This is a genomic window from Borrelia nietonii YOR (assembly GCF_023035795.1).
Classification (GTDB): domain Bacteria; phylum Spirochaetota; class Spirochaetia; order Borreliales; family Borreliaceae; genus Borrelia; species Borrelia hermsii.
The window spans coordinates 1-45,879 of record NZ_CP073155.1; the positions used below are offsets into that span (position 1 = coordinate 1).

Annotated in this window: 42 protein-coding genes and 5 pseudogenes; 23 read left to right on the top strand and 24 right to left on the bottom strand. The window is 30.6% G+C overall.

The features are described 5' to 3' along the window. Window positions 1-366 precede the first annotated feature (366 nt). Window positions 367-1,377, bottom strand: coding sequence for a variable large family protein (locus tag bhYOR_RS06320; protein ID WP_247088522.1), 1,011 nt, complete (start codon window positions 1,375-1,377; stop codon window positions 367-369). A 143-nt stretch (window positions 1,378-1,520) separates the two neighbouring features. Further along, window positions 1,521-2,115 (bottom strand): annotated as a pseudogene (locus bhYOR_RS06325) (variable large family protein); the annotation flags it as partial. Window positions 2,116-2,210: 95 nt separating this feature from the next. Between bhYOR_RS06325 and bhYOR_RS06330 the strand changes: the two are divergent. From bhYOR_RS06330 to bhYOR_RS06355, 7 genes and pseudogenes are all read left to right on the top strand, one after another. Next, window positions 2,211-3,218, top strand: a complete 1,008-nt coding sequence (locus bhYOR_RS06330; protein ID WP_025434175.1) for a variable large family protein — start codon at window positions 2,211-2,213, stop codon at window positions 3,216-3,218. A gap of 120 nt (window positions 3,219-3,338) precedes the next feature. After that, window positions 3,339-4,432, top strand: a pseudogene (locus bhYOR_RS06335) (variable large family protein). A gap of 103 nt (window positions 4,433-4,535) precedes the next feature. Continuing rightward, a pseudogene (locus bhYOR_RS06340) lies at window positions 4,536-5,541 on the top strand (variable large family protein); the annotation flags it as partial. A gap of 256 nt (window positions 5,542-5,797) precedes the next feature. After that, entirely contained in the window at window positions 5,798-5,953 is a 156-nt protein-coding gene (locus bhYOR_RS06345; RefSeq protein WP_241763819.1) for a hypothetical protein, read from the top strand. Between the two features lie 18 nt (window positions 5,954-5,971). Then, window positions 5,972-6,097, top strand: a complete 126-nt coding sequence (locus bhYOR_RS08165) for a Vsp/OspC family lipoprotein (RefSeq protein ID WP_281506155.1) — start codon at window positions 5,972-5,974, stop codon at window positions 6,095-6,097. Further along, window positions 6,054-6,473 (top strand): Vsp/OspC family lipoprotein, encoded by a 420-nt coding sequence (locus bhYOR_RS06350; protein ID WP_281506153.1) that lies wholly within the window; start codon window positions 6,054-6,056, stop codon window positions 6,471-6,473. Before bhYOR_RS08165 ends, bhYOR_RS06350 begins: the two co-directional genes overlap by 44 nt. Window positions 6,474-6,656: 183 nt before the next feature. Further along, window positions 6,657-7,370 carry a Vsp/OspC family lipoprotein gene (locus tag bhYOR_RS06355; RefSeq protein ID WP_025434376.1) on the top strand — a complete coding sequence of 238 codons (714 nt, stop codon included), beginning with the start codon at window positions 6,657-6,659 and terminating at the stop codon, window positions 7,368-7,370. Here bhYOR_RS06355 and bhYOR_RS06360 read toward each other — a convergent pair. The 4 genes and pseudogenes from bhYOR_RS06360 to bhYOR_RS06375 form a co-directional block, all read right to left on the bottom strand. Beyond that, window positions 7,371-8,437, bottom strand: a pseudogene (locus bhYOR_RS06360) (variable large family protein). Between the two features lie 106 nt (window positions 8,438-8,543). Further along, window positions 8,544-9,104: a Vsp/OspC family lipoprotein gene (locus bhYOR_RS06365; RefSeq protein ID WP_330378875.1), complete on the bottom strand. Its 561-nt coding sequence runs from the start codon at window positions 9,102-9,104 to the stop codon at window positions 8,544-8,546. A 164-nt stretch (window positions 9,105-9,268) separates the two neighbouring features. Beyond that, window positions 9,269-10,316: pseudogene (locus bhYOR_RS06370) on the bottom strand (variable large family protein). Between the two features lie 308 nt (window positions 10,317-10,624). Further along, a complete protein-coding gene (locus bhYOR_RS06375; protein WP_025434346.1) occupies window positions 10,625-10,924 on the bottom strand; it encodes a DUF603 domain-containing protein in 300 nt (99 codons plus the stop codon). Window positions 10,925-11,095: 171 nt separating this feature from the next. Here bhYOR_RS06375 and bhYOR_RS06380 point away from each other — a divergent pair, with 171 nt between their 5' ends. Together bhYOR_RS06380 and bhYOR_RS06385 are read left to right on the top strand one after the other, a co-directional pair. After that, entirely contained in the window at window positions 11,096-11,527 is a 432-nt protein-coding gene (locus tag bhYOR_RS06380) for an Mlp family lipoprotein (RefSeq protein WP_025434345.1), read from the top strand. A gap of 503 nt (window positions 11,528-12,030) precedes the next feature. Next, window positions 12,031-12,651: a hypothetical protein gene (locus bhYOR_RS06385; protein WP_051480173.1), complete on the top strand. Its 621-nt coding sequence runs from the start codon at window positions 12,031-12,033 to the stop codon at window positions 12,649-12,651. Between the two features lie 99 nt (window positions 12,652-12,750). Here bhYOR_RS06385 and bhYOR_RS06390 read toward each other — a convergent pair whose 3' ends face one another. The 3 genes from bhYOR_RS06390 to bhYOR_RS06400 all read right to left on the bottom strand — a co-directional run bounded on the left by bhYOR_RS06390 (window position 12,751) and on the right by bhYOR_RS06400 (window position 14,129). Then, complete coding sequence (locus tag bhYOR_RS06390; protein WP_025400249.1) at window positions 12,751-13,167, bottom strand: DUF261 family protein; 417 nt, start codon at window positions 13,165-13,167, stop codon at window positions 12,751-12,753. A 195-nt stretch (window positions 13,168-13,362) separates the two neighbouring features. Beyond that, window positions 13,363-13,602 (bottom strand): hypothetical protein, encoded by a 240-nt coding sequence (locus bhYOR_RS06395; RefSeq protein ID WP_025400248.1) that lies wholly within the window; start codon window positions 13,600-13,602, stop codon window positions 13,363-13,365. 440 nt (window positions 13,603-14,042) lie between these two features. After that, window positions 14,043-14,129 carry a hypothetical protein gene (locus bhYOR_RS06400; protein WP_241763739.1) on the bottom strand — a complete coding sequence of 29 codons (87 nt, stop codon included), beginning with the start codon at window positions 14,127-14,129 and terminating at the stop codon, window positions 14,043-14,045. Between the two features lie 287 nt (window positions 14,130-14,416). Here bhYOR_RS06400 and bhYOR_RS06405 point away from each other — a divergent pair, with 287 nt between their 5' ends. Beyond that, window positions 14,417-15,139: a hypothetical protein gene (locus tag bhYOR_RS06405; RefSeq protein WP_025434344.1), complete on the top strand. Its 723-nt coding sequence runs from the start codon at window positions 14,417-14,419 to the stop codon at window positions 15,137-15,139. A 659-nt stretch (window positions 15,140-15,798) separates the two neighbouring features. On the opposite strand, the gene bhYOR_RS06410 is transcribed toward bhYOR_RS06405, so the two are convergent. The 4 genes from bhYOR_RS06410 to bhYOR_RS06425 all read right to left on the bottom strand — a co-directional run bounded on the left by bhYOR_RS06410 (window position 15,799) and on the right by bhYOR_RS06425 (window position 21,586). Beyond that, window positions 15,799-16,677 (bottom strand): hypothetical protein, encoded by an 879-nt coding sequence (locus tag bhYOR_RS06410; RefSeq protein ID WP_025400246.1) that lies wholly within the window; start codon window positions 16,675-16,677, stop codon window positions 15,799-15,801. A 785-nt stretch (window positions 16,678-17,462) separates the two neighbouring features. Then, complete coding sequence (guaB, locus tag bhYOR_RS06415) at window positions 17,463-18,920, bottom strand: IMP dehydrogenase (RefSeq protein ID WP_025400245.1); 1,458 nt, start codon at window positions 18,918-18,920, stop codon at window positions 17,463-17,465. 19 nt (window positions 18,921-18,939) lie between these two features. Then, window positions 18,940-20,478, bottom strand: coding sequence for a glutamine-hydrolyzing GMP synthase (gene guaA, locus bhYOR_RS06420; protein WP_025400244.1), 1,539 nt, complete (start codon window positions 20,476-20,478; stop codon window positions 18,940-18,942). 304 nt (window positions 20,479-20,782) lie between these two features. Then, window positions 20,783-21,586, bottom strand: coding sequence for a 5'-methylthioadenosine/adenosylhomocysteine nucleosidase (locus bhYOR_RS06425; RefSeq protein ID WP_080684317.1), 804 nt, complete (start codon window positions 21,584-21,586; stop codon window positions 20,783-20,785). Between the two features lie 596 nt (window positions 21,587-22,182). On the opposite strand from bhYOR_RS06425, the gene ade reads away from it, so the two are divergent. Further along, the gene (gene ade, locus bhYOR_RS06430) at window positions 22,183-23,829 is read left to right on the top strand and encodes an adenine deaminase (RefSeq protein WP_025400242.1); all 1,647 of its coding nucleotides are present in this window, start codon (window positions 22,183-22,185) and stop codon (window positions 23,827-23,829) included. Window positions 23,830-23,873: 44 nt separating this feature from the next. On the opposite strand, the gene bhYOR_RS06435 is transcribed toward ade, so the two are convergent. The 4 genes from bhYOR_RS06435 to bhYOR_RS06450 all read right to left on the bottom strand — a co-directional run bounded on the left by bhYOR_RS06435 (window position 23,874) and on the right by bhYOR_RS06450 (window position 27,980). Next, the gene (locus bhYOR_RS06435; protein ID WP_025400241.1) at window positions 23,874-24,692 is read right to left on the bottom strand and encodes a CRASP family complement regulator-acquiring lipoprotein; all 819 of its coding nucleotides are present in this window, start codon (window positions 24,690-24,692) and stop codon (window positions 23,874-23,876) included. A gap of 827 nt (window positions 24,693-25,519) precedes the next feature. Further along, complete coding sequence (locus tag bhYOR_RS06440; protein ID WP_025400240.1) at window positions 25,520-26,875, bottom strand: NCS2 family permease; 1,356 nt, start codon at window positions 26,873-26,875, stop codon at window positions 25,520-25,522. A 111-nt stretch (window positions 26,876-26,986) separates the two neighbouring features. Next, window positions 26,987-27,436, bottom strand: a complete 450-nt coding sequence (locus bhYOR_RS06445; RefSeq protein ID WP_247088524.1) for a hypothetical protein — start codon at window positions 27,434-27,436, stop codon at window positions 26,987-26,989. Window positions 27,437-27,473: 37 nt separating this feature from the next. Further along, entirely contained in the window at window positions 27,474-27,980 is a 507-nt protein-coding gene (locus bhYOR_RS06450) for a hypothetical protein (protein ID WP_025400238.1), read from the bottom strand. 46 nt (window positions 27,981-28,026) lie between these two features. Here bhYOR_RS06450 and bhYOR_RS06455 point away from each other — a divergent pair, with 46 nt between their 5' ends. After that, complete coding sequence (locus tag bhYOR_RS06455; RefSeq protein WP_025400237.1) at window positions 28,027-28,719, top strand: ImmA/IrrE family metallo-endopeptidase; 693 nt, start codon at window positions 28,027-28,029, stop codon at window positions 28,717-28,719. A gap of 8 nt (window positions 28,720-28,727) precedes the next feature. Here the strand turns inward: bhYOR_RS06455 and bhYOR_RS06460 are convergent, their stop codons facing one another. Next, window positions 28,728-29,288, bottom strand: a complete 561-nt coding sequence (locus bhYOR_RS06460) for a hypothetical protein (RefSeq protein ID WP_025400236.1) — start codon at window positions 29,286-29,288, stop codon at window positions 28,728-28,730. Between the two features lie 94 nt (window positions 29,289-29,382). Between bhYOR_RS06460 and bhYOR_RS06465 the strand changes: the two genes are divergently transcribed. The 4 genes from bhYOR_RS06465 to bhYOR_RS06480 all read left to right on the top strand — a co-directional run bounded on the left by bhYOR_RS06465 (window position 29,383) and on the right by bhYOR_RS06480 (window position 34,572). After that, a complete protein-coding gene (locus tag bhYOR_RS06465) occupies window positions 29,383-30,630 on the top strand; it encodes an ankyrin repeat domain-containing protein (protein WP_025400235.1) in 1,248 nt (415 codons plus the stop codon). 134 nt (window positions 30,631-30,764) lie between these two features. Then, window positions 30,765-32,402: a PTS transporter subunit EIIC gene (locus tag bhYOR_RS06470; RefSeq protein WP_025434341.1), complete on the top strand. Its 1,638-nt coding sequence runs from the start codon at window positions 30,765-30,767 to the stop codon at window positions 32,400-32,402. Between the two features lie 170 nt (window positions 32,403-32,572). Further along, window positions 32,573-34,204, top strand: coding sequence for a PTS transporter subunit EIIC (locus tag bhYOR_RS06475; RefSeq protein ID WP_025400233.1), 1,632 nt, complete (start codon window positions 32,573-32,575; stop codon window positions 34,202-34,204). An 86-nt stretch (window positions 34,205-34,290) separates the two neighbouring features. After that, window positions 34,291-34,572, top strand: coding sequence for an acylphosphatase (locus bhYOR_RS06480; protein WP_025400232.1), 282 nt, complete (start codon window positions 34,291-34,293; stop codon window positions 34,570-34,572). A 14-nt stretch (window positions 34,573-34,586) separates the two neighbouring features. Here bhYOR_RS06480 and bhYOR_RS06485 read toward each other — a convergent pair whose 3' ends face one another. From bhYOR_RS06485 to bhYOR_RS06495, 3 genes are all read right to left on the bottom strand, one after another. Continuing rightward, window positions 34,587-35,000: a hypothetical protein gene (locus bhYOR_RS06485; protein WP_025400231.1), complete on the bottom strand. Its 414-nt coding sequence runs from the start codon at window positions 34,998-35,000 to the stop codon at window positions 34,587-34,589. 97 nt (window positions 35,001-35,097) lie between these two features. Next, complete coding sequence (locus tag bhYOR_RS06490; RefSeq protein ID WP_025400230.1) at window positions 35,098-36,447, bottom strand: protelomerase family protein; 1,350 nt, start codon at window positions 36,445-36,447, stop codon at window positions 35,098-35,100. A gap of 145 nt (window positions 36,448-36,592) precedes the next feature. Beyond that, window positions 36,593-37,231, bottom strand: a complete 639-nt coding sequence (locus bhYOR_RS06495) for a hypothetical protein (RefSeq protein ID WP_025400229.1) — start codon at window positions 37,229-37,231, stop codon at window positions 36,593-36,595. Window positions 37,232-37,448: 217 nt separating this feature from the next. Between bhYOR_RS06495 and bhYOR_RS06500 the strand changes: the two genes are divergently transcribed. Genes bhYOR_RS06500 through bhYOR_RS06515 form a run of 4 tightly spaced genes read left to right on the top strand, consistent with a single transcriptional unit; the run spans window position 37,449 to window position 40,321 of the window. Continuing rightward, window positions 37,449-38,390: a plasmid maintenance protein gene (locus bhYOR_RS06500; RefSeq protein ID WP_247088526.1), complete on the top strand. Its 942-nt coding sequence runs from the start codon at window positions 37,449-37,451 to the stop codon at window positions 38,388-38,390. Window positions 38,391-38,404: 14 nt separating this feature from the next. Further along, the gene (locus tag bhYOR_RS06505; RefSeq protein ID WP_247088528.1) at window positions 38,405-38,971 is read left to right on the top strand and encodes a DUF226 domain-containing protein; all 567 of its coding nucleotides are present in this window, start codon (window positions 38,405-38,407) and stop codon (window positions 38,969-38,971) included. Then, window positions 38,947-39,711 (top strand): ParA family protein, encoded by a 765-nt coding sequence (locus bhYOR_RS06510; protein ID WP_025400226.1) that lies wholly within the window; start codon window positions 38,947-38,949, stop codon window positions 39,709-39,711. Before bhYOR_RS06505 ends, bhYOR_RS06510 begins: the two co-directional genes overlap by 25 nt. Before the next feature lie 55 nt (window positions 39,712-39,766). Next, entirely contained in the window at window positions 39,767-40,321 is a 555-nt protein-coding gene (locus tag bhYOR_RS06515) for a chromosome replication/partitioning protein (protein ID WP_025434339.1), read from the top strand. 569 nt (window positions 40,322-40,890) lie between these two features. On the opposite strand, the gene bhYOR_RS06520 is transcribed toward bhYOR_RS06515, so the two are convergent. Continuing rightward, window positions 40,891-41,403: a hypothetical protein gene (locus bhYOR_RS06520; RefSeq protein WP_025400224.1), complete on the bottom strand. Its 513-nt coding sequence runs from the start codon at window positions 41,401-41,403 to the stop codon at window positions 40,891-40,893. 706 nt (window positions 41,404-42,109) lie between these two features. Here bhYOR_RS06520 and bhYOR_RS06525 point away from each other — a divergent pair. The 3 genes from bhYOR_RS06525 (at window position 42,110) to bhYOR_RS08170 (ending at window position 43,819) form a co-directional block, all read left to right on the top strand. Further along, window positions 42,110-42,754, top strand: a complete 645-nt coding sequence (locus bhYOR_RS06525) for a Vsp/OspC family lipoprotein (RefSeq protein WP_025434338.1) — start codon at window positions 42,110-42,112, stop codon at window positions 42,752-42,754. Between the two features lie 395 nt (window positions 42,755-43,149). Next, window positions 43,150-43,695, top strand: a complete 546-nt coding sequence (locus bhYOR_RS06530; RefSeq protein ID WP_247088529.1) for a P12 family lipoprotein — start codon at window positions 43,150-43,152, stop codon at window positions 43,693-43,695. Between the two features lies 1 nt (window position 43,696). Beyond that, complete coding sequence (locus bhYOR_RS08170; protein ID WP_281506154.1) at window positions 43,697-43,819, top strand: hypothetical protein; 123 nt, start codon at window positions 43,697-43,699, stop codon at window positions 43,817-43,819. A gap of 800 nt (window positions 43,820-44,619) precedes the next feature. Here the strand turns inward: bhYOR_RS08170 and bhYOR_RS06535 are convergent. Both bhYOR_RS06535 and bhYOR_RS06540 read right to left on the bottom strand, forming a co-directional pair. Beyond that, complete coding sequence (locus bhYOR_RS06535) at window positions 44,620-44,913, bottom strand: hypothetical protein (protein WP_025434403.1); 294 nt, start codon at window positions 44,911-44,913, stop codon at window positions 44,620-44,622. A 154-nt stretch (window positions 44,914-45,067) separates the two neighbouring features. Then, window positions 45,068-45,265 carry a hypothetical protein gene (locus bhYOR_RS06540; RefSeq protein WP_025434402.1) on the bottom strand — a complete coding sequence of 66 codons (198 nt, stop codon included), beginning with the start codon at window positions 45,263-45,265 and terminating at the stop codon, window positions 45,068-45,070. Between the last annotated feature and the right edge of the window lie 614 nt (window positions 45,266-45,879).

Sequence of the window (45,879 nt, forward strand, 5' to 3'; positions counted from 1 at the left end):
TAATTTAGTTTTTAATAGTACAAATCCCCTTGCCGCTTGCCCATTGCTTTTTTTCTTTCCAACATCTACCCCAATTTCCCTCTTGCCCTTACCACACATTTAGCTTACTTTTAAAGTATTAATTATTTGATTACAATAAAAACATACTCTTAATATCATACTTACAATTATTTATATTCAATCTTTTACTCATATAAACAATTTGATATACAAATAAACATTCCCTAAATAACATTAGAAGCTAAAAGCATTACGCTCCTAGCTTCCTATTCCTTTTTGACTTTATTTTTACCAGCTCTTACAGCTTACTTAATTAACTTATCTTACAATAACTTCCTTTATATTTACCCTTAACTAGTTCTTTATTTACTGCCCATCAGTTGTTACTTCTGCAGTATTAGTTGCTTTTACTGATTTATCTTCTTGCTTAACTGTAGCTAGTGCTTCATTTATCTTTTTTAATCCACTATCAACTGTATTTCTTATTGCTATTATTAGAGTACTTAATGTCTTACCAACGGAACTTGCTGCTACTCCATTTATTGCATGTGCAGATTTCTCTTCATTCTTAGCAGCAAATTTACCATCCTTTGCCATTGCTCTTAATGCTATTCCCGCAGCAATAACTGCATCTTTCTGTTTAGCCTCTTTAGTATCAGCTTTATTGGTAGCAGCAATCTCTGCTGCATTCTTTGCTTCATTAATTTTAATATCACCAGCAGTAGCAGCCTCGCCCGACTTAGCAATAGCTTTTAAGATGTCAGCACCACTTACTGCACCAATTGATGCACTAGCTGCTGCCTCTGCATCTGTTCCATCATCAGCAGTGGTACTAAACAATTTGCCAATATCCTTTTTATCATCTTCTGCTGTCTTTGTAGCCTCTGCACTCCCCTCATCCTTTTTCAAAACCACGTCAACAATAGTTTTAATCCCTTTAACTAACGTGTTTATTGAATCCGCTTTGGGAGCCGTAGCACCAGAATTTTTAGTAGCACTCCCAATTAACTCACTACTAGTGCCAGTAGCCCCACTAGCAGCAATTTTAGCCCCTTCTGCAATCTTGTCTAAAACATCTGCAACAAACTTGTCAACAACTGTTTTAACTTTTACGTAATTACCATTCTTTGCAACTTCATCTTGCAACTTCTCTTTAACTGTTGTCATAGTACTCTCAATATCGGTGAAATACTTCCCTATATCACTCTTTTTAGTATCAGCCTTAATACCAAACGCACCCGCAACCATATCTCCAAAAGTCACAAAAACATCTAAAAATCCTTTACCTAAATTAGCAATAAAAGTTAAGAATACAGTTTTAGGATCCTCAGCGTTAGTACTACTACTCCCACAGCTAAAAAGTAAAAACAAAGTCATTAATAACGCATTAAAGTAATTCTTTTCATTATTACGTGCCTCCTTTTTTCTCAGGGGAGATAGATATAGATAAAAGGAAAACAAATCTCATGAAAAGAAAAGTTTCCTAAAATGACTTTATTTAGACTATTTAATTAGATAATTTATTTAATAACAGCGGGTTGTGTAGTAGTACTAGATTTGGTTGCTTCAGTAGTAGTTTCAGAATATTGCATTCCCTTAACAGCTTCTCTTATCTTATCTAGATTGCTGCTTACTATTTTCCTAATTATAAAATCAAGTACTCCTAATGCCTTATTTACTGCACTTACTGCTGCTGCTTTAACTGCACCACCTTTATTATTATCAGGTTGAGTAAATTTACCACCTTTAGTAATAGCCTTAAGAGCAACAGCTGCTGCTAAGTCTGCATTAGTAACTGCACTGCCGGCAGCATTATTGCCCATTAGTAGCAGTAGCTAGTACTCCGACTTCAGAATTAGCAGCAGGGGCAGTAAGCCTTAGCATTCTTAATCTTGTCAATCATTGCCCATGGGTCGGCTTTTGATGCTTCACCTACTAGCTTTGCATCATCACCTGCACCAGCTTGAGCGTTATGAATTAGAGCTTTAGGCCCATCTCCATTAGCCACCGGTCTACCAAAATTGCCCCAGGCTTGATTTCTATGCCAGATTTCTCTGCTACATCAATAATTGTCTTTACACTTTCAATTATAGCTTTTACACTAGCTTCATCAGCACCTGAGCATTATTATCAGTAGTTGCATCACCAATATCAGCATTACCAGCCTATTTAGCAGTCTCAGCAAGTTTAATTAGAGCAGTAATTAATTTATGGTATTAGTAAGCTGTAATAGCGGTGGGGTTGCGGAAGATCCTCAGAGTAAATTTTTAAAGTCAGTAATAGACTTAGGTAATGACTTCTTAAATGTGTTTACATCATTTGGAGATATAGTTTCCAAGGTATTAGGTTTTAGTACAGAGACAAAAAAATCTGATGTTGCAGCTTACTTTAAGACCGTTCATGATACTGTTTCATCTACTAAGAGGTCCCTTGAGAAAATTGTAGAGGACATGAAATCCGAAAATAATCCTAATGCAGATGCTACAGGTATTGCTGTAAAAGCTCTAATTACTAATACTCTTGATAAAATAATAGAAGGGGCAGACGATGCTGTAAAGGGTGCTGAAGGTGATGAATTACTTGGCAATATGGCTGCTGCTGATTCTGGTGGTGCCGTTGGGGAGGTTGATAAATTAGTTAAGGGAATTAAAAGCATTGTAGATGTAGTTCTTGAAGAAGGAAATCCTGATGCTGGTACTGATAAAAAAGCAGAAGATGGTTCTAGTGTAAGAGCTAATAATAGTGATGATGCAGGTAATTTATTTGGTAATGATAAGGCTGGTAATGCAGCTGCAAATGCGAAAAAAGCAGCAGCTGATGCTGCTAAAGCTGTTGGGGCTGTTACTGGGGCTGACATATTACAAGCTATTGCTAAAGGTTCTAGTGGTAAAGCCGCTACATTAGCTAAGAATAATACTGCTAATAATAATGTTGCTGCTGGTGCTGGTGCTAAAGATGCAATTGTAGCAGGGGCTATAGCATTGCGTGCAATGGCAAAGGGTGGTAAATTTGCTGGTAATAATGATGCTGCTGATGCTGTTGTTATAGTTAAAGATTCAGCTTTAAGTGCAGTAACTAAGGCATTGGGTACTCTTACAATAGCAATAAGAAAAACTATTGATGCGGGACTTAAAACTGTTAAAGATGCTATAAAATTTAATTCTACTGATACTCCTGTAATTACTGATAAACAAACTTCTGAAACTAAAGGTCAATAATCAGAATTAATAACAATATACATAACTAAATAAAGTCATTTGAGGAAAACTTTTCTCTCTTTATGAGATTCGTTTTCCTTTTGTTTTACCTACCCTCTGATTGTTCAGAGTTTCAATAGTATGAAGAATTTTTTAAAAGTCACAAATAAAACCTTAATGAGTATTGTTATATTTGTAGTTTTCTATTTATGGGTTGTGGACAATAGGCTGTTGATGCTGCTAATGGTGGTGCAGCAGCTACAGGAGGGAGAAGTTTAAGTGCAGTGCTAATGGAGGTAGGTAGAAGTGCTGAGAATGCTTTTTATTCTTTTTTAGAGTTACTCTCAGATACATTAGGCTTTACTGCTAAATCAACTACAAAAAAAGAGGATGTAGGGGGTTATTTTAACAGCTTAGGTGATAAGCTTGGAAAAGCATCAGAAGAGTTAGAACAGATAGTAAAAAACTCAGAGACAGAGCTTGATAAAGGTGGTCTAAACAAGGGAATTAAGGATGCAGTTGATACTGCTAAGGCTACTTTAAGCAAATTAAAAGGCCATTTAGAATCTTTAGGACAAGTAGGCGATACTAATGTAATAGGTTATGCAAATAATGTTCAGGGTACAGGAACAGCGTCAGACGATGCTCAGTTAAAAGAAATGTTTAGGGCATTGAAAGGAATAGTGGAAATAGCAACAGATGTAGGTGTTAAAGCATTACAAGCAGGAGCTACAACATTGACAGTAAATGGAGTAGATAATAAGGATGGTGCTAAGATATTGGCTACAAGTGGTGGTAATCCATCAGCAACTGATGCAGGTAAAGCTGCAATAATATTAGCAGCAGTAAGTGGTGAGGAGATATTAGACTCAATAGTTAGATCAGGAGAAAGTGATGCAGCGTTAACAGCGAATGCAGATGAAAATACAACTTCATTGAAATTTGCTAAAGGAGGATCAGATGCTCACCTATCAAATAGTGCTAATCCAAAAGCAGCAGCTGTAGCAGGGGGGATAGCATTACGTTCATTGGTTAAGACAGGTAAACTAGGAGCTGGAGCAGCAGCTAATAATGCAGGAGGAGAGAAAGAAGTACAAGGCATAGGAGTAACTGCAGTAAATAAGCTGTTAGTAGCAGTGGAGGATATAATTAAAAAGACAGCAAAGAATGTGCTTAAAACAGCAAAAGAAAAAATGGATGAGGCAAGATCTCCAAAATCTACAGATCAGCAATAAACTAGATAGTTAGAATTAAATTATTAAGTAATTAGAGTAAAAGGCAATCTTAGAGATAAATCCAGGATGTCTTCTATATTGTTGTAATGAAAAATGAGAAGTTAAATTGGCTGCTGAATCTAAAAATTCTTTCTTAGATTCATTAGTGAAGATAGGACATGGGTTTCAAGAGATTTTTGGCATTTTTGGAAATGCAATAGAGGATGCATTAGGATTTAATACTGTTAAATCTGGTGACAAGAAAAGTAAAGTAGGTGAACACTTTAAGAAAATAGGAGATGAACTTACAACTACTAAGGATAAGTTAAACGAGCTATCAGGTGAAATATCTGAAGCAAAGAATGCTAATAGCAGCACAATTGAAGCTGTTAAGAGTGCAATTAACAGTGCTAGTGATGTCTTTGAACAACTAATTGCTGCTCTAATTAAACTTGCTGGGGTTGCTAAGGAAGCTGGTGATACTAATATTGGTGATAATGCTGATTGCTGTTCCTGGTGCTGCTGATAAGAATGGAGTTGAAGTTATTATTGCAGGAGTTAAAGAAATTATTGATGTAGCAGAGAAGTCTGATGTAAAGATTAAAGCTGGAAATGCAGGTAATCAGATAGCCGCTGCTAATGCTGATACTGATGCTATTGCTGTTCTTGGTGGTCATACTGCCAAGGCTTCTGCTGGAGCTGGTGATAAATTAGCAGTTGAAGTTGCTAAAGCAGATCCATGGGCTATGATTGATAAAATTAAAAATGCTAAGGCTACTGCTCCTGATAAACTTAACGGTGCCGATAATGAAGCTGGTGCACTAGCTGCTTCTAATGACAAGGCTGATGCTGCAGCTGGTGCTAAAACTAATGCAGACTTAGCAGCTGCTGTTGCTCTTAAGGCAATGACTAAAGGTGGTAAATTCAGTGCTAATGCTGCAGATACTGAAGCAGTTAAAGCAGCAGCAGTAAGTGCAGTAAATAAGGTATTAGGAGTACTTGATTTTATAATTAGGAAAACAGTAAGTAGCAATCTAGATAAGATAAGAGAATCTGTTAAGGGAATACAATATTCTGAAACTACTACTGAAGCTACTGAATCTGGCACTGCTCAACCAACTATTAAATAAATCATAAAACTAAAAATATAAAGTTATTGTAAGATAAGTTAATTAAGTAAGCTGTAAGAGCAGGGAGAAATAAAGTCAAAAAGGAATATGAAGCTAGGAGCGTAATGCTCTTAGCTTCTGATGTTATTTAGGGAGTGTTTGATTGTATATCAAATTATTTACATGAGTAAAGATTGAATATAAATAATTGTAAGTATGATATTAAGAGCATGTTTTTATTGTAATCAAATAATTAAATACTTTAAAAGTAAGCTAAATGTGTGGTAAGGGCAAGAGGGAAATTGGGGTAGATGTTGGAAAGAAAAAAATTAAGTGCGAGAACAATGACTTTGTTTTATTTGTATCTTATGGTAGTGCAGGACCAGCAGAGCAAGGTCAAGTAACTAAATCTGATGGGATAGTAATTGATTAAGCAAAAGTAAGTAAAAAAATAAAAGATGCTAGTACTTTTGTAGCAAGTGTTAAAGAAGTAGAGACCTTGGTTAAGTCAATAGATGAGCTTGCCAAAGCTATTGGAAAGAAAATTAAGCAAAATGCAAAATTCCGAAGACCTTGAAGTGGATAATGGTAAAAATAATAAGAATGGAGAGTTAGTTGCAGGAGCATTTCAAGTAATGTTGACTGTGAAAGCTAAATTGGAAAAATTAGGGGACACGCCTGAAATTTCTGAAGAGCTAAAAGGAAAGATTACTGATTCTAAGAGTAAATGTAAAGAATTTGTGGATAAAATAAAAGCAGATTCTGATATTTCTAAAGCAGAGACTACGGATGAGCATGTAAAAAAAGCTATAGATCAAGTAAATACTCCTGCTGGAGAAAAAGGTGGTGTTGAACTTGTTAAACTTAACAAATCAATAGGTGAGTTGTTAAAGGCAGCTGAGGGTGAAGTAGAAGCTGCAATTGCAGAGCTTACAACCCCTGCTAAGTCTTAACTAAGGGAATAAATAAGTTAAGTAGTTATTGTAAGATAAGTTAATTAAGTAAAAGGTAAGAGCCAGAAAAAATAAAGTCATTTAAGGGAAACTCTTTTCTTGTTTTCGGCACAGGAAACTATTAGCTAACGATAGTTCTGATGCTGAAGGTAATGCATAAGTTAAAAGGAGGCACGTAAAAAAATGAGAAAAAGAATAAGTGCAATAATAATGACTTTATTTATGGTATTTATGTCATGTAATAATGGAGGTCCAGAGCTTAAAAGTGACGAAGTGGCTAAGTCTGACGGAACAGTACTTGATTTGGCAAAGATAAGTAAAAAGATAAAAGATGCTAGTGATTTTGCAGCAAGCGTTAAAGAAGTTCATACTTTGGTTAAGTCTATTGATGAACTTGCTAAAGCTATTGGTAAGAAAATTAAAAATGATAATAGTAACTTTGAGGACGAGAAGGACCATAATGGATCTTTAATTGCAGGGGTATTTCAAGTAATACTGACTGTAAAAGCTAAATTAACATCATTAGAGCAAATCGTTGGAATCTCTGATGAATTAAAGACAAAGGTTGGCATGGTTAAGAAAGAAAGTGAAGCATTCGTAACCCAAGTAAAATCAAAGCATACTGATCTTGCTAAAGAAGGTGTTACTGATGTTAATGCCAAGACCGCTATAGATGTATCAGATGGTACTAAGGATAAAGGAGCCTCTGAACTTATTAAGCTCAACAAATCAGTTGATGAGTTATTAAAGGCTGCTAACGCAGCAGTGGAAGCTGCAATCGCAGAGCTTACAACTCCTGTTAAGGCAGAAAAACCTTCTCAAAATAACTTACCTTATAATAACTACTTAACTTATTTATTCCCTTACAATAACTTTATCCTTTATATTTACCCTTAACTAGTTATTCGCTTGCTGCCCATTAGTTGTTGCTTCTGCAGGATTAGTTGCTTCTGCTGACTTATCTTCTTGCTTAACAGCTGCTAGTGCTTCATTTATTGTTTTTATCCACTATCAACTGTATTTCTAATAGCAATAATAAGGGTGCTTAATGTTTTACCTACTGCACTTGCTGCTATTCCATTTATTGCATCAGCATCTTTAGCATTGTTATTAGCAACAAATTTACCGTCCTTTGCCATAGCTCTTAAAGCAATCCCTGCTGCAATAATTGCATCTTTCTTCGCTTCTGCATCTTTAATTTCTTTCTTGTTAGCAACAGCCGGAGCAATAGCAATCTCTGATGCATCTTTAGCTTTTTCAATTCCATCAGTATTATTTGCAGTAGGATCTTCTTTAGATTTAGCTATAGCTTTCAAGATATCAGCACCAGTCACCGCACCAATGCTAGCTGATGCCTTTGCAATATTTTCTTCTTTGGCATCAGCTTTGCCATTATCATCAGCAAATAGATTGCCAATGTCCTTTTTATCCTCTCCTGTTTTAGTAGCTCCTGCATCCCCCTCATCTTTTAATACCACATCAACAATAGTCTTAATTCCTTTAACTAATGAGATCACAGAGTCCTTGTCAGCAGGACTGGCTCCATGCCCAGCAGAAGTAGCATTACCAATCTTATCTTCTCCTGTTGCACCTTTAGCTGCTTCCTTTGCTCCTGCTGCAATCTTGTCTAAGACATCTTTAATAAACTTGTCAACAACTGTTTTAACTTTTACGTAATTACCATTCTTTGCAACTTCATCTTGCAACTTCTCTTTAACTGTTGTCATAGTTTTTTCAATATCGGTGAAATACTTCCCTATATCACTCTTTTTAGTATCATCCTTAATACCAAACGCACCCGCAACCATATCTCCAAAAGTCACAAAAACATCTAAAAATCCTTTACCTAAATTAGCTATAGATGTTAAATACACAGTTTTAGGATCTTTCGCAACCCCACTGCTATTACAACTTACTAATACCATAAATAAAGTCATTATTATTGCTCTTATTCTTTTTCTCATTTCTTTACGTGCCTCCTGGATCTCTTTTTTTGACTTTATTTTTCCCAGCTCTTACCTTTTTGCTTAATAACTTACCTTATAATAACTACTTAAATTATTTATTCCCTCAGTTAGTTATTTTGAGCAGGAACCACCTTGGCAGGAGTTGCAAGCGCTCTGCAATTGCAGCTTCTACTGCTGCGTTAGCAGCCTTTAATAACTCATCAACTGATTTGTTGAGCTCGCCTAGTTCCTTTGCTCCTTTATCCTTAGTGGCATTATCTCTCTTTATAGCTTCTTTTGCATGAGCTTCTGTAACAGCACCATCTGCCTTACCAAGGTCAGCATGCTGCCCTTTTAATTTATTGATTAACTCATTACTCTTAGTCTTTGCAGCAGTAACTTGTTTTTTAAGTTCATTATCATCTGTTTTTGTTTCCAAAGCTACCAATTTAGTTTGTATATCCAATGCCACACTAAATGCCCCAGCAACTAATGAACCATTATGATTATCATTATCATCTTTAAGTCCATCTGCTTGAATTTTCTTTTTAATAGCTTTAGCAAGCTCATCAATAGACTTAATCAAAGTATGAACTTCTTTAACATCTTTTGAAAACTCAACAGACTCTTTTATCTTTTTGCTTATTTTAGCCAAATCAAGTACTGTTCCGTCAGACTTAGCCACTTCGTCACTTTTAAGCTCTGGACCTCCATTATTACATGATATTAATGCTATATTACCTAATTTAACAAGAAAACATCTTTCCTGTCTGCCTCATAAAAATAAGAGAAGTGTTTCCTTTAAGCGACTTTATTATTTTTAGTACTGATTTTTTGATTAATAATTCTTTACTGACTATTAGTAGTAGCTTTAGGGGTACTCTGCTCAGGACTTATAGGAATATCATTAGGATTAATTTTCATAGCTTCTTTAACTGTTTTAAGTCCCGCATCAATTGTTTTCCTTATTGCAATAGTTAATGTATCTAATGCCTTAGTAACTGCACTTATTGCTGCTCCTTTAACCTCGGGAGCATACTCAACAGCATCAGCACTAGGACCAGCGAACTTACCACTTTTAGCCATTGCTCTTAATGCTATAGCTCTTGCTATAGTTTCATCTTTAGGGGAAACACCAACATTGCCATCATTACTCTTAGCTAATTTAGCAGCTTTGCCTTCAGAACCTTTAGCAATAGCTTGTAATATATCAGCACCTGTTATTGCTCCAACTGCTTTAGCAGCATCAACCGCTGCTTTTTTTGCATTATTAGCATCTCCAGCATTAGCAGCATCAAATAGTTTTCCTGCTTCACCACTCCCATTATTGGTTCTTGAGGTAAGACCGTCGGCTTTTTTATCGGTACTTGCCTCAGCGCTTCCTTCTTTTCCAAGTACCACGTTTATAATTGACTTAATTCCTTTTACTAGATTATTAACTCCAGTTCCAGAAGCACCTGCAACATTAGTGGCGCCTACATTGCCAATTGGGTCGCTAGCATCTCCAATAGCCTCACTAGCAGTTTTAGCCCCATCAATTATCTTATCAAGAGTATTATCAATTAGTGTTTTTACCGCAGTCTCAGTTGCAGAAGCATTAGGATTTCCTTCTCTCTTCATGTCAGCACAATTTTATTAAGCTTGTCCTTAGTACCTTGTATAGTACCTTGTACTGTCTAAAATAAGCCCCAACATCAGATTTTTTTGTCTCTGTACTAAATCCTAATACCTTGGAAACTATATCTCCAAATGATGTAAAAACATTTAAAAAATCATTCCCTAAGTCTATTACTGACTTTAAAAATTTACTCTGAGGATCTTCCGCAACCCCACCGCTATTACAGCTTACTAATACCATAAATAAAGTCATTATTATTGCTCTTATTCTTTTTCTCATTTTTCGTGCCTTTTACAAGGCTCTAATACACTCCCAATGCTCTTCAAGCTTAGCTATTCCCATTATACGAACATTAACAATTTGGATGTTGACGTTAATGATGCAACCTCATTAAACATTGCAAAATAACCACACCATTTAATACAAAAATTCACAAAATTGAAGTTGGTGATGCCAACTTAACGAAAATGGCTAAATTTTTACGAAATAAAGAATTAATAGCAAAAATTTAAAAAAAGATCAGGGGCAATATTACATACCCCTCAAAAATAAGAGCCCTACTAACAACACTCTCTAACATCATAAAATTACTTAAAATCAAAATCTTTTCTCTTAAGTCCATTCATACTCTTATATGCTTCCCATACTTCTGCAATATTTCTTGAATTCCTACGTGCAAGCATATTATTGAAAGTATCCTCACGAATAGTAAGCTTAGCGGTTTCTTTAACGTATTCAGGGCCATCCTTAACCTCCTCCCACTTGCACCTCATTTCTCCTACATTAACACGACTTACTCCCAGCTCTTTTGCTATTTGTGCGTCATTAAGCCTGCATTCTTTAAAATACACAACATAATCATCAAATGACTTCTTTACTCTTCTCATATCTCTTTAACCCTAATATAGATTAATAACACCTAACACAAAGTAACATAAACTCTATAACAAAACAATCAACTTTACAAAAACAATTAAGACTTATAAGAGGCTCATACAATATAAGAAAAACTGCTATATATTGTTTAAATCACAAATATCAAAGATAAGGAGATTTACATGAGTAAAATTAATTTTATTTTGGTTTTATTACTACTAATTAGTAATTGCGGTCAAGATAACAATAAGGATAAAGAAATAAAAAGTAGAAATAAAAGGAACTCAGGAGAAGCAACACAAGAAGTACAAAAAACACCTGAGGAAGCATTAAGAGAAAAATTAACAGAAGAACAAAAGAAAGGATTAAATTTCTTAAAAGATGCTTTGGGTGATGATAATAAGCTAAATGAAATTCTAAAACAAGATGAAAGCAAAGTTAAAGGCTCACTTGAACATATAAATACCGAAGCTAAAAAATGTAATGGAAATGATGAGGGGAAAAGTACTTTTAAAACATTAGTAAAGGCATATTTCGGAGGTGGAATTGAAAATAAGTTAGATCAATTTAAAGAAAATGCCATAAGCGCTTGTGGAGCAGGAGCAGGTGGCTAAATGAACCGTTTATAATCAAAGACAAAAGTTAAGAAAGAGAGATTTAAGAAAGGAAGATTTAAGAGAGTAAAGCTACAAACAAAGAAGAAGAAAACAAATAAGTAAAATAAACGAATAAAAATTGTTAGAAAAAGTAGTAAAGATAAATAAATTAAACTGATTACAAAAATGGCAAAAGAAGATAAAAAGTAAACAATTGGTTAACAAAGAGAAGACAATTAAATTTTAAAGAGCAATACGTACCATTGCAAAATGAAAAGCTACTAAAATAAGGAATAGAGTATATGTAGAGAATATTTTTAAGTATTTGTTAATATAACACAAAGTATGCTATATATCTTGTGCTACAACCTCTAAAAACACCTTTTCCCCTTACATAAAGTACCTTAGAGGGGATATTTTATATGCAATGAAACACTTCTAAATTTGACTTTGCATACTAGTATTTGCTAACATTTTTATAACTAATTTTAAATATTTTTAAATCTTTAGTTAACAATAAAATGTATGAAAAGGAACCCTTAACTAAGAGTAATCTTAACTTTATTAATGAACTAATAAAGCAAAATGAACGTCTCAATGAAGAATTGTCACAACTTAAAAGCACACTTAAGAATAAAAATAAAGCTTCAAAACAATCAAAAAACACTCCTGCAAGATTCTATCTAAATGACAAAACAATCAGACTAGTAAAAAAATGTATAAAAAAGCTTATACAAATCAACCCAATCTCTGGATGGTTTGTATATATCTTAAGTATTACTGGTTGCAGAGGTGTTGAGATACAAAATGTAAGACTATCTGATGTATCAAAAGAAACAAGCAGCGATGGCGAGGTATTCTATTCTCTTCGTGTTAATGTAGCAAAAAAGAGAAGTAGTATCTGCATAAGAGAAGTAGTTATTAGTAAGTCTGAATTTGATGCTATTATGCAAATACATCAAGAACATTTTGCAAGCAAAGGAAAAGACAAAAGGCGTACTTATCTTTTTCAAAAAAGTAAGATTAGATTTAAAGATAATAGAATTAATATAAGTGAGATTGCAAGTAGGTTCAAGCATTGTTTCTTAAAGCAGGGTTTAGACATCGTAAATCTTTACATATATTCCGTAATATCATTTTAGTTATAAATATAACAAGTAAACTCACCAAAATAAACGGAGACTATATAGACAAAAACAAAAGGCTTTTAGGCCTTCTATTATTTTTGCATAATGAAGAACTCACACTCGCCTAAATACACGCTTAGACGTAATATAATACTCTTTGCCTCTCTCTTTAAGTTCAAGTGAGTCATAAAGAACACTATTAGAATTAATTGCTATAAAGTGATATCCTGGAATACCTTTGATTTTAACTTCACTTATCTCAAATTCGCTATTTAAACATCTGTAAGATTGAATCTCACGTTTAACATTTGTATTAATACTAAAGTAACCTAATATCTTACATGGATCTAGAATATAACAGTTACTATTCATATATCCTAAACGAATAAATCTGTGATAATTATTGTTAATATCAATAATATTGAATCGTAGCTTCCTAAACTCCTCTATGTAATAATGCAAACATAAGAAGTAACATCCCCACTGACGTATTTCTAAAATGAGACCTGGGTCATCTTGTCTTATTTTCATCCCTACCCCCTGTTAAACACTCAGGACTTGTATAATAGTGGAAAATCGCATTGAATCATCAAACAAATTTAAAATCCGATCTAAAAATTCAGAAAATCGAAAGTATTTTTTTATTAATCTTGGTTATCCCACATGCTGAATTAATTCAATATCCGCTCTTTTTGATTTTAAACACTCCAAGGAACATTGCATATGCTATTCCCAAGCCTCACTTTGATTATCATAACTCCTATTAGCAAGTTTTTCAAACTTTAAATGCTTTAACCACTCTTTTGTTTTAATAATGCTATCTTCATATCGTCTTTTGTTTGCATTCTCTTCTACTTTGTCTAGATACCTCATTGTTTTCCATTTAGAGACATTCTTTATCCGTAAATTCATGTTATTTATATCTTCATTTTTTATTTGTTTTCCTCTTTTTTCTTTATTATTCATATATTTATTACTACTTACAGTATAATTGACATTTTTAGTTACATTTTTAGATTTAAAAATTTTAACCCCCCTATCGTTGAAGTATTTTTGTCGTATTTATTTTTGAATTTATATATCGCATTAGTATTATTTTCAATAATAGCTTGTTTGTCTTAAAGTAAACGCTTCAAGTTACTAGGACTGTACTTATTAACTTACATATCTTGATTATATATGGAACCTTCTCTTTAGCTCAATCTTAATAATGTCTTGTCAATAAGACCATGCTTGCATCAAAAGAATAACTCTTTTCTAAGCATTCTAAGTATAATTGGTTTAATATCATATTTCTTGCATTTTTTATCTCATTGTTAAGTTCATTCTCGATACTATCAATTTAGTTCTCCCAATTATCAAATTTAATATTAAATTGTTTAACATGAATTGTTTCTCTAAGCTCTTTAAATCTTTATATGTAAATATATAAATTCATTATGATAATAATATCTTCTAGATAAATCATGCGCTATTGCCTTATCCAAACCCATCTTTACAAACTCATTATATATCTGCTTTTCTGTAAGATAGGCTTATTCCAAATCAAAGTAAGTCTTTACGCCTATGAAACGGTAGCGCCATAAACTAACATTATTGCTTCTAATTTTGATCATTTATTAATATGTGAGACAATTATAAATATGTCTTAAGCATATCCATCTAAATTAAAAACAATACCAAACCGCCATTATCATATAAATATACCAATACTATAATGTTATATTATATAACTCATCCTAATTATTGAATAAATAGAGTATAATAAATAAGATATATAGTGTCCAATTTATATCACAAATATTTTTATTATATTCTCTATTATTTTTATTCTGCAATTAATATATTTGCTAATATATCTGCAGATAAAAGAGAAGAATGGGCAAAATATGAAAAGTATAGAAATTCAAAAATAAAATTATTAAGAGTAAAGGAATGGAAAGATAATTTTAACAACCTAAACAATCTTGGAATATATTTCCTACAAGAAATCAACCATATTAAATCCCTATCTAAGGAAGATCTTGCATCTTACTTTCAAGCAGCTTTCACTACCAACATATGTGGTCCACCATCAGGAGATATCCTACCCAAAAAGCATAAATCTCTATTTGACAAATCATATAAGTTTATCAATACCCTTAAAAATAAAAATGCAGACCAAACAGCATATCTCATATATGACATGATAGGTCTAACTAATATCTTTGCTGAAACAAAAGAAGTTATAGACACATTAAATTATCAAGCTAAAAGAGAAGCAAAAAAACATTGTCATGAATACAAAAATACTTTAAAAAAATTTACAGATTTATACAAAGAAACAGAAAAAGAATACTTTCTAGCAATAGATATACTTGATCATAATGATATAGAAAATAGCTTTTGCAAATTTATGATTAAATTTACAAAAATTTATAACTCAGCTAGCCATATACATTCCATACTATATGATATGTATAACAAATACATATACACAACACGAACACCCATCATGCCTTAATCTGTAACATAAAAGTGAAATCACTCTATTCTAGACTATAATTTCATTATATGACACAACTTCAAGCAATGATCTCGTATCTAAAAAACACTATCAATACCTTTATAGTTATTAATATTAATTTAAAAATAAATCCTGCTACTATTGATACTTGCAATCACAAACTCAATATCAAATATCCACTTAACCAGATTTTTCTTTTATAGTTTCAACTAAAATTTTGACTTATGCATCTGTTTTCTCATTTAGATACCCAATATATTCCTTATAATAGGACCGCATTGACAAATCATAAGTCATTACTCGTACACAATTACATTACTTCTTTTTAAGGAATCCTACCTCTCATAGCTAATCCTCTATCTTTTATCCTAAGTGTCTTAAACCTGTTCTCATAACCCACATGACCCAACAACAAATCGCTCATGTCTTACACGCCTAATTCTGTAAAGAATACTTACCTCTTCTATCCCACACGCCCTGAAACTAATTCGGCATTCTCTTCCGGCAAATTTAAACTTACCATCTGCCCTCTAAAGCCTAAAACACAGCTACAACTCACTAAAACACTGCCAATATGATACTATATTTACTTAAGATTTGAATAATAAAAACATTTTTAAAACACATAATAATGCTATGCTAATTATTAACTACCGTTATAGTTTAGCTACATTATAAGCAATATAGAGCTCCTCAATAACATTAGACAATTCTCTCCCTCTTTCATAACTAAAGACTCTCTCGGCATGCTCTTTAACATTCCTAATATCTCCTCGATTAAGACAAATAGAACTAAGAGCATCTGTCATAATGCTAATAGATAAAATGTTACCTTTCTTTACAAATAACTTTAAAATTTCGGAAAAACTCTTAGCAGTACCAGCAAATCTTTTAGAAGAACATCCAGATGCTATAATAGAAAATACATCAACATACATAATTACAGCAGTATCTATGACATTCAAATAAGCATCTGCTAACAATCGAGTAGCAGCTATAGATTGCTCCTGTTGCACCCCATCACCTTCAGAAGAAGAATTAATAGCATGTTTTATAGCCCCCTTAAATTTATCAATTGCGCCCCTCAAAGCTTGGGGATTATAATCTTTTAAGACATCTGCAAGACTTTCAAACCTATTAACAAGATCGGCATTACTCATCTTAGCAATAGCACCTCTAAGCATCTTAGCAAATTCTTTACTACTACACACGCTATTATCACCACCTATGCAATTAGAATAAGTTCTAATAATACTATAAACTCCACCATAATCCGAACTAATAAACCTTAGCTGCCCTACATATTTGCTAGAATCAGCAACAAAAGTCTTAAGCTTGTTAATATCACCTAGACTCAATTTATCAAAATAATTTTTTACTTTACTCTCAGTAATATTAAAGCCATTTCTTATGCCAGAATAACTTGTAATTGCACCATTTTCACTTTTCCTTTCAAGCGATCCAAATGAATTTCGACACGACACCATAGAAATTAATATCAATAATACTAATCCACATATATTGTTCCTAGTCATACTATTTCCTCCTTTTTAAAATCAAAATCATTTGAACAACATTTTACTCCCAAAATCATGATCATCAAACATATATCTTCATTTATTAAAATAATTTTAAATACTCATATTAAATCCAAACATCTAATTCTATTCTTTATAGCCAATGCTCATATATTTAAGGCCTAAAAATATAACATATAACAATCATCAAATAATCAACCTTAGAATTACCAATATCTATCTCTATATTCATATGATGAACTTCATCGACATCTGATAACCTATAATCAATAAACAATTAATCACACCTTTATCACAATCTTGAACAAAAAATTAGATCTCAAATGCCTACTCTCACTAAAGGATACGTATTTCTAAATGAAGAAAAAGGTGATAAAAACCTTAAACACATACGTCAAAAATGAAACAAAAGAATACGGAGACTTAAAATTGCCCCACACACGCGTGATGAACTGCCTTGCATCCACTCATCTGGGCGTACTATTTGCTTGAATGAAGGCTAAATTCTTACCAATCACCATTACTCATTACCTCATACAAGGTAACTTAAACCCCAAGATAGTGCTAAAAACAAACTAGTGATATCTGAATTCCAAGATACTGAGGTATTACTATACTGGCAAGCAGCAACAAAAATTCGCATCTCAAATAACAAAAAATTATTACAGGATTTGCAAATATTTATATCAAAATCAAAAGGAAGATACACTTACCAAACGCTCTCCCTTTTAATATTAGGCTTACTATAAATCCTTAGTATTTTTAAACACAATTAAATCGGATTATTTTTTATTTTCCAAAACATCATGCGTATGGGATTCTCTTAAGGAAGCAGCACTTATTTTAACAAACTTAGCCTTTGTCTTTAATTCTAATATTGTTCCCACTCCCACATAACCCATTCCAGACATTAAACCTCCCTTTAACTGAAATATAATGTCTTTCAATTTACCAGCATAAGGAACCATTCCTTCAATGCCTTCAGGAACCAATTTGCCAGGAGACTCTTTATTTTCAAGTTGGAAATATCTTGATTTGGAGCCCCTAGCCATAGCAGAAAGAGATCCCATCCCAACATAAATCTTAAATTTATTTCCATTGTAAACTATTTCTTCTGAAGGGGATTCATGAGCACCAGCAAAGAGATTCCCTATCATCACACTATCAGCTCCTACCGCAATTGCTTTAACTATATCTCCTGAAAATCTAATTCCACCATCCGCTATAATACAAGTATTTGTATGTTTACAAGCTTCAAAAACATCATTAATTGCAGTCAGCTGAGGTACTCCAACTCCTGCAACTATTCTTGTCGTACATATACTTCCAGGACCTATTCCTACTTTCAAACAGTCTGCCCCTGCATCAATTAAATCGAAAGCTGCTTCCTTAGTTACTATATTACCCGCAATAACATCCAAATTGGGATATTTATTTTTAATATTTCTTACAAGCTCAATTACTCTCGTAGAATGTCCATGTGCAGAATCAATAGCAATTACATCAACATCTGCTTTAACTAATTCCTCAACACGCTCTAAAGTATCAACATCAGTAGAAACAGCTGCTCCTACTCTTAGCCTATTCTTTACATCTTTGCATGCATTAGGAAAATACTCTTGATGCTCCACATGATCTATGTCTTTGCAAGTTATTAATCCTCTTAAGTTGTTTGCCTCATCAACAATAAGTAGCTTTTCTATCTTATGCTTAGATAATATTTCTTTAGCTTCTGTTAACGTTATATCTTCTTTTGCCGTAATTAATTTCTTAGTCATTGCATTCATTACAGGGATATTATTATCCGTAATATATTTAATGTCTCTACTAGTTACTAGCCCCAATATTTTACCTGTTTTGTCTGTGACAGGTAATGCAGAGATCTTATATTTCGAAATCAATATCCTAGCTTCTTGCACATTCGCATTCTCATCAATAGTGATAGGATTTTTTATAATCCCGGTACGGTGATAGGCCTTTACTATCTCTACTTCTTTTCTTTGAGCTTCAATGGTGATATTTTTATGTATAATGCCCATTCCACCCTCTTTAGCTATAGCTATTGCCATTCGGCTTTCTGTAACTGTATCCATGGCTGAACTTAAGAAAGGTATATTTAAAGATATATTCTTTGTTAACTTTGTCCTTAAATCAACATTACTAGGCAATACAGATGATTTTCTAGGAATTAAAGATACATCATCAAAAGTCAAAGCCTCTTTTACTATCTTATCTATCAATAGGTTCTCCTTATTTTTATTATTCCCATTCTATTGTTGCTGGGGGTTTAGAAGAAATGTCATAACAAACTCTATTTATGCCTCTGACCTCATTAATTATTCTTGAAGAAACTTTTTTTAAAAAATCATAAGGTAATTCAACCCAATTAGCAGTCATAAAGTCTAAAGTATTAACACATCGAATAACAGCTGTATATTCATATGTTCTGTTATCTCCCATTACTCCAACAGATTTTACAGGTAATAAAACTACAAATGCTTGTCTTATATTATAATATAAATTATTTGCCAAAAGTTCTTCTATTAAGATACTATCAGCTTTCTGCAGAATATTAATTTTCTCCTGAGTGATCTTGCCAATTATTCTTATTGCCAATCCTGGACCTGGGAATGGATGCCTATAAAGAGCATCCTCTGCAATCCCCAATTGAATTCCTAGTTGAATTACTTCATCTTTAAAAAGCTCCCTTAACGGCTCTAAAAGTTTTAACTTAATTTTCTCTGGAAGTCCTCCTACATTATGATGTGATTTGATATGTGATGAGAAAACATCATTCCTCGACTCAGACTCAATTACATCTGAATAAATAGTTCCTTGAGCCAAAAATTCTACATCTTTATCTTCTAAGGCTACCTTTTCAAAAACCTCTATAAATGTTTTCCCTATTATTTTTCTTTTCTCTTCAGGATCATCTATATTTTTTAAATTATTCAAAAATATTGAAGAGGAATCAACATGTCTTATATTTAAATTATACTGTCTATTAAGTTCTAATATCTCCCTAACTTCATTTTTACGTAATAAACCAGTATCTATAAAAACACAGATTAAATTATTCTCTATTGCCTTATTAACAAGTAATGCACATACTAGAGAATCTGTTCCACCAGAAAGTCCCAAAATTACTTTTTTATCACCTACTTGAAGTTTTATTTTTTCCACAAGATCGGCTATGCTATTATTTAAATTCCAGTTAACTTGAGCTTGACAAATTTTAAAAATAAAATTTTTAAGTATTTGATTTCCAGCCTCTGAACAAGTTACCTCTGGATGAAATTGTAACCCATAAATTTTTTGATCTTCATTAAATACAGATGCAATACAAGTTTTAGTATAAGCTATTTGTTTGAAATTACTTGGAACCTTTTCAATATTATCTCCATGGCTCATCATTATTTCCAACTTATTGGAAAGTCCTGAAAATAAATTAGACTGATTATCATCTATAAATAGTTCAGTATTACCAAATTCTTGCTTATCACACTTAGAAATTACGCCCCCAAACAATTTAATGATTAATTGCATTCCATAACATATTCCTAAAACCGGTATACCCAAACTAAAAATCTCAATATCTACAGTAGGAGCTCCGTCTAAATAAACAGAAGCAGGCCCTCCGCTTAAAATTATCCCTACAGGATGCATATCCTTAATTTCTTCTGCAGAAATAGAATATGCAATGACTCTTGTATAAACGCCCATCTCTCTAATTTTCCTCGCAATCAATTGACTATACTGAGAGCCAAAATCTAAGACAATTACTGCATTATTACTCACCATAAATTCCTTCAAAAATTGATTTTACTCATAATCTTGGAAAAGATAATTTTATCAACCTTAGCAATCACACTAACTGTTTATGCAATGTTTTAACAAAACAAGACAAAATTTATATCTATACTCCTTGAATAACTATAGTCAAAAATGCACTTGCTTTGTTAATCTACTATTCCAAATATATAAGCTAATACGATTAACTTATATAAAATATAAGTTATCTAATATTCTATTAAAAAACATCTTGATGTTAAATTAACTTATAAACCTAAGTTACCACTCATAAGATCAAACAGACCATTAACTAGAGTAATCTCAAGATCTCCTGTACCATCATAGCTGCATTCACCGTTGCCAACTTAAGGAATTCGTTGTATTCAACTTCATTACCCTCATTGTTTACAATATCAGATATAGATCTAACAACTATAAAAGGTACATTAAAAACATGAGCAACATGTCCTAATGCTGCACCCTCCATATCTACTGCTACTACATCCTCAAAGTTTGCTACAATTTTTGGCAGGTAAGCTGGATCAATAAATTGATCACCTGATAGTATTAATCCTGAATATCCATCAACACCTTTAAGATTCGTTTTAATAGCCTTCAAAGCTTTTTCAAGCAAATTTCTATCACTACTAAATCTCTGGGGTAATTCTGGAACCTGACCAACCTTATGTCCAAATTTAATCAAATCAAAATCATGATAAGCTACCTCTGAAGATACTACTATATCTCCTACCTTAAGATTACTTACCTTAGGGCTAATAACTCCACCAGCAACCCCACAATTAATTACATGACTTATATTATACTTTGACAAAAGATAACTAGTCCATAAACTTGTATTTACCTTTCCAATCCCCACAACAGCAGAAATAACATTGCGATTAAACATCTTGCCTTTAACAATCTTCTTATTAATCCCATAATCCTTCAATACTATTTCTTCTTTACGAGACATAAGCTTAGTCAGTTCATCAGCTTCAGAATCCATAGCAAATACTATTAAAATACTGCTATTTTTACTAGAAACAGCATATACATTGGAACAAATTAATAAAAAAATTAATAACTTAAATATCAAACATTTATGATTACACATAAATTCAATACTCCTAATTGCCTCAAAAAAATTTCAATTATTGTAATAATTAACACATTTTCCAAAGTTTTCAAAAAAAAATGTATAATAAACACATTTCATTCAAAATGAATTATATAAATTACTTATTTATCAATACTGACTTTAGTATAAGAATTACATTAGACACAACAATCACTAGAGCAAAGGGACTAAAAACTTTATATCTTAGTGAGATATAAATTAAGTATATAAACCTTTATTCAATATGAATACCTATTATTAACATAAATAATTTTTATGATATAATTTTGTCGTATAAAAATTCACATCTACATAAAAGCTTGACAACTAACTATGAACGGAATCCATTATAATTTATACTAACATGATAAATGACATGTTAGTATAAATTATAATGGATGCAAAACAACTTGCAATTAAACACTTCAAAGTTGAAAACATATACTCAGACCGCTTCCAACCATGAATTTTGACGCTCAACACTTAAGCATCAGTATTAATAAATTTTAGTAAAAATTTTAAATTTACATATGCTGATATAACAAATATTGTGGTAATATTTTATAAATAAAATCCATCTTAAAGGACAAACAATGAATTCATTACTCATTAAAGCAAATTACATTGATATTTTGAATAGAGAAATTTATCCTTCTCATATAACAATAAAAAATGGAACTATTTTAAACATAGAAAGAACTAATGACTCTTTCGAAGACTATGCATTACCAGGATTCATTGATTCTCACATACATATAGAAAGTTCCTTGCTTATTCCATCACATTTTGCTCATTTAGTTGTTCAACATGGCACCATATCTACAATAAGCGACCCTCATGAAATAGCGAATGTTAATGGTATTGATGGTATTAATTTCATGATAAATAACTCCAAAAAAATTGATTTTAAAATTTTTTTTGGTGCACCCTCTTGCGTCCCAGCTTTGCCCTCAGACTTTGAAACATCCGGACACATCTTGAATGATGAAGATGTGGATAAATTACTGGCACTAGATAATATTTACTATCTATCTGAGATGATGAATTTCCCTGGTGTGCTCAATAGAGACCCTAAAGTAATGAATAAAATTCATTCCGCTTTAAAGCGGAATAAAGTTGTTGACGGACATGCACCCGGTTTACCACCGGACTCAGTTTTAAAGTACATATCCTCAGGAATTAGTACCGATCATGAATGCTCAACAATAGAAGATGCACGGTATAAGTTGTCTTTAGGTATGAAAATTTTAATCCGAGAAGGAAGTGCGGCTAAAAACTTCGAAGCTTTGCACCCTCTTATTAGCGAATGTTCAGGAAAATACCGCGATTATTTAATGTTTTGTTTCGATGATGCACATCCTGATATCTTGCTTAACGGACATATAAACTTAATGGTTGCACGTGCAATAGAAAATGGTCATGATTTTTTTGATGTTTTGAAAATAGCTTGTATTAATCCTATCATGCACTATAAAATTCCGGTTGGATGGCTGCGAGTTGGCGATCCTGCTGATTTTATCATTACTAAAGATATAAAAACATTCAAAATAGATAAAACTTATATAAATGGCAAATTGGTATTTAGTGATGGCACATCATATATCCCACTACTAAATGAAAATCCTATAAATAATTTCAATTGCAGCAAAAAGTCCATTGTAGATTTTAAATTTTTTACACAAAGTAAAGCTATACCAACAATTAATTGCATTAATAATCAAATTATTACTCACAAAACCATGACCGATAGTAATCTATTAGCTCCAAATTTCGAATCCAACATTAACAAGGACATTTTGAAAATAGCAGTAATAAATCGATATAATAACCACAATAAAATATCGATCGGTTTTATAAAAAATTTCGGACTCAAAAATGGAGCTATTGGAAGCACGGTTGCCCATGACTCTCACAATATTATAGTCCTTGGTACTAGTGATGAATATTTATGCAGAGCAGCAAATCTTATTATCAAGAACAAAGGGGGTTTATGTGCCTTGAATAACAAAGATACTTTAATGTTAAATCTACCAATTGCAGGCTTGATGAGCATGCTCCCACCCAAAGAAGTTGCTTTTAAATATATTCAATTAAATAACTTTTGTAGAGATGTTTTGGGTTCTAATCTAGATTCGCCCTTAATGACCTTATCTTTCATGTCATTAACGGTAGTGCCTCACTTGAAAATAAATGACAAAGGACTCTTTGATGTTGACTCTTTTTCATTCTTAGATCTTTAGACTAACTAAATAAATTCAAAAAATATTACTCTTAGCCTTAAACATCAAGACATCAATTGCAAAAGCTCATCAACCAATACTCCAACTTTTTCCATTTGTTCTATTAAAAACTTAAATCGTTGATCCATGAAAAAATTGAACTCTCCTAACATCAATTCTGTTCTTTTAAAATCCTTATTAAAAAACTCAATCATTTCATCTACTCTACTGTTCCAGTCCTTCCTTAAAGACAGAATCCATTCAAGATTTGATTTAATATAATCTAAATTTTCAATAGACATAATTACAAACATATTTCTTTTAAGATTCATACTTTCAATTAAAGATTCAAACTTTAATTGATATTCACAAGATACCACACTAAAAATACAGTTTAAGAGATCAATAATCCCACTAAGGTTTATTTTAGCAAAAGATGCTCCTAGCTCTTCAAGTTTATTCTCATTATAATCAAATGATGCATAAAATCTTCTTCTATACATCCTGGTGCATTCCGGATCAGAACATACTAAAAGAAATTTTTCTTCTTTACAGAGAATATAACTAAAAGGCAAACCATAAAAATCACGAGGTTCACTCATGATTTTTAATTCAGAATATTTTATCTTGTCAATTTCTCTAGATATTAAATCAACGATTGCAGATCGTAAATTAAAACCCACTTCCTCTCCAGAAATTTTTGTCTTCACATTTATCTCAACAAATTTACCTTTGGGTTTTTTAACGCCAATTTTCTTTGCAACGTACTTATTACGTCCATTATCTATTTTAGATTTACCATTATTATGCTCACCATAACCATTAAAACCACAAGCTATTAATACTAAACCTACAATTGACAAGACAAGCAAATATCCATTCATAAAGGTTCCCCTTGTCATTACCAACTATGATACTATACCAAACATAACTTGATATTAACTAATAAATTAGACTATCTATTAAATTAGATTGTCTATTAAATTAGATTTTAACATAGAATAATAACATGATTAAGATCACTTGAAATCTTATTGATTTTCAATCATGAGAACAAATAAAAATATCTCATAAACAAATGGATATAAGTTAAAAAAAGAACTTACAACCTTAAACACAATGATATCAACTTAATAACATGAAAATCAAAAATTAATGGAATATATTTACTTATATAAAAGTCAAAAGGCAATAATTATTTATTTATTACAGATAATTTAATTCTTATATTCTAGCAATTTCTTATAATCCCCCCAGAACAAATTGAAGTTAAAATGAAAGAATGTCTCTAGTAATAACACTAATCAAATCGATGGGATTTATAAGTTGGTAATTCCAATATAAAAGCAACAAAAGAACAAGCCATTGATATATCTGCAAAATTCTCAACTTCAATTCAATAGGACATGAGCTAGGAATAAAAGATACCGAATAACAATGCTAAGAAATATCTAATCCCAGGGATAACTAAGTTCTTTGAAAGAAGAGAAATATAAGTAATTTATAAATACAGTTAAAGAAACAGCTCAATAAAATAGCTAATATATATTCAACGATAGTCAATACAAAGAAAGTTACCTGAAGTACTAACAATATAAAGCAAAACAAAAGGCAGCCTAAGAAAAAAGAAGAATTAAACTAAATAAAACCTAATAAACAGATTATAAGATACCTGTTTGCTCTATTGTTATGAATCAATAGAGCAAAAAATTTAATGAGAAAATATTAACTTTAAAATAAAAATAATAAATAATAAAAGTATGGTGGGAGCAATTTTTACACTTTTTTTGGTAATAAAACTATACAATACATTTATTATTACATAAAAAATTATCCCAATTCCTATTCCTGAAGCTATACTATAAGTTAAAGGAATCAAAAATAATATCAAAAAGCTGGGAATAGCTTCTCTCATGTTTGAAAAATCTATATTCTTTATCTCTTTACACATAAAGAATCCTACATATATTAAAGCAGCTGAAGTTGCACTAGCAGGAACAGCAATAAATAAAGGTGCAAAAAATACTGACAATATTAATAAACTACCTGTCACAACTGATGTAAATCCAGTCCTTCCACCCTCAGCTATACCTGTTGAACTTTCAACATAAGTAGTCACAGGAGACACACCCATAACTGCTCCAAAAGTGGTAGAAATAGCATCAACTAGTAATATTTTATCAGCATTTCGTATCTTTCCCTCATCATCAACCAAATCCCCCTTTGAAGCAACACCTACCAAAGTCCCAACAGTATCAAATAGATCATTACACAACAAAATCAATACTATAAAAATAAAATTCCAAAAATTTTCATCTAACATATAAGAAAAGCTTAATTTATTAAATATAGGTTCAATTGACTCATATCTTAAAAAACCATCCGGCAACCTAATTCCTATACTCAAAGCAGCTTCTCTATCAAATAAAGCATAACACCATGCTATTAAAGTAGTTATACAAATTGAGAATAATATACTGCCCCTAATCCTTTTAAGCTCAAAAACAAATATAACAACAAGACCTAACAATGTAAGTAAAACTTTTAAATTCAGCAAACGTCCAAGACCAACTAATGTAGCATCATTCTTAACAATGATTCCACTATTAACAAAACCAATAAAGGCAATAAAAAATCCTATCCCAACAGTCATAGCACCTCTCAAATTTACTGGTATAGCATTTACAATTCCCTCACGTGCCTTTGATAAAGACAAAATGATAAAAATAATGCCTTCAACGAAAACTGCTCCTAAAGCTACTCCCCAAGGTATGTTCATACCCTTAACAACAGAAAACGCAAAAAACGCATTCATACCCATTCCAGAAGCCAATGCTAAAGGAGTATTAGTAAAAATCCCCATAAAAATGGTAGCAACCCCAGCTGTTAAACATGTTGCTGTTACCAATGCTCCCAAAGGCATCCCTGTACTAGAGAGTATATAAGGATTAACAACTATTATATATGCCATGCTTAAAAATGTTGTAAGCCCTGCTATAATCTCTGTCTTATAATCAAGACTATTATTCTTAATCTGCGACATCAATGTCTCTCTACTTTTACTCAAAAAAATCCCTCCTTACAAACGATCATCATCGTATAAAAAACGAAAATCAATACCATTATCACCAATAATTAACACTAAAATTATAAAAAACAAATAAAATATATATATATCTCAGATAATTTCATTATTTTGAAGTAAAACATCTTCACTATCTGGCAAACGCGAAAAAACAATGGTTTTAAGAACCTTACCAAAACTGTTTACAATAAAAAATTTTCTAGTCTTAACAAGCTCCAAGTATACTTTTAAAGAAACATCCTTACCAACACTAAAGAAAGTCTGAATATATTCATTGCCAATTCTTTTATAGCGCACAAACAAAAACGCAGCCACTATGTCATTACCACATTGCAAGAACAATGGTTCCTTATATCTTAAACTAAATTTTCCAGAAATAGTAAAATAATGCCTTAAAGAAACTTTATTCTTATCAAAAATCAATCTAATATATTTTGAATTCCTACTTAACCCCCCAAGATTCCCCAGATCAATAGTTGAACAAGAAAACATCAAAAAGATAAAATAAAAAAAAATAATATATCTATTAAAAAACTTGCTCATCAAATTACTATGAATTCTTATATAACAACATAATTTACTATAAAATATTATTCTCAAGAGCATACTTTAGAGTATCTCTAGTACTCTCAAAGTCAACATCAATAAATCTGGCATCATATTTAAAAGTCCCTCTAGTCCATACTTGATAAGAATTATCATCTAGAACAAAAGATAAGCTTTTATAAGGATTAAGGGCCCTTAAGATAAGATCAGAATTGTTTTTATCAATATCAACATATAAAAACCTGAGATTTCCAATACCAACCACCTTAGTAATATTAATATTACCAATATAGTTATCATCTTGAATCAATTTCAAATAACCGCTATTAAAATTTAGCTTAGAATTCAGAACAACATTTAAAAACACAGAAAAATTATTAGTCGACTTATCCCTCTTTATATAGATTTGACTATTTGGATAAAAATAAAGAAAGTAATTAGCCCTCTCAATCTTGTCAAATTTTGCATCTAAAAATTCATCTACACTTAAAGTCTTACATGAAAAAAAAAACAAGACAAATAAGAAAAAACTATATCTCATAATTCAATTATATTATACAATATGAAAAGGAGAATGTTTACATTGAATGAAATCCAATAATTTTAGCTCATATATTAAAACCCCTTACATTTATTCTGATTATATAATCTCAAAATATGCTGTATTGCTCATTCCAGTGCCAATAATAAAGATTGCAATAGGAGAAGGACTTAAAATATTTGAAATCGCATTTGAAGACAAATACAAAAATTTTGCTGGCTATATTAAACCAAATAAAAAGGCTATATATATAAACGAAACAATGAACCTAAAAGACAAAAGATTTGCAATAGCACAACAACTTGGTCATTATTTAATGCATAAATATCAGGTTTTTAACCCATCAAAGAGAACAGATACGATTAATACCCAAAATAACCACATGACAATAGAAGCCAACATATTTGCAACAAATTTATTAATCCCAACTACTACTTTAAAATTAAAAGTACCTCAATATAAATCTATAAAATATCCGCAAAAAGCGATGGCAAAAGAATTTCAAGTATCTGAAAATATAATACACTTTAAGTTAAGCATGATTAATGAGATTCACAGGCTTGAGAGGGAAAGCAAGATACAAAAGAAACTAAAAGTCAAGCAAATAGACAAAGCAAGGGCCAAAGAGCTTTTACTTCAAAATATAGATAAGCTCAAAGAATCAATAGCAATTGATTTAGAACAAAGAGAAATCACAAGAAAAGAAAGCATAAAAAAAATTTTCGAAGAGCTAGAATAAATAATTTATTACTTGGAAAAACTTTCAAGCATATTCTCCAACTTTTGTTTAGCAACAATTAAAGCCTTTTTATCCTGAATAAGCATATCCAAAAAGATTTTTTTAAGCACAATCCAAGCTCCATTATCCATGTATATTTTATGAGAAGGAAAATTTATTCTTAAAGGAAATCTCTCTTTAATATCATGATTATCTAAATACCTCAAGACTTCAGATTTGAAAGATGAACCTTGGACTACACTATAAGCTAAGATAAATTTATATAATCTCTTATTATATAGGTAAAGACTCTTAATGTATTCAATATTATCATTATAACTAGACTCAGAAATATAAACTGAGGTCTCTTGTTCTCCTTTTAAAATATCAAAACTATGCTTAGAGTCACTTAAATTTGCATACTTTCTTAGATCAGCATTTGAAATCTTAAGTTCAGGATATATCATTAAAGCTTTTAAAGCCAATAAATCTAAATCGTCTCCCTTCTTAGAATCATTTAAGAAAACTGTGGAGCAACTTACAAAAAACAAAAAGATAAAAAACACACAAAAACCTAAAAATACGCGCATACAACAACCTGATTATACTTTTTCGCAAAAACAAAGTAAATAAAATAGATCTGTTTTGATATAATAATATAAAATTTAACCTAAAGGAACTCAAATGAGCTATTATGCATTAAGCAAAATATTTATGTATCTTGGATATATTATTATAGGAATCACATCTTTTACTATATTTAACAAAAATTTAAGAGTTAAGATCAAAAATAGAATGAAAAAATTCAACTCTTTATACTACCTAATACTATTTATTCTTTTTATGATAATTTCTAACTTATCTCATTATTTCTCAGAAAGACAATTATTAGAAGATTTTCAAGCATTTAAAGAAGATTTCCTCGAAATACACAAAATTAATGCAACATTTTTACAAACATATCTCTCAAGATTACAAGAACCAATCAAAATGGAATTAATGTCAAAACTAACACCAATAAACACCATATTTAATGCTAGTTTTGAAAAATATTCAAAAAATATAAACAAACCAGCAGCTGATATCGTTAAAAACTATAATGCCTATATTAAAGCAATGAACACAGAAATTAAAGACAAGATTGTAAAATTAGAAGAAAAAATCCTGCCAATGTATAACAAATACAAATTGCCTAGTTTCAATAACAAAATATCAGACATAGGTGTTGATAAGAATGGAAACATTATTCCCGTATTAAAAGACCTAAAAGGCCAAATAACGAATTTATTATCTTATGATCAAAACTACAACTTAATTCCATTTGAAGAATATCAAAAACATGAAGTTAAATTCGAGCTCATTAAAGATAATAATAACTATTTTAAAGAACTACTAAATGTTTATTATATTGATTCAAATAATACTCAGGTTACCATTGATTATTATAAAAATAATATACACATACTTCCTTACTATGTAGATTTAAAAGAGAATAAAGATAATTTTTTAAAGAGTATTAAAACTAAAAATGAGTATACAGCATACATAGAAGAAAAACGCAAACTAAAAGTATTAGTAAACAATGATAATCTAGACGAGTTTAAAGTCTTTTTAGAACAAAATCCAAACATTTTTTCATTAAACACAATATTTTCCGATGGAAGCCCTGTATTCACTCACGCAGTAAAATCAAAATCTAAGAATATAATAAATTATGCAATGTCAAAAGATTTCAACATCAATCTAACAGATCAGGAAGCCAAAAATGCACTTCACAATGCCATCATTAACGGATACGACATTAACTTCATTAAATCTCTTATAGGGAAAGGAGTAAACCCACATACAAGAGACTTGAATAAAAAGTTACCATTAGATTATGCTCCCAAAGACAGCGAAATATATAAATACCTAAACACTATTATAAAATAACTAATGTCAGTAACTTTAACAAATATAATCAAGATAATTAATTATTAATTATTACTGTATTAAATATAACATATATTAATTAATTTAATTAATATATGTTATATTTAATACAATGAACACTAGGAGAATTTATCATGATTACCACTTCAAACAAATTTGCTATTTTTCAAAAAATCGGTAAGGCCTTCATGCTACCAATAGCCCTTCTGCCAGCAGCCGGGATTTTACTAGGAATTGGTGGTGCTTTTACCAATGAAACAATGATTCAAGCTTACAGGCTTGAGAATACTTTGGGACAAGGAACTCTTTTAAACATTATTCTATCGGTCATGAGAGACACCGGTGGTGTGGTATTTGAAAATTTACCGCTAATATTCTCATTAGGCATTGCCATTGGTCTTGCCAATATAGAAAAAGGTTCAGCGGGCCTTTCTGGCGGAATTGGATTTTTAATTATGCACAAAGCTATAAACAGTACCCTTGCAATACAAGGAATAAGTGCTGAAACGGCCAACTCTGCATATCTAATGACAATAGGATTTAATGAAGCACAAGCTGTTGCAAAATCATTTGAATATACAAATGTACTTGGAATGCATACTCTTCAAATAGGAGTACTTGGGGGTATGATCTCAGGCTTCATTGCTGCATATCTTCACAACAAGTACTACGACATTAAACTACCTCAATTTTTAGCATTCTTTGGGGGGACAAGATTTGTCCCAATAGTTACAACCGGAACAATGCTAATTATTGGTATAATACTTGTATTTATTTGGCCTCCCATACAAAGCATAATTGCTATGACAGGTAAAATTGTAGAGCAATCTGGTTATTTCGGTTCTTTTTTATTTGGAATAATTGAAAGAGCACTAGTCCCAACAGGTCTTCATCATATATTTTACATGCCATTCTGGCAAACACCTTTAGGCGGAACAATGGAAATTAACGGACAACTGGTTTCAGGAGCACAAAAAATATTTTTCGCACAACTTGCAGATCCAAATTTTTCAGGGCACTTTGAAGTTACAAAAGGAACAAGGTTTTGGGTTGGGAAATGGCCAGGACATGCTTTTGGGCTTCCTGGAGCAGCTCTTGCCATGTGGTGGGTAGCAAAACCTGAACGAAAAAAAGAAATGGCAGCATTTCTAGGTTCTGTAGCATTTACATCATTCTTAACAGGAATAACAGAACCTATTGAATTTACATTCCTCTTCGCAGCACCTATTTTATTTTTCGGATTTAACGTCTTTATGTACGGCATGGGATTTGTATTTATGCACCTTTTAAATGTCGGAGTAGGGGTAACATTTGCGGATGGATTTATTGATTATCTCCTTTACGGAATACTTCAAGGAAATGAAAGAACAAGTTGGATAAACATACTCTATGTCGGAATACCTTATTTCTTCATATATTTCTTTGTCTTTAAATGGACCATAGTCAAATTTGACTTTAAAACCCCAGGAAGAGAAGACGACGGAATAACTGCCACAAAGTCAAGCTCAAAAGAAATACTTGCAAACTTAAGACAAATTACAACCAAAACCATCAAAGGCCTTGGGGGAATTGCTAATATTAAATACCACAGTGCCTGCATTACAAAACTCAGAGTTGAAGTATACGATGTCAATCCTGTTAAAGATGATGCCTACTTTAAAAAACTTGGCGCTAAAGGCATTATAAGACAAGATAAAGGATTGCAAATTATATTTGGCGTTGTATCAGATAACGTCAACACAGAACTAGAGAAAATAATTAAAGAACTATAAACCTCAACAACAGCAATTATAAAGAAATGAGTAATGCTCATTTCTTTATAAAGAATTTTGTCTTTAAATTTATTTACAAGTTCGACAAATATTGTTAATATTAATTAGATAATATAATTAAAAATGTTAATTATATTAAATTTTAATAACAATTTAAGGGAGGAGATGTTATGTCAACATCATCAGGATCTATATTTACAACATTACAAAAGGTAGGAAAAGCTTTTATGTTACCAATAGCTCTTCTACCAATAGCTGGGATTTTACTAGGGGTCGGTGGTGCACTTACCAACAAAACAATGATTCAAGCTTATGGCATTGAAAGAATACTTGGAGAGGGTACTTTAGTAAGTTCAATACTGTCTTTAATGAAATATACAGGTGAAGTAATTTTTGCAAACTTACCTTTAATGTTTGCAGTAGCAATTCCAATTGGATTGGCAAAAGCTGAAAAAGGAACAGCGGCTCTTGCTGGGGTTGTAGGATTTCTAGTCATGCATCAAACTATAAATGGGGTTTTATCTATTCAAGGTATTAATCCCTCAACTGTAAATGCAGAAGCATTAATAGCAATTGGAATACCTGAGGCAGAGGCAATCGCAAAAAGCCAAGAATATACAAATGTACTTGGGATCTTTTCTCTTCAAATGAGCGTAATGGGAGGAATGGTAGCGGGATTTATTGCAGTAATGCTTCATAATAGACTGCATAATACCCAACTACCAACATTTCTAGCATTTTTTGGAGGATCAAGATTCGTTCCCATCATAACCACACTTGTAATGTTTATAGTAGGAATAATTTTAACATGCATTTGGCCATTCATTCAAGGAATGATGTTTTCATTTGGAAATATCATAGAAAAATCTGGTTATTTCGGTTCATTCGCATATGGAGCGATAAAAAGATCCTTAATACCTTTCGGACTCCACCACATATTTTACATGCCATTCTGGCAAACATCTTTGGGTGGAACAATGGAAATTAATGGAGAATTGGTTTCAGGGGCACAAAATATCTTCTTTAAACAACTCTCAGATCCTGATACTATACATTTTGAAGTTGCAAAAGGAACACGATTTTTCAGTGGTGAATTTATAGTAATGATTTTTGGATTACCTGGAGCTGCTCTTGCCATGTATCATACTGCTAAGCATGAAAATAAAAAAAACACAGCTTCTCTATTATTATCAGCTAGCTTCACATCAATGCTAACAGGAATAACAGAACCTATTGAATTTGCATTCATTTTTGCAGCTCCTGCTCTTTACTATCTTGTATATGTTCCTTTATTTGGACTTGCCCATTTATTAGGACATATTTTCAATATTGGGGTTGGATTAACATTCTCTGGTGGTTTTATTGATATGTTCCTATTTGGCATACTACAAGGCAACAGTAAAACAACTTGGATAATGATTCCTATCATTGGAATATTTTACTTCATAGGATTCTACTACATTTTCAAATTTGCAATTATAAAATTCGATCTAAAAACACCGGGGCGTGAGGAAGAAGAGGAAAAGATTACAAACACAAGTTCACAAAAAACAGAAATATCAGAAACTGCAAGAAAAGTACTAGAAGGACTTGGGGGCAAAAACAACATCACATACCTTGACGCATGTGCATCAAGATTAAGAATAAATGTAAATCAAATAGAATTAGTAAAGCCCGTCACTTATTTTAAATCCATTGGAGCAAGCGGAATGCTTAAAAAGGGGAATAGTGTCCAGATTATATTTGGAGGATTATCTGACAACATAAGAATGGAAATGGATAAAATTTTCATCAATGCCTAAGAAATATTTAAGAATATAAACTATCAACAAGAGGAGAGGTATTTTAAAATCCCCTCCTCTTACATTTTACAAAAAAGGACAAGACTATGCACAAATATCAATACTTCATTTCTGGCAAAGTACAAGGTGTAGGATTTAGGTTCTTTACAGAACAAATCGCAACTAAAATAGCAATCAAAGGATTTGTTAAAAATCTAGACGATGGCAAAGTTGAAATAGTAGCTTTTTTTAACAATAAAGAACAAATTGAATTATTTGAAAACACCTTAAAAAAAGGCAATGGTTATTCGAAAATTGAAAAAATTGAAAAAAAAATCTTAGATGAAAGGTACCCCTTCAATTTCAAGAACTTCAGTTCCTACTATTAATATTTTTACTAATCTTACCCCTTGATTACTTTCATCTTACCAATTTTTGCCTTATTGCTACCCTTATTTGCAAAGTTAAGAGTCTTTGAATTAGATTTAAAGAAATGCTCAACTTTAAACTTCAGAAAATCCAATGACTTTTTATCCTTACAAAAAATATTTAGATTGCCATCGGAAAATTTAATGTCAAGCCCATAATTAGTTTCCGTCCTTAAAAAATTACAAGAGATAAATTCTCCATTTAATTTACTTCTCTTAAAAAGAAAAAAATATTTCTTACCCCTCTTAGAGTCTCTAAAATCAACTTTTAACCAATCCTGCATCGGTTGAATTGAAACCAAATTATCATAAAGATAAGAAACATAAATCATTCTATTATCATCGGCACTTAATGCCTTCTTAAAAAAATAAAGAAATCCAGTGTCCATACAATTAACAAATATATTACAAATCAGGTTATTTTAAAAATACTCCAAATTAATTGAATATCAGACCATAAAAGCAAAAACAATTTTTACAATGTCCTTAAACATCATATCCAAAGATTACAGCTAAATACTCACCAAGCTTTGCATAGTTATAATTATAACCATATTTTTGCTTGAAAGCCTTACGAATTCTAACATTAAACCCCCTTAGCATTTCCAACTCCTCTAAACCATTTTCGTTCATCAGATCTTTAATTACATGTAAAGTCTTAACATAATTATCATCCATAACACCACACTCTTCTATCAATAGATTTAATTTTTGCATAGTAATAACAGAATATGTGGCCTTTCTCCTAACATAGGCGTATATTCGTCTTTTAATCAATTTAAGCAAATCAATATCAGCATGATCATCCAAGTTTTCTAAAACATAACGATTATAATGAAAAGCCGTTATTATATCATCATGCTCATGTCCTAAAACCGTGGTTATCCACAAATTTAGCTCCATGTTCTTTGGAGCAAATGCAAGATAAGAAAATCTACTATAAAGCCTTCTACAAAAATAAACTGACTCTTCAGGTTCAAATATATTTTCAAAGAGCTTACGAAACAGTCTATTATAACTATAAGCAAGATTTGAAGATATAATCTCTTTCGAAAGTTTTTCTGTTCTTTCCATATATCTTATCTCTTCTATTGCATCAATAATCAATTGAGAATCAGCAAAAGTGGGAAAAACAATTTCATGAATTAAATTATGCTCTTTTTTCTTTGCAATATGTTTCATAAGAATATGTTCACTATCTTCAACATAGAATTTAGAGACTTTCATTATTTCAACAGGACGCCGTCCAGTTGCCATTAATACCCCATAAAACTTTAACCTAATATCCCTTTTTTGAGTCAACAAGATATTTATTATCTCAATATAAGTCTTTAAGTTTATCTTAACCGATATTTGCTCTTTTCTATAGCTATTAATTTTTGAAATCTTATAATGATGTGAATAATTATTCAACCATTCAGGACTTTTAAACAAGCTTAGGAAAGACTCGAAATAAACCTTTCTACCTAAAATATTATTAGCAACCATCAACTCCTCAATTTTACATAAATCTTTTATATCGATATTAGATAGTGCCTTTACTTCTTTAGGAACCCAAAAAAACAAAAGCTTATTTTTCTGTCTTATCTCCTCAATCACTGAAAGATTGATATATTCCTTTATTATTTTACGGGTTTTAGAAAGATTTAATATGATTGAAAGATTAGTAAACTTGTCCTTCCTTAAGAGAATATTTTTATGTTTTTCAGCAAGAATACTTAGATTTTTATTTAATTTAGAATATGAAATCTCATACTTCAAATACTTAACATATATTTCTTCCAGGTTCTTTCTAAAACACTCAAGCTCTTTTTTTATATTAACTTTCAACGACATACTAAACAAATTATAGCAAGAAAAACCAATAAGAACATCTCTTTAAACTAATACTAACTTCTAAAACAGAAATAACTAAAGATAAAAAACAATTTGTTAAACAAATGCCTAAACAAAATCTATAATAATAAACCACCAATAGCTCTTATTGTTGCATAAATCTCTCAATGGCCTTAAAAACATAGTAATAGAGAACAATATATGCTTCTCTTAAAGTAGAATATTTAGAACTTCCCACGAAGTACATAAGTTCACCTGTACTTGAATTAATATCATTTTCATGATTTTTAATCTCAAATTCACGATTAATCTTTTTTATATGCTCTAAACTAAAAGTATAAGCAGAAACTTGTACATTCTTATCTATATCAAGATCACTATTTAAGGCAGTTTCTCTTTTAAAGATTTTTTTAACTTGAAACTCAAACGAATCGGGGGAAACAACATTAAAAAAATCAAACTTAAAGCCAAAATCAAAAATAAACCCAAATTTATAATCCAACAAACCTGCTACTTTTGAATACAAAATTATCTGCATAACAATACTTTTCATGTCTTTGTCCAATATAAAGTAATAAGAATAACCGTTAATATCCTTAACAGAGTCAAAATACTTTTTATAATGAACGTAAGTTTTAAATTTATTACGACCCAAACATTCATAACCTGAAATTTCCAATTTTATTGCTTTTTCTAGAGAAAGAAAAAATTTTGATGCAGTATCAAAATTGCAGGAACAAAATATGAAAATGAAAGGTAAAAAAATCTTGTAAACTATTTTCAAAAATCCCTCGTTATAAAATCTACCTATTCTTAAGGAAGAATATCTACCTAACAATATAGCAAATAATTCACAAATTAGAACAACATAATTTTACGACTATCAAAATAAAACAAATTTAAGGTATGAATATATTATTTAAAGGCTTTACTTTTTCCTAACATTTAATTAAAATATCATTAGCATTTTAAAGATAAAGATCAAACTATAGGAGTTTAAAATGAGACAAAAAAAGATCAGCAAGATGCCATTTAACAAAGTAGTAGATCGAAGATTAAAGGTGTTTTGGGTAATTCAAAAGTTGCAACACAATTATTTCAAAAATAAGAGAAGGTATTCTTTAAGAAATGTTGTAATGATGGTAAATTCAATCTTAGAAAAAAAAGGATTTAAAAAAGTAACAAAAAGGACCATACAAAGCGATATTAAAAACTTTGAGGAAATCGGTCTATTAAAAACAGATTTTAATCCACTTGGAAAAAACAATGGTAGTTTCACTTACTACATAATCAACAAAACCCTTGAAAAAATCGCCAATAAAGCAATAAGCAAAGCCTATTTCATGCAAAGGAAAAAAAACATAGATCAAGCAAGGGACAATGTTATTAAAAAATACAAATTGAAAGAACAAAATCAACAATTCAAAATTTCACATCAAATATTTTCACATCTATTAAGTGATATAGAAAGTAAATATTATAAATATAAGAACTCTAACTTTCAGGATTTCAAAAACAAAGAGAAGAACTTAGAAAGAATCATATTACAAAAATTTAAAGAAATAGAAAAGAAAGACCTCAATGAAATAAGAACCATCGTAAAAAAACAGATAAGCTACAAAAATACGCTATGGAATCTAAAAGATTTTATGGAAGAGTTAAGAGAATATAATGGAAATGATGCAGTAAGTTTCTTTAAGACGATACTTAAGAAAAAAAGAAACAAAATATGGTTTATGTCAAAGAGAAATATAAAAACGGATTTCAACATGATAATAGGAGAATTTAAAGACAAAAACAAAACTAAAGCACAGAACTTATATCAAGATCAAGAAAAGATAAGAAAACCAAAAATGAACTACATAGATGCTCCAAATGGAATGATAAAAGCAAGCGAATTAATAACGAACGTAATGAGAACGAAACTATTAATTTCTAATTAAGGAAATAGGAAAAAGTGGAAAAAGCAACACACGAGTTAAAAGCAAAATTAATAGCAAGAAAATTGGAACTGAATCGAAAGGGTGAAAACTTTTTTAAAAAAATTGAAGACAAAGATTATAAAAAAATGTATCACACAAAGATTTTCAGCATGATAAATAATTTCGAAGCAAGACCAAATAAGGGTAAATTCTGGCTGTGTTTTAGAAATGTTTTCGATCCTAATAAGTACGAAAGTCTTCACTTGTTTCACATGAGACAAGGGGATAAGTTCATAGGAATTTACTATGGATTTACAAAGTTACCAAAACCATTTATCATAAATTATAAGGAAAATGGGGTAAAAAAAATATCCAAACTAACAAAAATTTCTTACATTGAGTTTAGATTTAAAAAGGGAAGTGTTTTTTGTTATCTAAGAAGTTTACACACACTGCTAAGAGTAAAAAATAGAGAAAAGCTTTTCTATAATTGCTTATTAGACAGAACTCTAAAGTTGGAAAGAGAAGTACACCAATTTTACGGAAAAGAATATCTTAAAGACAAAGGAATATTAAGGTGGATAGAAGAAAACCAAAAATAATTACTGTAGCCTCAATTAAAGGCGGTGTCGGAAAAAGTACAACAGCTTTGTTCTTTAGCAATATTCTTGCAAATAAAAAGTATAAAATACTACTCATTGACTTAGATCCACAAGCCAGTAGTACGAGTTTTTATATTAATCTCCTAAAGGGTCAAAATATAGATATAAAGAGAGTAAATATATACAGAGTCTTAAAAAAGGAATTAGATATTGAAAATTCAGTTGTAAAGATCAATGAGAATATTGATTTTATAGCAAGTCATTTGACCCTAAGTCAGTTTAATGAAGAAAATATATCTTTAAAAGAAAGTCTGCTTAAAGTATTTTTAAGTTATATACAACATAGGTATGATTTTATCATTATGGATACAGCCCCTACTTTAGGAAGTTTACTTAATAATAGTTTAATAATCACTGATTACCTTGTCATTCCTTTGCCAACTGATCAGTGGGCGATTGAGAGTTTAGATTTAATAACTAACAGATTAAGAGATATATTTAGAAGTGAATTGCCAACGTTTTATTTAGTAACTAACCTAATTGAAAGGCAGAACATAGATAAAGAATTAAAAGAATTTATTGAGAGTGAGTATAAGGAAAATTTTTTAGGAAGTGTTCCAAAGCGAGATAATTTGAGAAAAACTATTTTTCATAGGAGTAATTTTAATCCAAATGAGGACTATTACAAAGCTTATCAAGGAATATTGGAAAATTTTTTAAGTAAGATTAGTGATCAATGACCAGTTCCAAATGGAACCACCCGTTCCATTTGGAACTGAATTGATGAGGTATACTATGAATAAGAATAGAAAAATAGAGATAGTTAGAAGAATTGATTTAGAAGTTTGCAAGGTTAAGACTTTAAATAGGACGAGAGAAGAGAGATATTTAGAATTAAAAGAAAAGCTTAAGATTTTAATAAAAGAAGAATCTTATAATAAAATAGAAACAGCTAGAATTTTGAAAGAAATTAATGAGAGCAAGTACTATGCTCTTGATGGATATAAAAGCTTTACAGCTTTTATTAAGAGTTACAAAATAGCAAAAACTTCCATATATAGGTATATTAAGTTAGTTACAGGAATTGATAGTGGTAAGATTGATTATGATTTGATTTTAAGTAGAGGAGTAGATTATGCAATTAAGGTGCTGGAAAATAATAATATCATTAGTAAAAGTAATGTCAATCCCCTAAGGCCTTTAAGGTTTCAACTAGATGATGAAGAGAGTTTTCATTTTTACAAATTCAATACAAAATTTGCTAGCTTTTTGCTTAAAGAAATATACAAAAATGAAAAAGATTTTTTTAATAAGATGCGCGATAGATATAATACTTTAACAGTACAATAACCCTATTGTGTTTTAATTGGGTATTTATATTGGTTTGATAATTTATCAAGTTTTAATAATGGGTTCTTGAGGATGTTTTTTTAAATAGCATAAAAACTTTCAAAAAAGACTTTACAAAAAAATAAAATAGTTTATAATTATCCTATAGACTGAGATTTTAAGTCTCACTCTTATTGTTTGATTAGAATAATAGGTTGGCTACGATAGGTAGCCTTTGTCATTTATATTAATTTAATTTAAATATGAAGATTTTAAATTTCTTACACAAGGTCATTATTGTTTTTGACTTCCATTCTATATATAGTGCTGAGTTTAAATACTGTGTTATTGTATAGCTCATATTTTATATGTTTATTCTTCGATTAATAAATTGGTTTTTGTATTAAATTTTCTTGTTTCTTTTGAAAACTTTGTTTCAAAGTCTATATTGATCTTACTTTAAAGTGATTCTTTTATGAGTAAGTGGTTATATAAGTTTATTAGTTGATAAGGATAATAAAAAAGCTTTAAAACTAACGTTAAAGGATATGTCGTTAATTTTAAAGCTTTGATTATTGTTTTTGAGTATTTTATTTGTCAGGATGTTGCTTTCGGGTATGTTGCTTTTCAATTGCGTTCAATTTTGATAGGAATTCCCTAATTTTGGCTTTATTGATTTTTAATGTTTCTAGGCCAACTTGAACTTTAATGTCTTCCTTGTTATATACATGTTCATCTTCATTTAGTACTTTCTTTAATATAGCTTTGTTTAAGCTAAAAGAGGAAGCGTTAACCCATTTGCCAAGAGGAGCTTTACTATCATATTCATAGCTTGTTTTACCTTCTATTTTAGTGCCATCTGGTAGTGTTAATGGAGTTTGTTTAACTATACTGTGGTTTCTTATTTTAGTATATAAAAATATTTGTGTTGTGTTGTTTTGATAGTCAACCACGCCTTTTAATTCGAAGTTTTTGCTTAAATACTGATATATTCTTGCCTTGTTGTTAATTTCATCATGTTCAACTTTTAAGGAAGAACACGCTGCAAATAAAAAAATTAATGATATTTTTGTTAATTTAAAATTCTTGAAAGAAAATGACATATCCCCTCCTTTTAATACTATATATAGTATATTGTTTACGTATCATTTATAGTTTTTGTAAATAATCATTATGATATCTTTTAAACATTATACTTTAATAAATTTGAAAAACAAGATTAATAATCTTAAATTAAAATTTAATGAAACTTTAATAAAGTTATAATTGTGTTTAATTTAATTACAGAGAAATTATTTTTTCCTTTAAAGTGTTAATTTGTCTGTAAATCGACTTAGGATATTACTTGTAAATAGTATATTTAGTCTCAGGTTGCATTATAAATATTTTGAAATATGGCCGCCTAATTATTTATTAAACTTACTGTTATGTACAGTATTTCATTACTTTAAATTGTGTATAGTTATATAGGGATTTTATTAATTTATCTTGCCCATTTATTCTAATGTGTTGTGGACATTATAAGATTTAATACATATTTGTAATTGATTCTTTGTGCAGCTAACAAAGTTGTTTGGGATGTGAGTTGAATGTATTATGTAAATCGAGTGTAATTTTATTGAGATTTATTGATGTTTAGTTATATTTTTGCTTGAATTATTTATGTAGATTTGTATAGATATTGATAATATTTTTGTTTTGTAGAATTATTTGCAAAATTATTTATGAAATTTTCTATGATTTTTTTTAAAAACTTGAAAAGTAAAATTTTTGCACTATTAATGTATGTTAGTAAGGAGGCACATAATAATGAAGAAGAATACATTAAGTGCGATATTAATGACTTTATTTTTATTTATATCTTGTAATAATGGAGGCCCAGAGCTTAAAAAGGGTGAAGTAACTAAATCTGATGGAACAGTTCTTGATTTATCAAAAATAAGTGCAAATATAAAAAACGCTGTTACTTTTGCTGCAAGTGTTCAAGAAGTAGAGACCTTAGTTAAGTCAATAGATGAGCTTGCTAAAGCTATTGGGAAAAAAATTGATGCTAATGGTGGTCTTGCTGATGAAGCTGATCAAAATGGATCGTTAATTGCAGGAGTACATAGTGTAATATCGGCTGTAAATATTAAATTGGGACAATTAGAGAATCAAGAAGGACTTTCTGCTGGCCTTAAGGCCAAAGTTACTGCTGTTAAGAGCGCAAGTGATAAGTTTAAAGAGAAAGTAAAAGGAGCAAGTGGTGATCTTGGTAAGGCTGCTGCTAAGAGTGATGATGCAAAAAAAGCTATAGATCGAAAAAATGGCGCAAAAGATAAAGGAGCTGAAGAGCTTGGTAAGTTGAATACAGAAATAGATGCGTTGTTAAAGGATGCTAACGATGCAGTAGAAACTGCAATTAAAGAGCTTACAGCTGCTCCTGCTAAGCCAGCGACCCCTGTTAAACCTTAACTAAGGTATAAATAATTTTAAATATTATTATAAGATTTAATTTTAATTAAAATGTAAGTAACTGAAAAAATAAAGTCAATAAATAGAAAGCTAAGAGCACTATGCTCTTAGCTTCTGATGTTATTTAAGGTTATCTTTTTATCTTGACTTTATTTGCTTTCCTAGTGCTTAGATTAAGATTATATTTTTTTATTCTTTATTATATGTTTGCTTAGTAAAATAGCTTTGTACTGCTTTTAAGTGGCACAGAAAAAATAATCCCACTATTCTACAAGATTTATTTTGTAATTTAAATTAAATAACATATATATGAAGAAAAAAGATGAGAAAGGTCTAGACTTTAGAAAAGGAAATCAAGATAAGGTAAAGAAGAGTAATTAGATTTTGTTGAAAATATGGAAGAAGGAGAAGTACGTCAAGTGGTTCAGGGCGATCCTGTAGCATCTGTTAATGATTCTATTCCGATATTGCAATATCCTCAACAAGAAACGATAGAAATAGAAGAAAAAGATTTAATTCCAAGTACTAAAGAAGAAAAGGAAGCGGATAAGGCAATTAAAGAGGTAGAACGTGCTCTTGGAGATTCTGGATTCCAGCAATTAATTAAGAATGCACATGAGCTTAAAGATAAATATAAACAACTAGAATCAGATTTTTATGATATAATCGCAAAAGTCCAAGGAGAAAGAGGAGAATTACAGAAAGGAAGTTCTAATAACAATAGAGACAAGATACGAAAACTAACTCAATTGCAAAATAGGTTAAGTGGGGAGAGGTCTAATCTTGATATGCTTATGACTCAAGTTGATAGTGGACTTAATGAGCAAATATCTGCAAAATGCTTGTTTGAAGAAGCACAAAAAACTTTAAAAGCAGCTATTACCAAGAGGTTAGAGAGTGAGTCACGTGTAGGTTACTCCTTTAGAAGAGTAAAACAGTAATTTGTCAGTACAATTATCCAGAGAAGCACAACGATATGCAGAAAATTCTTTAGGGCAATTAGAATCTTCTTCTACAAAGCTTAATGAAGCAATGGCAAAAAAGAGATATAGAAGAACTCATTGAGGAGGCAAAATCTTCTCTAGCGAGTTAAAGAGATAAAAAAGGTACTTAAGTAGATTCTAACATTAGTTTTTTAAATAAGAGTTTCCTGTAAAAAGGGAGCTTTTATAGATTTATTTAAGTAAATGTAATGTTCTTAGGTTTAATTATTTAGATACTAATAGATTATTTTAAAGGTTTATAGGGATATGCTTTGTGAATACTGAGCCCGAAAAAGAGAACATGTTAATCAGGAATATAAGGTTTAGACAAAGGCTTTTTAAAGCCTATTGAGACTATATGGTTAGTGACACAAGAATAGTTCAGGCAGAGAGAATTTCGTATCGAGGAGAGAAGCATTAAGAGGGGAGATAATGAGTTTATCGATTATTTAATCAGAAATGAACATACAAACTACAAGATAAGCTTAATGTTGCATAATAAACGAAACTTTTTATAGCATTATTTAACTTAAGTAGTAATAAATCAAAGTAAAATATTGTGACTTAAAGATTCAATTTCTGATGTTGCAGCACCAGCTGAAGATATTTCTATCAATGGTATTCTGTATAATATAAATTCTTATCATAAGTTCTATGGTCAAAAGTTAATTGTTTAGGTGGTGTTATTAAGATAGCCGTCTCTTATACATAAGGTCCTTTATCTTGTTGTTATAAATTGTATTCTAGTCTCTAAAAACGAATATATGTATTAACAGTAAAGATAGGCTTACTTGTGGCCTATCTTAGTAATTTTTATTTAAAGTGCTTAACTTTAAAGGTAAACTTATCTAGCATCAATAGTATCGTCAAGTTTGTTCTCACTCATTTTGGTCTTTGGGGGTATGTTTTTATAAATTCTATTTCTTCGTATGCTTTATAGGCATTTTTATTACTTTCTTGAACTTTTGGAATTAAAGAACTTACGTCTTTTTTAAGTTTATATAATTTTATCTTTGCTTGCTGTTCTTTTTGGTAACCAAAATTATTAGTAGTAAGATGTGTAGCATTATTTAGACTTTCTTCAATTGTACTTATTGAAGAGAATTGTTGTTTGAAGTACTTCCAAAACTGTGCCCGGATATGAATTGTAATTAATGTCAATAGGTGTTGTGCCACCGAGACTTAAGTAATTTGTGTTTCCTAAGAGTACCCCCCAGCAAAGCCACTTATACTATACCTGCTGAAATTTCACTACTTTTCCAACAGAGTGTGACAAATGCTCTTCTTGACTGCTTAAAATACCATCAAGCATAGAGGCTCTTGAACTTTTTTATAGCTTTTCTATTTCTTGATGTAGAGCCTTTACCACTTGACTTTTTAGTAGTATTGTTTTGATTTTTGCTAGAAGCATTTCAATAGTTTCTTTATTAGTTTCCAATGTAGAGTAAATTTTATCAGGTAAATTAACGGATTTATCTTTAAGTTCACCATTAAGTATTAAATTACAACTAATAAAACTCAAAAGCAAACTTAAGCTAAATACTTTGTCTTTAATTGCATGTATTTATCATTTCCCCTGTTGTCTAGATTGCTTTTTTATTAAAAAAAGCGGTTATTAAATAATTCTAGAAAGACTTAAAAATAACATGTTTTAAGTAAATTACTAGCCTATCTTTATAAAAGTTCAATAGAATTATATTATTGTTAAATAGTACATCATTTGTATATAAGCCTTTTCCTTTTCATTAATAATTAAAACATAAATATTTTATAAGTTCTATATTATTTGATTTATAGCTGAATATCAGTTGATATAATAATTCAAAGGGAAAATGAAAAGTAATTCAAAAGTATGATTTTGATTATTTTTAGGGTGATTATTGGCAAAGGAATGTTTACTAATAGAAAATTAGAGGTAATTTTAGAGAAAGGCATAATTTCTTTAGGATTTATTTCAAATGAATAAGTAGTAGATATTTTGGTAATAAATTTTTTAGGTTTGATTTTAGTAAAAATATTTTTTATATTAAGCATTGGTGTGCAAATATATATCTATTTATAAAAATGTCAACTTTGTACATTTTCATAGCAATTTTAGTCAATATTATAAGTCAAATAATCTTATACTAATAGCAAATTATA

Coding starts and splice junctions, on each gene's coding strand:
- bhYOR_RS06330 (WP_025434175.1), top strand. CDS start 2,211: ATGGTATTAGTAAGCTGTAATAGCGGTGGGGTTGCGGAAGATCCTCAG.
- bhYOR_RS06465 (WP_025400235.1), top strand. CDS start 29,383: ATGAGCTATTATGCATTAAGCAAAATATTTATGTATCTTGGATATATT.
- bhYOR_RS06385 (WP_051480173.1), top strand. CDS start 12,031: ATGTATGAAAAGGAACCCTTAACTAAGAGTAATCTTAACTTTATTAAT.
- bhYOR_RS06525 (WP_025434338.1), top strand. CDS start 42,110: ATGAAGAAGAATACATTAAGTGCGATATTAATGACTTTATTTTTATTT.
- bhYOR_RS06355 (WP_025434376.1), top strand. CDS start 6,657: ATGAGAAAAAGAATAAGTGCAATAATAATGACTTTATTTATGGTATTT.
- bhYOR_RS06435 (WP_025400241.1), bottom strand. CDS start 24,692: ATGAATGGATATTTGCTTGTCTTGTCAATTGTAGGTTTAGTATTAATA.
- bhYOR_RS06490 (WP_025400230.1), bottom strand. CDS start 36,447: ATGTCGTTGAAAGTTAATATAAAAAAAGAGCTTGAGTGTTTTAGAAAG.
- bhYOR_RS06345 (WP_241763819.1), top strand. CDS start 5,798: ATGTGTGGTAAGGGCAAGAGGGAAATTGGGGTAGATGTTGGAAAGAAA.
- bhYOR_RS06455 (WP_025400237.1), top strand. CDS start 28,027: ATGAAATCCAATAATTTTAGCTCATATATTAAAACCCCTTACATTTAT.
- bhYOR_RS06425 (WP_080684317.1), bottom strand. CDS start 21,586: ATGTGTAATCATAAATGTTTGATATTTAAGTTATTAATTTTTTTATTA.
- bhYOR_RS06375 (WP_025434346.1), bottom strand. CDS start 10,924: ATGAGAAGAGTAAAGAAGTCATTTGATGATTATGTTGTGTATTTTAAA.
- bhYOR_RS06380 (WP_025434345.1), top strand. CDS start 11,096: ATGAGTAAAATTAATTTTATTTTGGTTTTATTACTACTAATTAGTAAT.
- bhYOR_RS06395 (WP_025400248.1), bottom strand. CDS start 13,602: ATGAATAATAAAGAAAAAAGAGGAAAACAAATAAAAAATGAAGATATA.
- bhYOR_RS06450 (WP_025400238.1), bottom strand. CDS start 27,980: ATGAGATATAGTTTTTTCTTATTTGTCTTGTTTTTTTTTTCATGTAAG.
- bhYOR_RS06400 (WP_241763739.1), bottom strand. CDS start 14,129: ATGGGTTTGGATAAGGCAATAGCGCATGATTTATCTAGAAGATATTAT.
- bhYOR_RS06390 (WP_025400249.1), bottom strand. CDS start 13,167: ATGAAAATAAGACAAGATGACCCAGGTCTCATTTTAGAAATACGTCAG.
- bhYOR_RS06470 (WP_025434341.1), top strand. CDS start 30,765: ATGATTACCACTTCAAACAAATTTGCTATTTTTCAAAAAATCGGTAAG.
- bhYOR_RS06500 (WP_247088526.1), top strand. CDS start 37,449: ATGAGACAAAAAAAGATCAGCAAGATGCCATTTAACAAAGTAGTAGAT.
- bhYOR_RS06410 (WP_025400246.1), bottom strand. CDS start 16,677: ATGACTAGGAACAATATATGTGGATTAGTATTATTGATATTAATTTCT.
- bhYOR_RS06485 (WP_025400231.1), bottom strand. CDS start 35,000: ATGGACACTGGATTTCTTTATTTTTTTAAGAAGGCATTAAGTGCCGAT.
- bhYOR_RS06520 (WP_025400224.1), bottom strand. CDS start 41,403: ATGTCATTTTCTTTCAAGAATTTTAAATTAACAAAAATATCATTAATT.
- bhYOR_RS06530 (WP_247088529.1), top strand. CDS start 43,150: ATGGAAGAAGGAGAAGTACGTCAAGTGGTTCAGGGCGATCCTGTAGCA.
- bhYOR_RS06480 (WP_025400232.1), top strand. CDS start 34,291: ATGCACAAATATCAATACTTCATTTCTGGCAAAGTACAAGGTGTAGGA.
- bhYOR_RS06320 (WP_247088522.1), bottom strand. CDS start 1,377: ATGACTTTGTTTTTACTTTTTAGCTGTGGGAGTAGTAGTACTAACGCT.
- bhYOR_RS06475 (WP_025400233.1), top strand. CDS start 32,573: ATGTCAACATCATCAGGATCTATATTTACAACATTACAAAAGGTAGGA.
- bhYOR_RS06515 (WP_025434339.1), top strand. CDS start 39,767: ATGAATAAGAATAGAAAAATAGAGATAGTTAGAAGAATTGATTTAGAA.
- ade (WP_025400242.1), top strand. CDS start 22,183: ATGAATTCATTACTCATTAAAGCAAATTACATTGATATTTTGAATAGA.
- bhYOR_RS06445 (WP_247088524.1), bottom strand. CDS start 27,436: ATGAGCAAGTTTTTTAATAGATATATTATTTTTTTTTATTTTATCTTT.
- bhYOR_RS06460 (WP_025400236.1), bottom strand. CDS start 29,288: ATGCGCGTATTTTTAGGTTTTTGTGTGTTTTTTATCTTTTTGTTTTTT.